The 56276-nt window shown below is 71.8% G+C and carries 54 protein-coding genes and 1 pseudogene (1 of these 55 cut by a window edge); 30 read left to right on the top strand and 25 right to left on the bottom strand.

All coding sequences use genetic code 11. The features are described 5' to 3' along the window. The first annotated feature begins 347 nt into the window (after positions 1-347). Complete coding sequence (locus tag ACQEV1_RS32985) at positions 348-518, top strand: hypothetical protein (RefSeq protein WP_433398800.1); 171 nt, start codon at positions 348-350, stop codon at positions 516-518. Between the two features lie 137 nt (positions 519-655). On the opposite strand, the gene ACQEV1_RS32980 is transcribed toward ACQEV1_RS32985, so the two are convergent. Beyond that, complete coding sequence (locus ACQEV1_RS32980) at positions 656-1534, bottom strand: helix-turn-helix domain-containing protein (RefSeq protein ID WP_433398797.1); 879 nt, start codon at positions 1532-1534, stop codon at positions 656-658. A gap of 387 nt (positions 1535-1921) precedes the next feature. Between ACQEV1_RS32980 and ACQEV1_RS32975 the strand changes: the two genes are divergently transcribed. Next, entirely contained in the window at positions 1922-3277 is a 1356-nt protein-coding gene (locus ACQEV1_RS32975; protein WP_433398794.1) for an MFS transporter, read from the top strand. 27 nt (positions 3278-3304) lie between these two features. Here ACQEV1_RS32975 and ACQEV1_RS32970 read toward each other — a convergent pair whose 3' ends face one another. From ACQEV1_RS32970 to ACQEV1_RS32955, 4 genes are all read right to left on the bottom strand, one after another. Further along, positions 3305-3883, bottom strand: a complete 579-nt coding sequence (locus tag ACQEV1_RS32970) for a DsbA family protein (protein ID WP_285623398.1) — start codon at positions 3881-3883, stop codon at positions 3305-3307. Between the two features lie 163 nt (positions 3884-4046). Continuing rightward, positions 4047-4925, bottom strand: a complete 879-nt coding sequence (locus ACQEV1_RS32965) for a polysaccharide pyruvyl transferase family protein (RefSeq protein ID WP_433398790.1) — start codon at positions 4923-4925, stop codon at positions 4047-4049. A 47-nt stretch (positions 4926-4972) separates the two neighbouring features. Then, positions 4973-5764 (bottom strand): maleylpyruvate isomerase family mycothiol-dependent enzyme, encoded by a 792-nt coding sequence (locus tag ACQEV1_RS32960; RefSeq protein ID WP_285623392.1) that lies wholly within the window; start codon positions 5762-5764, stop codon positions 4973-4975. A gap of 63 nt (positions 5765-5827) precedes the next feature. Next, positions 5828-6589: an IclR family transcriptional regulator gene (locus ACQEV1_RS32955; protein WP_433398786.1), complete on the bottom strand. Its 762-nt coding sequence runs from the start codon at positions 6587-6589 to the stop codon at positions 5828-5830. Between the two features lie 127 nt (positions 6590-6716). Between ACQEV1_RS32955 and ACQEV1_RS32950 the strand changes: the two genes are divergently transcribed. After that, positions 6717-7376 (top strand): nitroreductase family protein, encoded by a 660-nt coding sequence (locus ACQEV1_RS32950; protein WP_433398783.1) that lies wholly within the window; start codon positions 6717-6719, stop codon positions 7374-7376. 29 nt (positions 7377-7405) lie between these two features. Here ACQEV1_RS32950 and ACQEV1_RS32945 read toward each other — a convergent pair whose 3' ends face one another. Then, the gene (locus ACQEV1_RS32945; protein ID WP_433398780.1) at positions 7406-8332 is read right to left on the bottom strand and encodes an LLM class F420-dependent oxidoreductase; all 927 of its coding nucleotides are present in this window, start codon (positions 8330-8332) and stop codon (positions 7406-7408) included. 157 nt (positions 8333-8489) lie between these two features. Here ACQEV1_RS32945 and ACQEV1_RS32940 point away from each other — a divergent pair, with 157 nt between their 5' ends. Then, positions 8490-9716, top strand: coding sequence for a styrene monooxygenase/indole monooxygenase family protein (locus tag ACQEV1_RS32940; RefSeq protein WP_433398777.1), 1227 nt, complete (start codon positions 8490-8492; stop codon positions 9714-9716). Positions 9717-9760: 44 nt separating this feature from the next. On the opposite strand, the pseudogene ACQEV1_RS32935 reads toward ACQEV1_RS32940, so the two are convergent. Then, positions 9761-10546 (bottom strand): annotated as a pseudogene (locus tag ACQEV1_RS32935) (beta-1,3-glucanase family protein); the annotation flags it as partial. 132 nt (positions 10547-10678) lie between these two features. Then, positions 10679-11188 (bottom strand): hypothetical protein, encoded by a 510-nt coding sequence (locus ACQEV1_RS32930; protein ID WP_285623379.1) that lies wholly within the window; start codon positions 11186-11188, stop codon positions 10679-10681. Between the two features lie 168 nt (positions 11189-11356). Here ACQEV1_RS32930 and ACQEV1_RS32925 point away from each other — a divergent pair, with 168 nt between their 5' ends. Both ACQEV1_RS32925 and ggt read left to right on the top strand, forming a co-directional pair. Then, positions 11357-12532 carry a 4-hydroxybenzoate 3-monooxygenase gene (locus ACQEV1_RS32925; RefSeq protein WP_433398774.1) on the top strand — a complete coding sequence of 392 codons (1176 nt, stop codon included), beginning with the start codon at positions 11357-11359 and terminating at the stop codon, positions 12530-12532. A 217-nt stretch (positions 12533-12749) separates the two neighbouring features. Continuing rightward, positions 12750-14717: a gamma-glutamyltransferase gene (gene ggt, locus ACQEV1_RS32920; protein ID WP_433398771.1), complete on the top strand. Its 1968-nt coding sequence runs from the start codon at positions 12750-12752 to the stop codon at positions 14715-14717. A gap of 254 nt (positions 14718-14971) precedes the next feature. On the opposite strand, the gene ACQEV1_RS32915 is transcribed toward ggt, so the two are convergent. From ACQEV1_RS32915 to ACQEV1_RS32900, 4 genes are all read right to left on the bottom strand, one after another. Next, the gene (locus tag ACQEV1_RS32915) at positions 14972-15193 is read right to left on the bottom strand and encodes a hypothetical protein (RefSeq protein ID WP_433398768.1); all 222 of its coding nucleotides are present in this window, start codon (positions 15191-15193) and stop codon (positions 14972-14974) included. Positions 15194-15329: 136 nt separating this feature from the next. After that, complete coding sequence (locus tag ACQEV1_RS32910) at positions 15330-16592, bottom strand: MAB_1171c family putative transporter (protein ID WP_433398765.1); 1263 nt, start codon at positions 16590-16592, stop codon at positions 15330-15332. 13 nt (positions 16593-16605) lie between these two features. Then, positions 16606-17103 (bottom strand): ImmA/IrrE family metallo-endopeptidase, encoded by a 498-nt coding sequence (locus tag ACQEV1_RS32905; protein WP_433398762.1) that lies wholly within the window; start codon positions 17101-17103, stop codon positions 16606-16608. Between the two features lie 66 nt (positions 17104-17169). Beyond that, complete coding sequence (locus ACQEV1_RS32900) at positions 17170-17598, bottom strand: helix-turn-helix domain-containing protein (protein WP_285623365.1); 429 nt, start codon at positions 17596-17598, stop codon at positions 17170-17172. A 360-nt stretch (positions 17599-17958) separates the two neighbouring features. On the opposite strand from ACQEV1_RS32900, the gene ACQEV1_RS32895 reads away from it, so the two are divergent. Continuing rightward, positions 17959-18948: a hypothetical protein gene (locus tag ACQEV1_RS32895; RefSeq protein ID WP_433398759.1), complete on the top strand. Its 990-nt coding sequence runs from the start codon at positions 17959-17961 to the stop codon at positions 18946-18948. A 167-nt stretch (positions 18949-19115) separates the two neighbouring features. Here ACQEV1_RS32895 and ACQEV1_RS32890 read toward each other — a convergent pair whose 3' ends face one another. After that, positions 19116-19961 (bottom strand): SAM-dependent methyltransferase, encoded by an 846-nt coding sequence (locus ACQEV1_RS32890; RefSeq protein WP_433398756.1) that lies wholly within the window; start codon positions 19959-19961, stop codon positions 19116-19118. Between the two features lie 131 nt (positions 19962-20092). Here ACQEV1_RS32890 and ACQEV1_RS32885 point away from each other — a divergent pair, with 131 nt between their 5' ends. Next, positions 20093-21670, top strand: coding sequence for an FAD-dependent oxidoreductase (locus ACQEV1_RS32885; RefSeq protein WP_433398753.1), 1578 nt, complete (start codon positions 20093-20095; stop codon positions 21668-21670). A 12-nt stretch (positions 21671-21682) separates the two neighbouring features. Here the strand turns inward: ACQEV1_RS32885 and ACQEV1_RS32880 are convergent, their stop codons facing one another. Both ACQEV1_RS32880 and ACQEV1_RS32875 read right to left on the bottom strand, forming a co-directional pair. Next, on the bottom strand, positions 21683-23479 hold the full coding sequence (locus ACQEV1_RS32880) for a glycoside hydrolase family 15 protein (protein ID WP_433398750.1): 1797 nt from the start codon (positions 23477-23479) through the stop codon (positions 21683-21685). 80 nt (positions 23480-23559) lie between these two features. Next, complete coding sequence (locus tag ACQEV1_RS32875; protein ID WP_285623352.1) at positions 23560-23973, bottom strand: CBS domain-containing protein; 414 nt, start codon at positions 23971-23973, stop codon at positions 23560-23562. A 326-nt stretch (positions 23974-24299) separates the two neighbouring features. Between ACQEV1_RS32875 and ACQEV1_RS32870 the strand changes: the two genes are divergently transcribed. After that, a complete protein-coding gene (locus tag ACQEV1_RS32870; RefSeq protein WP_433398746.1) occupies positions 24300-25118 on the top strand; it encodes a hypothetical protein in 819 nt (272 codons plus the stop codon). A gap of 24 nt (positions 25119-25142) precedes the next feature. Here ACQEV1_RS32870 and ACQEV1_RS32865 read toward each other — a convergent pair whose 3' ends face one another. From ACQEV1_RS32865 to ACQEV1_RS32850, 4 genes are read right to left on the bottom strand one after another with little or no spacing between them, the layout of a single operon-like run. Then, entirely contained in the window at positions 25143-25337 is a 195-nt protein-coding gene (locus ACQEV1_RS32865; protein ID WP_285623347.1) for a ferredoxin, read from the bottom strand. A 26-nt stretch (positions 25338-25363) separates the two neighbouring features. Then, the gene (locus tag ACQEV1_RS32860) at positions 25364-26590 is read right to left on the bottom strand and encodes a cytochrome P450 (RefSeq protein ID WP_433398743.1); all 1227 of its coding nucleotides are present in this window, start codon (positions 26588-26590) and stop codon (positions 25364-25366) included. Then, positions 26496-27824, bottom strand: a complete 1329-nt coding sequence (locus ACQEV1_RS32855) for an NAD(P)/FAD-dependent oxidoreductase (protein WP_433398740.1) — start codon at positions 27822-27824, stop codon at positions 26496-26498. Before ACQEV1_RS32855 ends, ACQEV1_RS32860 begins: the two co-directional genes overlap by 95 nt. Beyond that, complete coding sequence (locus tag ACQEV1_RS32850; RefSeq protein ID WP_433398737.1) at positions 27818-29038, bottom strand: cytochrome P450; 1221 nt, start codon at positions 29036-29038, stop codon at positions 27818-27820. The genes ACQEV1_RS32855 and ACQEV1_RS32850 overlap by 7 nt, the downstream gene beginning before the upstream one ends. 652 nt (positions 29039-29690) lie before the next feature. On the opposite strand from ACQEV1_RS32850, the gene ACQEV1_RS32845 reads away from it, so the two are divergent. From ACQEV1_RS32845 to ACQEV1_RS32780, 14 genes are all read left to right on the top strand, one after another. Beyond that, positions 29691-30569 carry a hypothetical protein gene (locus ACQEV1_RS32845; protein ID WP_433398734.1) on the top strand — a complete coding sequence of 293 codons (879 nt, stop codon included), beginning with the start codon at positions 29691-29693 and terminating at the stop codon, positions 30567-30569. After that, a complete protein-coding gene (locus ACQEV1_RS32840; protein WP_433398731.1) occupies positions 30569-31384 on the top strand; it encodes an ABC transporter ATP-binding protein in 816 nt (271 codons plus the stop codon). The genes ACQEV1_RS32845 and ACQEV1_RS32840 overlap by 1 nt, the downstream gene beginning before the upstream one ends. Positions 31385-31387: 3 nt before the next feature. Beyond that, complete coding sequence (locus ACQEV1_RS32835) at positions 31388-32239, top strand: ABC transporter permease (protein WP_433398728.1); 852 nt, start codon at positions 31388-31390, stop codon at positions 32237-32239. A 6-nt stretch (positions 32240-32245) separates the two neighbouring features. After that, positions 32246-33103 carry an amidohydrolase family protein gene (locus tag ACQEV1_RS32830; RefSeq protein WP_433398725.1) on the top strand — a complete coding sequence of 286 codons (858 nt, stop codon included), beginning with the start codon at positions 32246-32248 and terminating at the stop codon, positions 33101-33103. A gap of 33 nt (positions 33104-33136) precedes the next feature. Continuing rightward, positions 33137-34150, top strand: coding sequence for an ABC transporter substrate-binding protein (locus ACQEV1_RS32825; protein ID WP_433398722.1), 1014 nt, complete (start codon positions 33137-33139; stop codon positions 34148-34150). Positions 34151-34300: 150 nt separating this feature from the next. After that, complete coding sequence (locus ACQEV1_RS32820) at positions 34301-35332, top strand: ABC transporter substrate-binding protein (RefSeq protein ID WP_433398719.1); 1032 nt, start codon at positions 34301-34303, stop codon at positions 35330-35332. Positions 35333-35388: 56 nt separating this feature from the next. Next, positions 35389-36033 carry an SRPBCC domain-containing protein gene (locus ACQEV1_RS32815; protein ID WP_433398716.1) on the top strand — a complete coding sequence of 215 codons (645 nt, stop codon included), beginning with the start codon at positions 35389-35391 and terminating at the stop codon, positions 36031-36033. Further along, on the top strand, positions 36011-36871 hold the full coding sequence (locus ACQEV1_RS32810) for an HpcH/HpaI aldolase family protein (protein WP_433398713.1): 861 nt from the start codon (positions 36011-36013) through the stop codon (positions 36869-36871). The genes ACQEV1_RS32815 and ACQEV1_RS32810 overlap by 23 nt, the downstream gene beginning before the upstream one ends. Positions 36872-36914: 43 nt before the next feature. Continuing rightward, entirely contained in the window at positions 36915-37967 is a 1053-nt protein-coding gene (locus tag ACQEV1_RS32805) for an amidohydrolase family protein (protein WP_433398710.1), read from the top strand. Beyond that, positions 37964-39616, top strand: coding sequence for a thiamine pyrophosphate-binding protein (locus ACQEV1_RS32800; protein WP_433398707.1), 1653 nt, complete (start codon positions 37964-37966; stop codon positions 39614-39616). The genes ACQEV1_RS32805 and ACQEV1_RS32800 overlap by 4 nt, the downstream gene beginning before the upstream one ends. Positions 39617-39698: 82 nt before the next feature. Beyond that, positions 39699-40667 (top strand): ABC transporter substrate-binding protein, encoded by a 969-nt coding sequence (locus tag ACQEV1_RS32795; RefSeq protein ID WP_433406027.1) that lies wholly within the window; start codon positions 39699-39701, stop codon positions 40665-40667. A gap of 49 nt (positions 40668-40716) precedes the next feature. Continuing rightward, entirely contained in the window at positions 40717-41577 is an 861-nt protein-coding gene (locus ACQEV1_RS32790) for an amidohydrolase family protein (RefSeq protein WP_433398704.1), read from the top strand. Between the two features lie 49 nt (positions 41578-41626). Further along, the gene (locus ACQEV1_RS32785; protein WP_433398701.1) at positions 41627-42298 is read left to right on the top strand and encodes a GntR family transcriptional regulator; all 672 of its coding nucleotides are present in this window, start codon (positions 41627-41629) and stop codon (positions 42296-42298) included. 364 nt (positions 42299-42662) lie between these two features. Continuing rightward, positions 42663-44426 (top strand): ABC transporter ATP-binding protein, encoded by a 1764-nt coding sequence (locus ACQEV1_RS32780; RefSeq protein WP_433398698.1) that lies wholly within the window; start codon positions 42663-42665, stop codon positions 44424-44426. Positions 44427-44461: 35 nt separating this feature from the next. On the opposite strand, the gene ACQEV1_RS32775 is transcribed toward ACQEV1_RS32780, so the two are convergent. The 4 genes from ACQEV1_RS32775 to ACQEV1_RS32760 all read right to left on the bottom strand — a co-directional run bounded on the left by ACQEV1_RS32775 (position 44462) and on the right by ACQEV1_RS32760 (position 48518). Next, positions 44462-46132, bottom strand: a complete 1671-nt coding sequence (locus tag ACQEV1_RS32775; RefSeq protein WP_433398695.1) for an FAD-binding dehydrogenase — start codon at positions 46130-46132, stop codon at positions 44462-44464. An 81-nt stretch (positions 46133-46213) separates the two neighbouring features. Beyond that, a complete protein-coding gene (locus ACQEV1_RS32770) occupies positions 46214-46438 on the bottom strand; it encodes a hypothetical protein (protein ID WP_285623332.1) in 225 nt (74 codons plus the stop codon). Between the two features lie 74 nt (positions 46439-46512). Continuing rightward, positions 46513-47853 carry a sensor histidine kinase gene (locus ACQEV1_RS32765; protein WP_433398692.1) on the bottom strand — a complete coding sequence of 447 codons (1341 nt, stop codon included), beginning with the start codon at positions 47851-47853 and terminating at the stop codon, positions 46513-46515. Then, the gene (locus ACQEV1_RS32760; RefSeq protein ID WP_285623328.1) at positions 47850-48518 is read right to left on the bottom strand and encodes a response regulator transcription factor; all 669 of its coding nucleotides are present in this window, start codon (positions 48516-48518) and stop codon (positions 47850-47852) included. Before ACQEV1_RS32760 ends, ACQEV1_RS32765 begins: the two co-directional genes overlap by 4 nt. 117 nt (positions 48519-48635) lie before the next feature. Between ACQEV1_RS32760 and ACQEV1_RS32755 the strand changes: the two genes are divergently transcribed. Genes ACQEV1_RS32755 through ACQEV1_RS32730 form a run of 6 tightly spaced genes read left to right on the top strand, consistent with a single transcriptional unit; the run spans position 48636 to position 52561 of the window. After that, entirely contained in the window at positions 48636-49133 is a 498-nt protein-coding gene (locus ACQEV1_RS32755) for a DUF2231 domain-containing protein (protein WP_285623325.1), read from the top strand. A 54-nt stretch (positions 49134-49187) separates the two neighbouring features. Beyond that, entirely contained in the window at positions 49188-49496 is a 309-nt protein-coding gene (locus ACQEV1_RS32750; protein WP_433398687.1) for a hypothetical protein, read from the top strand. Then, positions 49496-50419, top strand: a complete 924-nt coding sequence (locus tag ACQEV1_RS32745) for an FAD:protein FMN transferase (protein ID WP_433398684.1) — start codon at positions 49496-49498, stop codon at positions 50417-50419. Before ACQEV1_RS32750 ends, ACQEV1_RS32745 begins: the two co-directional genes overlap by 1 nt. Then, positions 50416-51087, top strand: coding sequence for a hypothetical protein (locus ACQEV1_RS32740; RefSeq protein ID WP_433398681.1), 672 nt, complete (start codon positions 50416-50418; stop codon positions 51085-51087). The genes ACQEV1_RS32745 and ACQEV1_RS32740 overlap by 4 nt, the downstream gene beginning before the upstream one ends. After that, positions 51084-52361, top strand: coding sequence for an NADH-ubiquinone oxidoreductase-F iron-sulfur binding region domain-containing protein (locus tag ACQEV1_RS32735; RefSeq protein WP_433398678.1), 1278 nt, complete (start codon positions 51084-51086; stop codon positions 52359-52361). Before ACQEV1_RS32740 ends, ACQEV1_RS32735 begins: the two co-directional genes overlap by 4 nt. After that, complete coding sequence (locus tag ACQEV1_RS32730) at positions 52358-52561, top strand: ferredoxin (protein WP_285623313.1); 204 nt, start codon at positions 52358-52360, stop codon at positions 52559-52561. The genes ACQEV1_RS32735 and ACQEV1_RS32730 overlap by 4 nt, the downstream gene beginning before the upstream one ends. A 13-nt stretch (positions 52562-52574) precedes the next feature. Here the strand turns inward: ACQEV1_RS32730 and ACQEV1_RS32725 are convergent, their stop codons facing one another. Further along, positions 52575-54023: a glycoside hydrolase family 28 protein gene (locus ACQEV1_RS32725; RefSeq protein WP_433398674.1), complete on the bottom strand. Its 1449-nt coding sequence runs from the start codon at positions 54021-54023 to the stop codon at positions 52575-52577. 57 nt (positions 54024-54080) lie between these two features. After that, positions 54081-55178, bottom strand: a complete 1098-nt coding sequence (locus ACQEV1_RS32720) for an FCD domain-containing protein (protein ID WP_285623309.1) — start codon at positions 55176-55178, stop codon at positions 54081-54083. A 189-nt stretch (positions 55179-55367) separates the two neighbouring features. On the opposite strand from ACQEV1_RS32720, the gene ACQEV1_RS32715 reads away from it, so the two are divergent. Next, positions 55368-56276, top strand: partial view of an ABC transporter substrate-binding protein gene (locus tag ACQEV1_RS32715; protein WP_433398671.1) — the 5' portion only. Its footprint extends 360 nt past the window's final position; only the first 909 of its 1269 coding nucleotides appear in the window; it begins with the start codon at positions 55368-55370; the stop codon falls past the right edge of the window.

The following is a 56276-nucleotide window of genomic DNA, read 5'->3' as shown; positions in this document are numbered from 1 at the left end:
CCGCCGATCTCGTCCGAACCACCTGCCGCGCCCGCGCATCCTGGAGAGGGCCGGCCGACGCCGCCCCGGAACTCTCGGTCTCCGGCCTGGTAGCCGAGCGCCCTCGCGGCCCGCACCGACGCGGCGGTGGCCGACCTCGCCGCGCGCCCTGGTGCATCGCGGCCCGGCGGTGTAGGCCGAGCAGCCGGAACGCTGGCTGGACTTCGGGCGACGACGCCGCCGCGACCGCGCGGTCCGCCGGCTGCACGCCTCTTGCGCGGAACCGGCCGCCGACCATGCCGAGGCACGCGCCTGCTCGCCTTCGCGGACGCCATGCTGCGCGAGCTCACCGTCGAGGGCCGGCGATCGTGGAGAACGCCGACGCGCTCGCGGTCTGGTACGCCGCGGAGGGACGCACCTCCGAGCGCGAGACCATCGCGCGGACGCTCGTGGAGTCCAGGTCCGAACCCGCCGCCTCCGCCGGCCGCCTGCGGCCGGCCGCCACGGCCCGTACGGAAGGCGACCCGGACGCCACCTGAACGTCGCGACCGGGGCTCCGGGCAGGCCGAGTAGGAGGCCGCGGGCCGGGTCGTGGGGTCCGCATCGGCGACGAGGCCGGCCGCCTGCGCCGCCACCAGCGCGGCGGCGCGCGCATCGGGTAGCCGGGTCCGGTCCGTCACCAGAAGTCGGTGCAGGCGTCGCGGGGCAGGTCGACCGACCGGCGCGGTGTGTCGCCGCAGGCGCGGAACCGCCACCCCGGGGCGATCTCGTGCGCGCGGCTGGAGAAGGTGGCGCCGGTCGTGGTGAACGGGCCGCACTGGGTCCAGGTCTTGCCGTCGTTGCGCGTCCAGTCCATCCAGACCCGGTCGCCGTACCGAGCATGGGTGATCTGGGCCCAGACCATCTCGTGGCCGTCGATGCTCCGGGTGAGCAGCTGCACCGTGATCGTGTGGTCGCGGCCGTGAACCTGGACGGGCGCGAGCGCCGCCTGGCCGTCCGGCCGGCCCGGCCACGGCCAGTCCTTGCAGGCGGCGAACTGCTGCACCACCGGGACGGGCCGGGAACCGGGCGCCAGCCACCGCCCGACGAGCACACCGGACCCGCCGAAGACCAGCGCGGTCAGCGCGACCAGGGCGGCGATGACCAGCCGGCCGCGGCGGTCGACCCGGCGTAGCGGCACCCGCTCCACGGTCGCCGTGGACGGTCCCGGGGCGGGCGGCCCGGCGGCGGGGTCCGGGGACGGCTCGGGCGGCGGCGGGCAGTCGCCCTGCCGGTGACCGTCGCCGGTGAGGTGGTCCCACAGCGGGCGCAGCCCCGCGGGATCGTCCCCGGCCAGCCGGGACAGCCGCTCGATGACCGTCCACGGCGGGACGATCCGCCCGGACAGATAGCGCGATATCGACGAGTCGCTGGCGTGGACGAGTTGTTCGAGCTCCTTGAGGCTCTTTCCGGTGCGCGCCCGCAGCGTCTGCAGTTCGGCGGCGAGCCGTGGTCCGGCGTCGCAGTCCGCTGATTTCGACGGCTTCGGACCGGGTTCTTCCGCAGGCCGTTTCATTCCAACGAATCCCATCCGTTTGCGCGGCCGAGCGTTGTGACGCCGACGTGGGCTGCCGTCCGGCGTAATTCCCATCCCACGCCATGCGGTACCAATCCCACCACATGCGACGCGCACGTGTGAGGGAACGGGACCAGGGCCGGTCACGAAGTCATGCGCACCGGCCGCGCGAGGCCACCGGCGGTTTCGTCAACCGGCGATGATGGCTCGGCATTGTGGGCATGATCTCGATTCCGTCCGCGTAAAGTCCCCGCGAGTGCACGCACCGTTCGGGGGAAAGGCGCCACCGATGAACGACCCTCTTTCGTCCGGGTCTCGTCCTTTGACCGGCATTGTTCGCGGTACGTCGCCGGTCCCTGATCCGCGACACGGCGCCTAGCCCGGGCCGTGATCGACTCGTTGCGCGGCCTCACTTTCACCGGCCGGGCGGCCGCGCACATGACCCGGATCGCCGGTCCGCTGCGGACCGACGCGCGGTTCCGTCGATGTTTCGTGGCCGACCAGGTCAACGCCGCCGGTACGACCGTGGCGACGGGGGCACTGGCCTTCACCGTCCTCGGCATCGGCGGCGGCGCGAGCGGGATCGCCATGGTGCTGCTGGCCACGATGGCGGCGGGCATCCTCGCGGGCCCGATGGGCGGGGTGGTCGCCGACCGGTTCCCCCGCGCGCTGGTCATCTCCGTCGTCCAGGTCATCATCGGCCTGATCACGGTGGTGGAGGCCACGCTGATCTTCACCGGGCGGGCCGCGGTGTGGAACCTCGCGGCCCTGGCCGGCGCCAACTCCGCCGCGGCGTCGTTCTCCGGGCCCGCGCGTACCGGCCTGGTCGGCGCGATCGTCGCCGGGTCACAGCTGAGCGAGGCGAACGCCCTCAGCCAGTTGGCCCGGCACATCATCCTCACCATCGGCCCGGCGATCGGCGGGGCCGTCGTCGCGATGGCGGGCGCCGGCTACGGGGTGGGCTGCAACGCCATCTCCTTCTTCGTCTCCGCCGCGTTGATGGCGAGGATCCACGCCCCGTGCGCCGACCGGCAGCCGTCCACGATGCGCGCCGACCTGATCGAGGGCTGGACGACGATCCGCACCCGGCGCTGGATCTGGACCTGCCTCATCGGCGCCGGGATGATGATCCCGGCCTGGCACGTGGGCTACGGCATCCTCGGCCCGCCGTACGCCGAGAGCCGCCTGGGCGGCGCGTGGGCGTGGGGACTGATCACCTCCAGCCTCGGCTGCGGCATGGCGCTGGGCGCGGCGGTGTCGCTCATCTGGCGTCCGCGCCTGGCGGGATGGACCAACTGCCTCGGCACGGCCGCACTGGCCCTGCCGGAGCCGCTGATGGCGGCCGGGGCGCCGCTGCCGGCGGTGATGGCCGCGGTCGTCGTGGCGGCGTGCGGGCTGAGCATGTCGGTGGTGGCGTGGCGAACCGCGATCCAGCAGGACGTCCCCTTGGACCAGCAGGGCCGGGTGTCGGCGTTCGCCGAGATCGCCGAGATCGCCCTGACCCCGGTCGGCTATCTTCTGGTCGCGCCCGTCACCGATGCGATCGGCATCCGCGCCACCCTGCTGATGTGCGGGATCATCGTGGCCGTCGCCAGCCTGGCGCCCCTGCTGAGCCGCGACGTACGGACCCTGACCCTCGTGACCGCCGACCCGCCCGCCGTCGAGGAACTCCCGGCCGACCCCGCCCCGGACGGCGCCGCCCCCGACCTGTCCCCACCCCCGGTCGGGCAACCGTCCCCCTGACGGACGGTGACCTGCGTCGCTGGGTGATCAGCCGGTGAGAGCGGTGACGGCGATCGTGATGGCGCGGGGGTTGGCCGGTACGGGGACGCGGTCGACCAGGACCGTGGGCGTGGCGGCGACTCCGCGGCGGCCGGCCGTGAACGTCACGTAGGCGGACCAGTCGAGGTAGGTGCGGCCGACCACACACCGGGCGAACGCCGGATCGGCCAGGCCGACCGAGTCGCCGACGTCGACCAGCTCCTCGTCGGTCAGCCCCGGCCCTCCCTCCGGCGGCTGTGCGGCGAACAGCGCACGGGCGTACGGGACGAACCGGCCGCCGTCCGCCGCGCAGCCGGAGGAGGCCGACGCGCGCGACGAGTAGTGGTCGGTCGACAGGCGATCCAGGAACGCCATCGGGTGGAAGACGACGGTGGCCAGTCCGCTCGCGACCAGACGGTCCAGCGCCGGCCCGGCGGTCTCCTCGAACTGCTTGCAGAACGGACACCGAAAGTCGAGGTAGGCGTCGACGACGACCGGCCCGCCGCCGATGGCGACGCCGTCCCCGTCGGGCGGGGCGCCTCTCGGCACCCGTTCCGGCGCCGGCGCCTGTGGCATCCATGTCGTCATGTGGCTCCCCCCGTCCCGGCAGGAGATGGCCGGCGTCGCGTCTTGAGGTACCGGCCGGCGCCGCCGCCGATGGCCGGCTCCTTGCGGCCGGCACGAGCGGTGGCCGTCCTGACCAGGCCTCACATCCCAGTGTGCCCCGCTCTCAACGGCCCCGGACACCCGGTCAGCTCGACGGCGCGCCCAGGGCCGTACGGAGGTCCCCGAGCAGTGCGTCGTCCGTGTCGCGCGACGCCCGTGCGGCGGCGTGGCGTCCCTCCGTGCCGAGACACCAGTGCCACCACAGGTCCAGTGTGTCCTCGGTCATCTCCTCGGCGGTCAGCGTCGCGGGCCAGCGCCACGTCCGTGCCTGTGCGGAGACCTTCGCTCCCCGCCGTACCGGGTCGACCGCGAGCGCCGGTACGCCGCACCGCAGGGCGGTCACCAGGCCGTGCAGCCGGGTGGTGACGACGACGTCCAGGCGGCCGACCACCGACAACAGCTGGTCCGGCGTGCCGAAGCAGCGCCAGTCGTCGTGGTCCAGCCGGGTGTCCAGGACGAGGCGGGCGCAGTCGCGCCGGGCCAGCCATGACGTCAGCCGGTCGTGCACCTCGTCGTGGCGGCGCTCCGAGCCGTACTCCGCCTGGCCGGGCGCGAGCACCACCCCGGCCACCGGTACCAGGGCGTGCGCGGGCAGCGCGGCCAGGTCCCGGCGGGGTGCCGCGTCCGGCGCGTCGCGGGGCAGCACCACGTCGAAGCCGGTCACCGCGGGATCGCGGGGATCGATGACCGAGACCCCGACCGCGATCCGCCGGCACGCGGCGTACCGCTCGTGCAGCCGCCGGAGCTGCGGTCCGTGCAGCGGGCCGCAGACGAACACCAGGTGGCTGTACGTCTGCGGAGCGGCGTCGTCGAGGGTCAGCGCGCCGGGCCGGAAGACCGGGCTCCACGCCACGTCGTACGGCAGGTCGGCCAGCGCCGACCGTACCGCCTCCAAGCTGAGGACGTCACCGGCGGTGGCCTCGCCGTCGACGAAACTGAACCAACCCGTCACAAGGATCCGCACGTGCGCTACGTACCCGTCGCGCACGGGGTTCCACGGCCGGGGCCGGGTCAGAAGCCGGGGAAGACGCGGCGCAGGTCGTCCAGCGTGACGCTGCCGGTGAGCTTCACGGCGTCCGGGGTGTGCCGGGGAGCGTGCCGGCCGGTGACAAGGCGCAGCCACCACTCCGCCGGTGCGGTCAGCGACGCGTCCGGGTCCGCGGGGACGTCCGTCACCGTCACCTTCTCGTCCACCAGCACTCCGAAGGACCGCTCCGGCGCGGTCGTGGTGACCGCGATCGTCACCGGCCGGCCGTCGAGCTCGGCGGCCCGGCCGAGGAAGCCCATGAGCTGTGCCGCCTGCTCGAACAGCAGCGGAGTGGCCTCCGGCGCGAGCGTCGCCTCCGGGTCGAAGGCCGCCTTGACGTCCCACACGTGGTGGGCGACCTCGTTGAGCCGCAGCCCGGCGGCGAAGGCGAGGTCGACGGGCGCGGGCAGGAAGCCCAGGTCGACGCGGAGACTCTCTCTGGTCGGCGCGTCGATCGCCTCGTACCGGCGCACCAGCGTCTCATCGGCGGTCAGGAAGGTCTCGGCCCGCTCCTCGCGCGACATGGCGTCCCACCGCGCCCACACCTGCTGGTTGAAGTCACCGCCGGGGTTGCCGGTGCCGTTCAGCGCGCCCTCCAGCGCGGCGAGGCCGATCTCCGCGCCGCTGCCCAGGTGGCTCAGCACCTGTGAGACGTCCCACTCGGAGGCCGCGGACGGCCGGGCGAGGTCGTCGGGGCTGAAACCGCGCACCATTCCCGCGAGGTCGTCGTGGCCGGTGCGCAGGGCGTGAATCGTCTCGTCCGCTCGGTCGCTCATTCGGTGTCTCCCCTGGGGGTCGGGCCGCGTCGGCCGCGTGGCACGCGGCTCTGATCGAGAAGGTTAGACCGTGGCGCGCCGTTCCCCGCCATTCGGAGGCGACGCTCCGCCGTCCTCGCTCCGGCGGCGCAGGACCTCGCGGAGGACGGCGGCGAGGCGGGGCGGTGAGGCGTTCGACGGGGCGGCCACCGCGATCGCGGCGTCGTCCGCGCCGGGCAGCGGCGCGGCGACGGAGACGACGCCGTGCCGGTGTTCTTCCTTCTCCACGGCGATGCCTCGCGCGCGGACTCGCCGGAGTTCGGCGTCCAGCGCGCCCGGCGTGGTGATCGTGTACGGCGTCAGCCGGGGGAGCGGGAAGTCCAGCGACCGCAGCAGGGCGGGCGTGCGGGCCAGCAGGACCTTCCCGGCCGCCGTCGCGTGCGGGGGCAGCGAGCCGTCGTCGGGAGACCCCTCCGACGACCGGACGCGTTCCAGGATCCTGACCTCGGTGCCGTCGAGGACGGCCAGGTACGCGTCCGCCCGGGTCCGCGTCGCGAGGTCGCGCAGGGTGGGCAGGACCGACGCGCGGAGCCGCCGGGGACACGGGGCGGCGTTCCCGAGCCACCACATGCGCTGCCCGATCCGGTACGAGCCGTCGCGGAAGCGTTCGAGGCCGCCCCACTCCACGAGTTCCCGTACGAGGCGCAGGGCCGTGGGCATCGGAAGTCCGGTGCGCTGGACGATGTCGGCCAGCCGCAGTGACTCCTGCGGGCCGGCGAACGCGTCCACCACCGAGAAGATCTTGCTGGCGACGGTGCGTCCCGCCTCACGCGCGTTGCCCGCCATCACACCCGTCCTCCCCACCGCGAACCGCGGCTTTCACTGGCCGAAAGGCCGCCCTTTCCGTACAGGGGCGGCGGCCCGCAGGCTCGACGTCACGAACCCCCTGGTGCCCTGTGTGGAGGAGTCCTCGATGACCGTACTGGACCTGACCCCCGACGAACTGCTGTCGACGACGCGCATGGTCCGGCTGCGTCTCGACCTGACCCGCCCGGTGTCCCACGAATTGCTGCGGCAGTGTGTCGACCTGGCGGTCCAGGCCCCGACCGGGCGTAACCGGCAGCGCTGGCACTTCATCGTCGTCACGGACGCGGAGCGCAGACGCGCGCTCGCCGACGTCTGGCGCGCCGGGATGCGCAGCCCGATCGACGCGGCCGCGGCCGCGCTGACCGAACAGGACCGGCGCCGCATGTACGCGGAGGGCGTCACCCTGGAGCGCGACCGGGCGGGCCTGGAGCGCCTCTACCGGCACCTGCACGAGGTGCCCGCGCTGGTGGTGCCGTGCATCGAGGGCCGTACGGAGGGCGCGTCGATCGTCGGGCAGGCCAACACGTGGGGCTCGATCCTGCCCGCCGTGTGGAGCTTCATGCTGGCGGCGCGCGCTCGAGGCCTGGGCACCTGCTGGACCGGCGGCAACCTGCGCCGCGAACGGGAGGCGGCCGAGGTCCTCGGCATCCCGTACACCGAGGTGATGCAGGCGGCGCTCATCCCGGTCGCGCACACCGTCGGCACCGACTTCCGGCCCGCGCGGCGCGTCCCGACCAGCGAGGTGCTGCACTGGGACCGCTGGTAGGCCCCTCACGTCCGGGTTCACGCGGCGGGTCAGCCCCCGGCGAGCTCGCCGAGGAGCTTCCAGGTGCGGAGCCGGCCGGCGTCGCCGGCCAGGTCGGTCTGGGTGAGGACGACCTCGGTGGCGCCCGCGTCGAAGTAGCGGCGGACCGCCGCGGCGATCGCGGCCTCGTCGCCGATCTCCACCAGGTCGGCGGCCTTGACGGCGCCCTCCAGCTCGATCACCCGCCGGTAGGACGGCACCCGGTCGTAGAAGGCGGTCTGGCGGGCCGCGGCCTCCCGCGCCGCGTCCACGTCGTCGGTCACCACCCCGGCCACGAACGCGACGACACGCGGAGCGGGCCGCCCGGCGCGTTCGGCGGCGGCGGTGATCTCGGGGACGATGTGCTCGCCGAGCGTCCGCGGACCGGCGAGCAAGGGCAGGGTGCCGTCGGCGAGCTCACCGGTGACCCGCAGCGCCTGCGGTGCCATCGCGGCGACCAGCACCGGCGGCGCGGGGTCGGCGCCCGGCACGGCCGCGGGCATCGAGGTGCGGGCGGTGAGCGTCTCGCCCGTGAATTCGGCACCGCCGGTCTCCAGCAGCGAGCGCAGCGCGACGAGGAACTCGCGGAGCCGGGCGATCGGCCGTTCGTACGGGACGCCGAAGACCGACTCGCTCATCGTCCTGCTACCGAGCGCGAGCCCGAGCCGGAACCGGCCGTGCGCCGCGGCCTGGCTTGTCTGTGCCTGGCTGGAGATGAGGATCGGATGCCGGGGGAAGATCGGCACGGCGGACGTGCCCACGGTCAGCCCGGGGACCTCCCGGCCGACGATGCCGGCCAGCGCGATGGCGTCATAGTCGAACCGCTGCCCGAACCAGGCCGTGCGCAGGCCGGCCTCGGCCGCCTGCCGCGCCTGTCCGACCACGATGTCGACCGTGTTGCCGGACTCCGGGGGATACAGCGCCACACCGATGGTCATGCCAGGCCGCAACCCCGCCACTTTCCCAGGTATTCCCATCGGAAGACTTGGTTTCGGCTCCCGGTCGAGGGCGGCGATCGACCGGCGCGTCCGTGCGGCCTACGCTCGATGAGACGGGAGTCGCGTCCTCGACACAGGTCCAGCAGGGGAGGACCGGATGCGCAGGATTCTCATCGTCGGAGCCGGTCAGGCCGGCCTGATGCTCGCGCTCAGCCTGCGGCAGGACGGCTACGAGGTCACCGTCGTCTCCGCGCGTACCCCCGACGATCTGCGCCGGGGCCGGGTCATGTCCACCCAGTACATGTTCGGGCCCGCGCTCGCCCTCGAACGCTCACGCGGTCTGCACCTGTGGGACGACGAGGCGCCTCGCGCCGTCGGCCAGCGCGTCACACTGGCCGACCCGCCGGGCCGGCGGGCGCTGGAGTTCCTCGGTAGCTGGGAGCAGCACGCCCAGTCGGTCGACCAGCGCCTCAAGATGGCCGCCTGGCTGGAGCTGTTCGAGGATCGCGAAGGCCGGGTCGTCTACCGGTCCGCCGCCGCCTCCGACCTGGAGGGGCCGGCGGCGTCGCATGACCTCACGCTGATCGCGGCCGGGCGGGGCGAACTGGCCGGGCTCTTCGACCGCGATCCGCGGCGTACGGTCTTCGACCGGCCGCAGCGGATGCTGTCGTGCGTCTACCTCCACGGTGTGACGCCCTGGCCGGACCACCCGGAACCGCACGTACGGATCAACGCGCTTCCCGGCATCGGCGAGCTGTTCGTCATGCCGGCCCTCACCCGCACCGGCCCGTGCACGATCCTGCTGTGGGAGGCCGTCCCCGGTGGCCCGCTGGACTGCTGGCAGGACCGGCCGTCACCGGAGGAGCACCTGGCGCGGAGCCGGGAGCTGACGCGCGAACTGCTGCCGTGGGAGTACGAACGGATCACCGAGGCCGAGCCCACGGACCCGCTCTGCACCTTGTACGGCGGGATCTCTCCCGTCGTCCGCCGCCCGATCGGCCGCCTGCCGGCCGGCTCCCGAGTACTCGGGATGGCCGACGTCGTCGTCCTGAACGACCCGATCGCCGCGCAGGGGAGCAACAACGCGGCCCACTGCGCCGCGATCTACCACCGGCGCATCCGCGAGCGCGGAGAGGGACCCTTCGACGAGCCGTGGATGCGGGCGACGTTCGAGGCGTACTGGGACCACGCGCGGCACGGCACGCGCCTGTCGAACACGCTGCTCGGGCCACTGCCCGAGCACGTACAGCGGGTTCTCCAGGCGGCCACCCGGCATCCGGAGGTCGCCGCTCGTTTCGCGGACGGGTACGCCCGGCCCTCGACGCTCGACGACTGGCTGTTCGACCCCGACCAGGCCGCCGCCTACCTGGCGCCGTTCTCCTGACGCGCACGCGCCCGGCCTGGCCGTCGCCAGGCCGGGCCTGCCGCTCAGCCGACGGTGACGGTCAGGTGGCGCGGGTTGCCGTCGCTCGCGGCGCCGGAGACGTCCGGCTGCCCGTCCGGGCAGACGTCGTCGTACGGGAAGGCGTAGCCGATCGGGGTGTGGGCGTGCACGATCCGCGCCCAGTGGTTGGTGGTCGGGTCCTGGTAGAACCCCGACTCCGGAGTGCCGTTCGGCTGGTCGGCGCTGCTCAGGATGGTGCTGCGGTTGAACGCCGCGGCGATGCGCGCGAGCAGTCCCTTCTTGAGGTCCGAGTCGCCCGGGTTGTTGGCGAACGGGCCGTCGTTGCAGGTGAAGATGTCCTTGCCCGCCGGGCGTGCGAACGTGCTCCCGTCGTCGAACGTGAGCACGCCGCCGCTGACGCGGCCGGTGAGGACGCCGCGCCCGCCCTGGAGGTCGACTCTGAGGTCGGTCGTGGCGTACTTGTCCCACACCCGGCCGACGTAGCCGTCCCAGTACGAGGAGAAGGCGCCGGAGTCGCTCGCCATGTGGTCCTGCGGCGCGATGACTCGGAGGACGCCACCGCCGTCGCGGACGACGAGCCGGTCCCAGGGCTGCCCGTCGGCGTTCTTCTGCGCGACGAGAGCGTCGGCCACCGCGTCGACCGCCCCGGCGGGCGCGGGGGCGACCGTGTGCGTCGAGTCGCCGACGAGTTCGAGCCCGATCGGCAGCGCGGTCAGCAGGTCGACGTAGGAGATGTTGGCGAACAGCTGCGACGGGTTGAACGTGAACTCGCAGAACGACCAGGTCCTGCCGTAGTTGGCGTCGGCCGGGTCTGCGGGTGACCAACGGAACCTCCTGGCGGGGTCGGTCCGGTCGCCGTTGTCTTGACAGGCCTGTCATGGCGGAAGATGACGATTGTCAAGGTTCCCGATCCAGGAATGTACTGTCAAGAGTCCTTCCAATTAGGCCGGACCCGCGGGCCCTCCGTTCGTGGTGGCCGGGACGATGCGGTAGTCGCGTTGGAAGACGAGGTTGTGCAGGTCGGCGGCGACGATGGCGCGCAGCGTCGGCACCTCGCCGGCGGCCTGGTCGGGCGTGAAGACGTTGAGGGGCCAGTCGCCGACGGTTGCGCCGCGCAGGTGCGGGTGATGGAATCCGGCCCCGAACCAGGCGCGGACGGTGATCGGGTCGACGCCCGCGGCGCGTTGCTCCGGCCAGGAGAGCGTCCAGACGGCGTCGATGCCGTCACCGTCACGGCGCACGCCGGTCGCGGTCACCTCGCCGGTGTCGAGGAGCAGGTGCGCGTTCATCTCGTGCAGCACCTGGCGGGCGTACGGATCCAGCAGCCCGACGGCGGCGGTGAAGAGCCGTTCCTTGTCCGCGCGAGGTCCGGCATCCCCGTGTGTGCCGTCGCGCAGATCGGCGAAGTGACGCAGCAGGGCGGCGAGTGACTCGGGTCGTCCATCGGTCATGGCCCCATGCTTACCCCTTGCCGACGGCCATTGGGACGTCAGGATCACGGCTGCCGGGGGTCCTCATCCGCCTCATCGCGGATGTAGGGCGCTTTCACCATGCGTGCGCCTTCCGCTCAGTGAAAGAGCGTGACGGTTTCGATATGCCGCCGGGTTTCACTGACCCCCATGCGTACAGAGGTCGCCATCATCGGTGCCGGTCCGGCCGGTCTGCTGCTCTCCCACCTGCTCTCCCTCGAAGGCATCGACTCGGTGGTCCTGGAGACCCGCACGCGTGAGTACGTGGAGGCGCGGATCCGGGCCGGCATTCTCGAGAGCTCGACCGTCGAGCTGCTCGACGCCGTGGGACTCGGCGACCGGCTGCGCGAGGAGGGGGACGAGCACCGCGGCATCTATCTGCGGTGGCCGGGGGAGCGGCACCACCTCGACTTCGTCGACCTCGCCGGACGCAGCGTCTGGGTGTACGGGCAGACGGAGGTCACCAAGGATCTGGGCCGCGCGCGCGAGGAGGCGGGCCAGGAGTTCTACTACGGCGTGAGCGACACGGCCGTGCACGACCTGACGACCGACCGTCCCTACGTCACGTTCCGGTCGGCGGACGGCGAGGACGTGCGCCTCGACGCGGACGTCATCGCCGGGTGTGACGGCTCCTTCGGCCCGAGCCGCGGCGCGGTGCCCGACGCCGTGAAAAGGACCTGGGAACGCACCTACCCGTACTCCTGGCTCGGGATCCTCGCCGACGTGGCGCCCTCGACGGACGAGCTCATCTACGCCTGGCACCCGAACGGCTTCGCGCTGCACTCGATGCGCTCGGAGACCGTCAGCCGGCTGTACCTGCAGGTCGCCCCCGGTGAGGACATCGCCGAATGGCCGGACGACCGGATCTGGGACGAGCTCGCCGTACGGCTGGGGCACGGGCAGGACGGCTGGGAGCTCACCCCCGGGCCGATCACCGACAAGAGCGTGCTGCCGATGCGCAGCTACGTCATGGAGCCGATGCGGTACGGGCGGCTGTTCCTGGCCGGCGACGCCGCGCACATCGTGCCGCCGACAGGCGCGAAGGGGCTGAACCTCGCCGTGGCGGACGTCGCCCTGCTCGCGCCGGCGCTGACGGCGATGCTCCGCAAGAACAACACGGCCCTCGCCGACGCCTACTCCGACACCGCGCTGCGGCGGGTCTGGCGCTGCACGCACTTCTCCTGGTGGATGACGACGATGCTGCACACCAGCGGTGACCCCTTCGACGCGCGGCTCCAGCTGTCCCAGCTGCGGTGGGTGGCCGGCAGCGAGGCCGGGGCGACCGGGCTCGCGGAGAACTACGCGGGTCTGCCCATCGGCATGTGAGCATCGCCGGGCGGGGCGGCACACGCCCTCGTGTCCTTATTCGCGTTAATTCGCTGGCATTGTGCGGTGGAGGTCAACGCCCGACAAGAGACTCCCAGATCCGCGTCAAGGAATCCCTGTTATCGCGCACGGTCGACCGGGGAAGAGTAGGCGCCTGAGCTACCGTCCTGACTGTGCGGCCCTGGCCAAGGCCAAGGCCGTCCAGAAAGGAAGCCTGATGTCCGAGAGATCAGCCGGTGAAACGTCACGCCGTTCGTTTCTGAAAGTAGGCGGCGCCGCAGTGGGGTTGGCGGCATTGGGGGATACGGTCGATATCGGCGTGGGGAGTGCGTCAGGCGCGACGCGGCTCACCGCCGGCGCCGGAGGTGCGAGCCCGACGCCGTTCGGCCGACCGACCGATTCGATTCCCAATCCGGGGGCCCGGATCACGGCCGTGCGCGGAGACCGCGCGAGCAATTGGTTGGACCAGACTCGATCAGAGGTCATCGCGCGGCACGGCGCCGTCGCGACCAGTCAACCCATTGCCGCGCAGGCCGGCCTGCGAATTCTGCAGGAGGGCGGGAACGCCGTCGATGCGGCGGTGGCGACCGCGGCGGTTCTCGGATTGATCGAGCCTGAGAGCGCGGGACTGGGCGGCGACATGTTCGCCATCTATTATTCGGCGAAGGACCGGAAGCTATTCGGGCTGAACGCCAGCGGCTGGTCCCCCAAAGCCTGGAACCTCGACTATTTTCACGCCCGCGGTTTCAATGAGAAGACCGGGATGCCGGAACGCGGCGTTAACAGCATCAGCGTGCCCGGTGCCGTCGACGGCTGGCATCGGTTGCTCGAGCGGTTCGGCACTCGCGGCTTCGACGTCGTCCTGGAACCCGCCGTGACGCTCGCCGAACAGGGCTTCGGAATCACCGAGCAGGTCCACAGCGACTGGGAGAACGGTGTGGACGTGTTGAAGACCGATGCCGACTCGGTTCGGGTGTTCCTCCGCGACGGTAAGGCTCCACCGCTGTACGGCATCTTCCGCAATCCGGACCTCGCACATGCTCTCCGGGTCCTGCAGAGAAAGGGCCGTGACGCCTTCTACGCCGGCGAGATCGCGGACGCTGTCGTGGCCAAGATCAAGAAGCTGAATGGAGCGATGACGTCGGCGGACCTCGCAGAGTTCCACGCCGAATGGGTCGACCCCATCAGCGTCAACTACCACGGCTACGACGTGTATGAGGTCCCGCCGAACGCCCAGGGCTTCGCCGCCTTGGAGATGCTCAACATCCTTCAGCAGTGCGGGCCCGTCCTCGGCCTGGATCTTGCCGAACTCGGGCCGCGCTCACCGGAGTTCTGGCACCTGCTGGTCGAAGCCAAGAAGCTCGCCTTCGACGACCTCTACACCTACAACGGCGACCCGAGATTCACGACGGTCCCGCTCGATCGACTCCTTTCGACGGACTATGCGATCGCTCAGTGCAAGAAAATAAACCCACGTCGGGCCACGCCGCCGCGCGTCAAGGGGCCGAACAACTCGGGAACCGTGTATATCGCGGTGGCCGACCGGTGGGGCAACATGGTCTCGTTCATCTACAGCCTCTTTGAACTGTTCGGGTCGGGGGTGACGGTTCCCGGCTACGGGTTCCCCCTGCAGAACCGTGCGGCGCTGTTCTCGCTGGACCCATCGTCACCGAATGTCGTCGCTCCCCGTAAGCGTCCCTTCCAGACGATCATCCCTGCTTTCATAATGCAGAATGGCCACCCCGTCATGGCGTTCGGGAACGTGGGCGGCAGTGAACAGGTCCAGGCGCAGGCCACCGAGATCATCAACATGGTCGATCTGGGCATGAACCCGCAAGCCGCCGCCGACGCGGCACGGTTCAACCATGATCAGAACACCGATGTCCTCCAGCTCGAATCCGAGCTGTTCGACCTGGTGGGAAAGCAGCTTTCCGCAATGGGCCACCACGTCACGGAGTCGAACGGCGACCCGATGGGCGGATACCAGGCGATCTTGTTCGACCGGGAGACCGACGGCGACCGGAGAGAACAGGCCCAGGCGCATTCCGCCGAGCGGGCGGCGACCCCGCCCCCGCCTCCCCCCGGGCCTCCGCCTCCCCCCGGGCCTCCGCCTCCGCCTCCGGTCAACGGCGTCTACCGGGTCGCGTCCGACCTCAGGAAGGACGGCAGCGCCGTCGGCTGGTGAGCGCACCTCTTCCGGGCCGAGGAACCCGCGGGTTCGCGAGCGTGCCCGCTGCCGTAGGAGGAGGGCCCAGGCGCCGGCGGCCAGATCGCGACGGCCCCACACCGTCACCGACGACAAGGGGCGGATCGCCGATTCGGCCGCGCGCCGCCTGGCGCGCGGCCGTGTCGACGTGGCGCTGAGATGGAGGGCGGACGCCGCCGGCCGGCGGTCCGGGGTGATGACCGGGTAGGCCGATCCGAACAGCACCTTCCGCTTCAGCGGCCGTTCGTCGCGCGGACGAGTTGCTGCGGGAAGTAATTCGACGACCAGCCGGACAGGTCGATGAGGACGCCGGCCTGGTGTGTGGCGATCGGGACGGCGGCGTCCTCCCAGGCGTCGTCGATCAGCATCGGGTCGGAGAGGCGCAGCCTGATCCCGCGTCCGCCGGGCAGCCGGGCGCCGATACCGGTCTGCCCGGTGTGGAGGACAACGGGCACGCCGGCCCGCGCCGCCGCCCCGTGCAGGGGATGGACGGCCGGATCGTTCGGCGCGACCGCCTGCAGGGACGCATGCGGCCGCAGGCCTCGACGTGGACGTGCGTGTCGATGGCGGTGACGGACGCCGGGCCGGTGCTCAGCGGGGCCGCTCCTCGCGGGGCCCTCCGTGCGGATGGGGCATCGGTTCGTTCCCCTCGTGGCGGGCGGCTCGCTCGGAGGCGGCGAGCGAGGCCACGGTCGCCGGGACGACCGGCGAACCGGCGAAGGCGCGGGAGACCTTCGTGAGCCAGGTGATCTCCGCGTCGAGATCGGGACCGAGGGGCGGGGCCGGCGGCGGCGACGGCGTACCGGTCGTGCCCCGGCCGCCCGCCTTCGCCGCGATGCCCGCGGCGATCGTGGCCGCCTCGACGGCGGCGCGGACCTCCTCCTCGGAGAGCCCGGCGCGACGTCCCAGGGCCCTGGCCACCTCCACGGCGGCGGGATGGACGTACGGGCGTAGCGCGAGCTGACCGTCCCTGATCTCGATGACCTGCCGGTACAGCAGGAAACCGACGTCGCGGCGCCAGAACCGGCGGCCGGTCCGGTGGTGGGGCATCAGGCTGAGGTCCGGATTGGTCTCGTGCAGGGCCAGCCAGAGCGGATGGAGCCGGCGGTAGGAGCGGCAGTCACCGGCCCATCGGACCAGCGTGCCGAGCCGGTCGCCCCACGCCGGGATCGTCACCCCCGCCAGCAGGAGGGCCTCCGTGCCCAGCTCCAGCGGCAGGTCCACGGACCTGTCCAGCCACCCGAGCGGCCTGCCGGTCTCCTCGCCGACCAGCATCACGGCCTTGACGGCGAGGAAGGCGAACCCGCACGCGCTTCCGGCCACGAGGACCCGGAGCCCCAGGCGAAGCGAGGACCGGTCGGCGAGCCGGGAGTAACGCAGCCCCATCCGGGACACCGACAGCAGGGCGATCGAGATGTACCAGATGTAGACGTAGAGGTAGACCGCGTCGACGTGCGTGCCGGAGCGTCCCGTGTCGGGCTCCGGGGGCACCGCCACGAACAGGACCGCGACCATCACCACGGCCGCCGCCAGCCCCACGTAGCTGCGCCGTGCCCGTACGCGCGCCGAGGACGCCGGGTAGTAGACGTGAGTGAGGAACACCCGGCCCGCGCCCGCCGCGCACATCGCGCCGACGTCGCTCAGCGCGTCGGCGAGATGGGGAACGCCGGTTCTCTCGTCGATGGCGCCGGTGAACCACTGGACCGCCGTGGCCATGGTCAGGCTCGCCAGGCAGAAGCACACCGCCCAGCGGACCGGGTCGTCGCGCCGCCGGCGCAACCCGTAGAGCTTCTGCGCCAGGCCGCACAGGAGCAGTCCCGTGATGATCACGTACGGCAGCACCGGCGTGCTCACGGGATCACCTCGTTCAAATGCCGGACTCCAGGCGCCGGAGATGGTCGGCCGCGTCCGGATCCGTCACGCGTGGCGACCGGCGGGTCCGGCCGGCCCGCTGCAGGATCATGGAGGCGAGCAGCTCGGCCTCCTGCTCCTCCTCGCTGGAGTACGCACCGCGGCCCAGCACACGCCGCACCGTCCCCGGCGACAGGCTGGGGAAGAGCCGGCGCGCGTGCTCGTCGCCGAGCCCGGCGCCCTCGACGTGCCCGCACAGCAGGTGGGCCACCTCGTGCAGGATGATGTGCTCCTGGTGCAGGGGCGTGGTCGCGCGTTCGTAGACGATGTAGTCGCGCTCTTCGGTGCTGACCCACAGGCCGCAGGGCGCGTCGGGCGGCAGGTCCATCACCAGCAGTGAGAGGGGCCGGTCGCGGCCGAGGTGCTCGCAGAACGCGTGCACGTCGAACGGACGCGGTAGGTCCAGTGCCGCTAACGTCGTCCGGCAGCGTTCGGTCAGCGCCGCGAAGTCCACATCTCGATTATGCCGGGTAAAGGACCGCGGATTCGGTCCTTGTCGTGACCCCTGTGTTTCCGGCCGTTATTTCTGCTCGTACGGGGGGAGTCCCTCCAGTTCCCGTACGCGGCTGATGACGTCGTTGATGGTGTCGAGACTCTTGGCCGAGAGCCCGGACGCGCGGAGGGCGACGTCGCGCACTCCCGCGTCGCGCATGGCCGCCAGCAGCCCGAGTTCGGCTTCGACCTGCGCGCTGGTCTCGTCGTCGAAGAAGTACGCGGGCGGTACGCCGAAGAACCGCGCGAGGGCGTTGAGGTGCTTGAACGTCGGGTTGTCCCGCTGCCCGGTGCGCAGGTACCAGATGTAGGACGCGGAGATCGTCACCTGCTGGTCCCGGACGATGGCCGCAGCCACGTCCTCGTTGCTGTACTCACGCCGGTCCGTCTCCCGGACCGTGCGGAAGAGGTACTCCAGCTTCTCGGCGAGCGTCCGCCGCGACTCGTCGTCGCCCAACCCCACCCCTACGACTGCCGTGAAGATAAAAGCCCGTTAATTCATACTTGTTGACAGTGATCCTGAAGGTCAAGTCTAATGAGAGCGCGTTCACTGATGTGAAGGATTCGTCCGTCGCGACCTCTACGTGAGTCGAACGCCGGTCGAGGCGCGCGGCTCCTCCGCCGGGTGGGTGCCGGTTCCGAGTGCGGGGGCCTCGGCCTCCGGCGCCGGCCGCCCGGCCGGGTTCCCTTCCGCCGGGGGCCGAAAAGGGGAAAGGCGCGGACCGCGATCCGCGTGCCGCTCCACCGCGCCGCGGTCGGCGTATCGTCGGGGAACGCCCCGTTTCCGCGCTGGCCCCGGCGTCCCTGAGGAGTTCGGTTGAGCGATGACCACCTCACCGTTCAAGTGCGGCAGGCCGGCGCGCTATCCTACCAGACCGATCTGCTGGTGCTGAAGTACGCACAGGAATCCCATGGGGTGGACCTCGATGCGGCGACCAGTCTCGGCGTGACCCCGCACCGGCTTCCGCGCGAGGGCGAGCACCTTCTCGTCGACGGCACCGGCATCGGGGCCGGTGCGGTCCTGTTCCTCGGGGTGCCGTCGCTGGACCGATTCGCCTACCGCGAGATCCGGGAGTTCGGGCGCCGGGCGCTCACGGTCGCGGCGACCGAGCGGCCCCGGGTGCGGGACGTGTGCCTCACCCTGCACGGTCCCGGATACGGGCTGGACGAGACCGAGGCGTTCGAGTCGGAGCTCGCCGGGATCGCCGATGCGGTGTCCGAGGGCGCCTTTCCCGCCGGCCTGCGGACCGTGTCGTTCGTCGAGATCAACGCCCGCCGGGCCGAGCGGCTGGACGCCCTGCTCAAGGACATGGCGCGCATCCCGCGCCCGCGGACCGGCCGGCCGGGGAGCGCGGTCACCATCGCCGGGGACGATTACCGGCGCCTGCGGTCCGCCGGGTACGACGCCGACACGAAGGAACACGCGTTCGTCGCGATGCCGTTCGCCGACTCGTTCGAGGACGTCTTCCACTACGGCATCGTGCCGCCGATCCGCGGGGCCGGCCTGATCTGCGAGCGCGTCGACGAGCTGAGCTTCACCGGCGACGTCGTCCAGCGGCTGAAGGAGCGCATCGACGCCGCCCGGATCGTCGTCGCGGACCTGACGAACGCCAATCCCAACGTCTACCTGGAGGTCGGTTACGCCTGGGGACGCGGCGTCCCCACGGTGCTGGTCTGCCACCAGAACACGCCCCTGCCGTTCGACGTCCACGGCCAGCGGTGCCTCTTCTACCGGTCCATCCGTGACCTCGAACAGCGGCTCACCCGGGAGATCGGCGAGCTGCTGTCCGGCCCCGGCCCGATCTGACCGCCGGGGCGCGGGGTACGCTCGCCCCGGTCAGGACGGCCGGGTGACGCCCGGCCGCGCAGCCGGCGAGAGGGAGACCTCGTGGAGTTCCTCGTGCACGTCGAAGTCACGTGGCCGCCCGGGACGGATCCGGAGCTCGATCGCCCCCTGAACCGCCTCGTGCCGGGCTACCGTTCGGCGGGGATCACGCCGACGCCCGCGTAGTTCCAGGCGGCCGACGGCGAGAGCGGGCTGCCCGGTTCGGGCCGCCAGCCCGGAGAGTGGACCAGGCCGGGATCGAGCAGCCGCGATCCGTGGAAGAACGCCAGGATCTGCTCTCTCGTACGGAAGGTGAACGGCGCCGAGGCCCGCCGGTAGACGTCGGTCATCTTCCGTACGGCCTCCGGCGGCCGGCCGTCCCTGGTCGCGTGCGCGATCGCGAGGTGACTGCCGGGTGCCAGGCGGGACCGGTAACGGCCCACCAGCGCCCAGGGATCCTCCTCGTCGGTGATGAAGTGCAGTACGGCGACGAGGAGCAGGCCGACCGGCCGGTCGAGGTCGATCAGCGCGCGCACGTCCGGATGGTCGAAGACCGCGTCGGGTTCACGCAGGTCGCCGGCGACGTAGGCGGTCGTGCCCTCGGTGCCGCCGGCCAGCAGCGCGCGTGCGTGCGCCGGCACCAGCGGGTCGTTGTCGACGTAGACGACCCGTGACGCGGGGTCGGCCTCCTGCGCGATCTCGTGCACGCTGCCCTGCGTCGGCAGGCCGCTGCCGATGTCGACGAACTGGCGGATCCCCGCGGCGGCCAGCGTCCGCACCGCGCGCCGCAGGAAGGCGCGGTTGTCGCGGGCGATCTCCGGCAGATCGGGGATCAGGGTGTAGATCTCCTGGGCGGCGCGCCGGTCGGACGCGAAGTTCTGCGTGCCCCCGAGGTAGTAGTCGTACATGCGCGCCGGGCTGGCCACGGACGCGTCGATGCCGGCCGGCGCCTCTGCGCGCTCCGGCTCCGGCTCCGGCTCCGGTGCGGGACTCACCCCCGCACCCTATCCGCGGCGCGGGTTTCCGCAGGACAAGCGGCCTCCGGCGTGCCGTAACCTTCGGAGCCGAGAGGTTCCGGACGTCCGGTTCCGGCAGGTGAGACGAACAGCCGTGGGAGAGGACAGGCATGGGTGAGCCAGACGTGCTCGTGTACGGCGCCACGGGGGCGGGAGTGCTCGCCGCCGTCGCCGCGGCGGAGGCCGGCGCCACGGTCCGGCTCGTCGAACCGGGCCGGCACGTGGGCGGGATGGTGTCCGGCGGGCTGAGCTGGACCGACGTCGGCACGCTCGAGGCCATCGGCGGGCTGACCCGCCGGTTCTACGAGCTGGTGGCCAAGCACTACGACATCGGGCTGTTCGAGGTCCCCGGCCCGGAGCCGCACGTCGCCGAGAACCTGCTGACGAGCATGCTCGCGGACGCCGGCGTCGATCTCGTCCTGGGCGAGCGGCTGATCGACGCGGAGATGGACGGCGACCGCATCCGGGCCGTACGGACCACGGGGGGCCGGCGTCCGGCGGGGGTCTTCGTGGACGCCGGTTACGAGGGCGACCTGCTGGCGGCGGCGGGCGTGCCGTACCGCGTCGGGCGGGAGAGCCGTGAGCTGCACGGCGAGATCTGGGCGGGCCGCCAGCCCGCGTACCGTCCGAGCCGGCACAACTTCTCCGTCATCCTGTCGCCGTTCGGCGATGGCGACTCAGGAGGGCTGCTGCCGTTCATCCGCCCGCCCGAGCTGGACCGACACGGCTGGCCCGCCGAGCGGCTCGGCGAGGGCGACGGAGGGCTGCAGGCGTACGGCTTCCGGCTCTGCATGACCGACCGGCCCGCGAACGGCCGGCCGCTGGAGGAGCCGAAGGGATACGATCCGGCCCGCTTCGAACTGCTGCGGCGCTACCTGACCGCCGACCCGGCGCACGACAGCGCGGAGGGCTGGCTGCTGGGGCTGCGCAGGGACCTGCTGCCCGGCGGCAAGTGCGACGTCAACTCGGTCGGGCCGTTCTCCCTCAACCTGCTGGACGGGTCGAACCGCGGTTACCCCGACGGTGACGAGGAGACCCGGCAGGAGATCCGCGACCGGCACCTCGCCTACAGCCATGAGCTGCTCTACTACCTGCAGAACGACGACGGTGTCCCCGCCTGGATCCGCGAGCAGCTGGGCGGGTGGTTCCTGTGCGCCGACGAGTTCGAGGACACGGACGGCTGGCCGCACCAGCTGTACGTACGGGACGCCCGGCGCATGGTGGGTGCGGCCGTGCTGACCGAGCACGACCTGCTCAACCGCGTCCGGCAGCCCGACACGATCGCCGTGGGCTCGTACAACATCGACATCCGCGAGATCGAGCGGACGTGGCGGTACCTCCCCGAGTACCTCGACCCCCTCCCGGCGAGCGCCACCGGACCGGTGAGCCGGCCGGGCGTTCCCGCGGTCTTCAACGAGGGGTACGTCTCGGTGGGCATCGAGCCGTACGCCATCCCGTACCGCGCGGTCGTCCCCTCGGCGGAGGACTGCGCCAACCTCCTGGTGCCGATCTGCCTCTCGGCGAGCCACGTCGCGTTCGCGTCCGCGCGGACCGAGCCCACCCTGATGGCTCTGGGCCAGGCCACCGGTGTGGCCGCCGCCCTCGCCGCGATCGGGGGCACGTCGGTGCAGCGGGTCGACGTGGGCCGGCTCCAGGAGCGTCTCGCCGCCGACGGGCAGCCGCTGTAATCGCCGGGCCGTTCAGCGCGGTGGCGCCGCGCCAGTGCGCCCGCACGGCGGGCCGGCGAGGCGGGCCGCGGCCTCCAGGAGCACGGCGTGGACGAACGCCTGCGGAAGGTTGCCGCGCATCTGCCGCTGCGTGACGTCGTACTCCTCCGAGAAAATGCCGGCCGGGCCGCAGGCGGCGCGGTTGCGCTCGAACCATCGCAGCGCCTGCCGGTCGTCCCCCTGCTGGTGGGTGGCGATCGCGAGGAGGAATCCGCACAGCAGGAAGGCGCCCTCGGCCTCGCCGAGCGGGCGTTCGTCATGCCGGAAGCGGTAGGCGTAGCCGTCGTCGGTGAGCTGTTCGACGTACGCCTCCAGGGTGGGGCGCACCCGTGGGTCGTCGGGAGGGACGGCGCCGCGGATGGCCGGCAGCAGGAGCGCGCCGTCGTTGCGCGGATCGTCGGCCGCGCGCTGCCAGCGTCCGGACGGGTGAACGCCGAAGGCGACGGTCTCGGCGACGATGGTGTCGGCCAGGCTGGTCCAGCGTTCCGCCATCGGATCGTCCGGGACGGCGCCGGCCAGCGCGCGCAGGCCGGCCGCGCAGATCAGCCGGCTGTGCGTCCACACGCGGTCCTCCAGTTCCCAGATGCCGGCGTCGGAGCCGTGCCGGCGCCGCTCGATGGCGGTGACCGCGGCGTGCGCGGCGCGCCGGGCGTCGTCGTCGAGCCGTCCTTGCCGGGCGGCGGCCGCGATCAGCAGGAGCGCCTCCCCGAACGTGTCGAGCTGGAACTGGTGGGTGACGCGGTTCCCGATCTCGTCGTGGCCGCCGGGGTACCCGGGCAGGTCGAGGCTGCGCTGGTCGGGGAGCGGCCCGCCGTCGACGGTGTAGGCGGGTTTGAGATCGGGCCCGTCGTCCAGGAGCCGCGCGGAGACGAAGCGGACCGCGTCGTCCAGGAGTTCGTCGACGCCGGCGGCCGCGGCGGCCTGCCCGGCGTAGCACTGGTCGCGGATCCAGACGTAGCGGTAGTCGTAGTTGCGTTCGGCGCCGCTGCGTTCGGGCAGGCTCGTCGTGGCGGCGGCGACCATGCCGCCGCCCCTGCTGGTCAGGCCGCGCATCACGGCGACGGCGTGCCGGGCGTCGCGATCGGCGATCGTCCCGGTCCGGAGGGTGGTCTCCCGCCAGGCCGTCTCGGTGGCCTCCCAGAGGCGATCGGCGTCGGGGCGCCGGCCGGTGAGCGGACGGTCGCCGAGTTCGAGGACGAGGTCGTGGTGGCCGCCGGCCGGGACCTCGAGGTTCGTCTCCAGGCGCCGGTCGCCGTGCGGGGTCGTGCGGACGGACGCGTCGCCGGCGCCCGACCAGCGCATGTGCAGGCCGCCGAGCTCGGTCCGCCAGACGCCGTCGTCCCCGCGCCGCGGAGAGCGGAGGCCGTGCGCGCCGAACTCCGGCCGGGGGTCGCAGATCACGTTGACGCGGGCGTCGCCGCGTACGGCCATGATCCGCCGCAGGAGCACGGCGCACCGGGGATCGCCGGGGAAGGCCAGCGCCTCGCGGCACTCAACGACGCCGCTGGTGGTGACCCAGCGGCTGCGCCAGATCAGCGACGCCCGCTCGTAGTAGCCGCCCCAGACGAAGGGCTCCTCCGGCGTCACCGCGTAGATACCGCCGCCGCCGATGAGGGAGGAGAAGACGGCGTCGCTGTCCCAGCGGGGGACGCACATCCAGCAGAAGTCGCCGCGTGGACCGACGATGACTCCGCGTTCGCCGTCCGCGAGCATTGCGTACTGCCGCAGCACCTGTGGCGGGTACATCAGAACGTCGTCGTGATCGGCCAATGCTCTTTCTCTCCGGTGGGTGCCGCGGTCACAGCACACACGCATACCCGCGCCCGGCGACTTCTATCAGCGACGCCGGGCTACCAGAACCGGCCGCGTGTCGCCGAGGCCGGCGAGAGAGCGTCGCCGCCGGCCGCCAGATCGGTGATGGACAGCACTCCGACCGGGCGGTCGTCCTCCACGACGGGCAGCCGGCGGATGGAGTGGTCGCGCATCGAGCGAAGGGCGGTGTCCGCGTCGTCGTCGGGGGAGACGGTGATCAGGTCGCAGCTGCAGATCTCCGCGACGGTCGTCTGTGTCACGTCCCGGCCATCGGCGACGGCCCGGATCACGATGTCGCGGTCGGTCACCATTCCCAGCAGCCGGCCGTCGTCCAGGATGAGCACCACGCCGATGTCGTGCGCGCGCATGAGGCCGGCCGCGTGCGACAACGACGTCTGCCCCGACACGCTCACCGGGGCCGGCGTCATCACGTCGCTTACCTTCTGTGCCATGTGAGATCCCCCTTCTCACACCGAAGGGCCCTGTACGGGAACCGGGCGAGGCCCGCGTGGGTCCGGCCGCTCTCCCCTGACAACGGCCGCGCGCCCCGCTGAACCCGTACCCGCCGCCGTACGACCTGTACCCGGTCGATTCGCGGTACGCGGGCCACAGCGGCCACCGCTCTCACCCGCGCCTCCGCCGTCTCCGCGCCGGCCCGCCGTGCGCGAATCGGCGACCTTCCGTGCGGGTATCGGCGAACCGGATGCCGCGGACGGTCTTACTCTGCTGCGCCGGCCCGACCGGCCGACGATGAAGCCGAACCAGAAGGAGCCCGACCGTGCCGGACAGAGCGGCGGAAGAACGCGAGAAGGACCCGACTCCGCGTACCCCGTCCGGGCGGGTGCTGGGCACGGTCGGCCCGGCCCTCTTCGGCCTGGGCGTCCTGGCCGTCGTGGTCGGCCTCGGCGGCATTCTGATCGCCGACGCCGTCTACGCCTGGGTGCTCGTCCTCGCCGCGGGTCTCGCGGCCGGGCTGCTGGGAACCGCGCTCGGCCTCGCTGCCGACTCGGCCGCCCCCACCGGAGCATGGCGGAGTCCGGGCGGCGCCGTGACGCTGGTCCTGCGCCGGGTCGCGGTCGTCATCGGCGCCGTCGTCGCGGCGGTGGGCATCCCCCTGTTCGCGCTGAAGGTCGCCGGATTCATCGGCGGCTACCATACGGAGGCCTACGGCGCGAAGCCGGTGGAGGTGGCCATCTCGGGCTCGTGCGGCACGGTACGGAACAACCCCCTCGTGTCCGTGAACGACAAAACGACCTGCTCCGAGGCCAGCTGGGTGACGCCGGACGGCCGCTCGGTCTCGGGGACGCTGCACGGGACGTACGGGGAGATCGCCGGCGGCATGGCCGCGGGCGGCGGCGCCGCGCACGTCGACTCGGTGAAGGCCTACGTGCGCGGGCGGAACGCCTACACGCCGCACGCGGCGCATCGCCGGAAACCGGGTTCGACTCACCGGCTGAGCCGGCTCACCGGCTGGGCCTGGCTCGGCATCCCCGTCTCGCTCGCCGGCCTTGGGCTCGTCAACATCGGATGGTCCCCCAAGGGAGAGAACGGGACGGGCGCCGGTTCGTCGGCGCGAGCGGAGAGCCGGGCGCACTGAGCGGACCGGCGCCGGTCCCGGTGTTCACTCCTCGACGGTGATGGCGAGGGCCGGGCAGACGGTGGCGGCGTGGCGGACGTCGTCGGCCTGGTCCGCGGGCGGGCTGTCGTTCAGGAGCACGGCGATGCCGTCCTCGTCGCGCTGGTCGAACACCTCCATGGCGGCGACCACGCACTGGCCGGAGGCGACGCACTTGTCCTGGTCGAGGTTGACCTTCATGGGTTCCTTCCGAGAGGCGAGGTGACTTACCAGGTCACGGGCAGTTCGTAGACCCCGTACACGGATCCGTCGTGCTTGAAGGGGACCCGCTCGAGTTCCGTGGCCAGGCGCAGTGTGGGTACGCGCCGGTAGAGGGTGCCGTAGACGACCTCCAGCTCCAGTCGCGCCAGCGGCTGGCCGAGGCACTGGTGCACGCCGAAGCCGAAGGCGACGTGGCGGCGGGCGTCGCGCCGCAGGTCGAGGCGGTCGGGCTCGGGGAACACCCGCGGGTCGCGGTTGCCCACGTCGTTGGCCAGGATGACGCCCTCGCCCGCGCGGATGAGCCGCCCGGCGATCGCGATGTCCTCCAGGGCCACGCGGCGCCGGCCGTTGTGGGTGATGTTCAGGTAGCGGAGCAGCTCTTCCACGGCCGAGGCGACGACGGCGCGGTCGTCGGTCTCGCGCAGGATCGCGAGCTGGTCCGGATGCTCCAGCAGGGCGAGCGTGCCCAGGGCGATCATGTTGGCAGTGGTCTCGTGGCCCGCGATCAGCAGCAGGACGCCCATCTGCGCGGCCTCGCCGCGGGTCAGCTCCCCGGCCCTGACCCGCTCGGCCAGGCCGGACAGCAGGTCGTCGCCGGGACGGTCGAGCTTGTCGCCCATGAGGGCGTCGAGGTAGGCGGACAGCGCCTGGGAGGCGGCGAACCGCTGCTCCGGCGCGGCGTCGCGTTTGATGATGGTGCTGCTCTTGCTCTGGAAGAAGCCGTGGTCGGTGTACGGCACGCCGAGGAGCTCGCAGATGACCAGGGAGGGCACGGGCAGCGCGAACGCCTCGACCAGGTCGGCCGGTTTCGGGCCGGCCAGCAGGTCGTCGATCAGGCCGTCGACGATCTTCTGTACGGCGGGGCGCAGCGCCCGTACCCGTTTGATGGCGAACGGCGCGGTGACCATGCGCCGCAGCCGGGCGTGCTCGGGGTCGTCCATCAGGATGAAGCTGATGGAAGAGCCCTCGGGGTCGCGCGGCACGGAGCTGGGGTAGCCGGGGCGGTCGGGGTCGGAGCTGACCCTCGGGTCGGCGAGAAGGGTCCGCTGTTCGGCGTAGCCCGTCACCAGCCAGGGCGTGCTGCCGTCCCACAGCCGGACCCGGCGAAGCGGGTCCTCCTGCTGCCCGGCCCGTGCCTCAGGAGGCGGGTCGAACGGGCAGCCCGCCGCCCGGGCCATGGGAAAGAACGGGAGGTCGGCCCGCTCGGTGGCCGGATCGAAGGTCTGGGGCATCGTCTCCTCCAGGGACTGCGGTGGGCGTGAGCACGGAACGGGAGGTGCGGTCGGTGTGCGTCTCGAGCAGCTCCTGGCGGCGCTGCCGGGTCTGCTTGGGCATGTTCCAGCCGAGTACGCCGGTGACGCGTCCGGCGTGGGAGTAGCGGGCGACGAACCGGCGCCCGGCGAGGTCACCGTCGACGACGGTCACGTCGGCGTCGGCATGCGTGGGCAGCGTGCCGTGGATCTGGAGCTTGGCGGCGAACTGGTCGGTCCAGAAGTAGGGGACGGGGGAGTAGGACAGGTCCGCGCCGAGGATGTTCGCGGCGACCACGCCGGCCTGTTCGGCGGCATTGGTCCGGTTCTCCAGGCGGACGAGGCCGCCGAGCCGCTCGTCGTGCCGGCGGGCCACGTCGCCGACGGCGTAGATCCCCTCCGCGGCCCGGCAGCGCGAGTCGCAGACCAGCCCGTCGTCCAGCGGCAGCCCGGATCCGCCGAGCCACCCGGTGGCCGGGTCCGCGCCGATCGCGACGACGACGATGTCGGCCGGCAGCACCTCGCCGTCCTCCAGGCGAACGCCCGTCACCGTGCCGTCCTGGCCGGCCAGGGCGGCGACGCGACCGCCCATCCGCAGGCGTACGCCGTGCTCGGCGTGCACCTCGGCGAGCAGGTTCGCGACCAGGGGGCCGAGCGTCCCCGCCATCGGGGCGGGCCGGGGACCGGTCAGGGTGACGTCGAGGCCCAGCGTCCGCGCGGTCGCGGCGACCTCGGCCCCGAGCACCCCGTCGCCGACGACCACGAGCCTCGACGACCCCGCCAGACCGGCCCGCAGGGCGAGCGCGTCATCGAGCGTGCGCAGGACGTGCACTCCGGCGAGGCCGGCCTGCCCGGGCAACGCGCGAGGGCGTGCGCCGGTGGCCACGACGACGACCTCGCCTCGCAGCGTCCGGCCGGAGGCCGTCCGCACCGTACGGGTGGCCGGGTCCAGGCCGATCGCCGGGTCGGCCAGGAGGAACTCCGCGTCCAGTCCGGCCAGCGCGTCCTCCGTGCGCAGCCGCGCCCGGTCCGGTGTCCAGGCGCCGGAGAGGACCTGCTTGGACAGGGGCGGCCGGTCATAGGGCAGGTGCGGTTCGTCGCCCAGGACCGTGAGGCGTCCTGTGTAGCCCTTGCGCCGCAGTGCCTCCGCGGTGCAGAGCCCGGCGGCGGAGGCGCCGACGACCAGCACGCTCGACGGGCCGGCCACGCTCACCATCGGACCGGGACCTCGCGCAGCCCCCCGACGGCGAGCCCCTCGATCCGGCGCAGCTCCGCGGGCGGGACGGCGAGGCGCAGGGAGGGGAGCCGGCGCAGCAGGACGTCGAGCACCGCCTGCAGCTCGGTGCGGGCCAGCGCCTGGCCCAGGCAGGAGTGCGCCCCGGAGCCGAAGGCCAGATGAGGGTTGGGGCTGCGGGCCAGGTCCATCCGGTCCGCGTCGTCGAAGGCGCTCTCGTCCCGGTTGGCCGCGGCCATGCCGCACATCACGGTCGTGCCGCCGGTGAGCACGGTGCCGGCCAGCTCGACCTCCTCCCCGATGTAGCGCGGCATGCCGATGCCGGCGTTGGCGTCGAACCGCAGCACCTCCTCCACCGCGGAGCGCACCAGGGACCGGTCCGTCACCAGCCGCTCCCAGCGCCGCCGGTCGGCCAGCAGCAGGCCCGCCATCTTGGCGATCATGTTCGCCGTGGTCTCGTGCCCGGCGACGAGCAGTGCCTGGCCCGTGGCCACCAGGACCGCGTCCGGCATCCGGCCGCCTCGGGCGTCGGTGGCCGTCGTCAGCTCGCTGAGCAGGTCCTCGCCCGGGTCGGCCCGCTTGGCCGTGACATGCGCGGTCATGTACTCGACGAACTCGGCCTGCGCCGCCGCGACCTGTTCGTCCGTGTAGCGGGTCAGGTTGAGGAAGGTGTCGGACCAGTACGCGAACCGGTCGCGGTCCGCGTCGTCGACCCCGAGCAGGTCGCAGATCACCCACACCGGCAGCGGGAAGCCCAGGCTCGCTTTGAGGTCCGCGGGCGGGCCGTGCTCGACCATCTCGTCGACGAGCCGCTCGGCCATCGTCTCGATGGCGGGCCGGAGCGCGGCCATCCGCCGGGCGGTGAACCACTTGGTGATCATCCGGCGCCAGCGCTGGTGCTCCTCACCCGTCTGGGGGAGCGTCTCGGAGATCTCGCCGTTGAACACTCCACCCGATTCGCTGTCGCCGATCCGGGCCGCGTCCTCGGCGTTCAACCGCCGGCTGAACCGGGGGTCGGACAGCACCTTCCGTACGTCGGCGTAGCGGGTGAGCAGCGTCGCCTCGTCACCGCTGGGCAGCGTCACGCGGGCGGCCGGGCACTCCCGCCGCAGGTCGGCCCACTCCACGGGTGGCTCCAACGCCGCCGGGCTCGGGATCGGATAGCTGAGCGCCTGCCGGCCGTCGCCGTGTTCCACCGCGCACCTTCCTCTGGGTCAGACCCGCCTGTAAGGCCCGGACCCGACCAGCCAACCCGAAACCACGACGTAAGTCAATCGCTTGATTTAAATCCTGACCGCGGAGGGCTCCGATGTCCCGCGGACCGGCCGGGGGTGGCGGCGGCCGGATTGTTTAACACTGAGTTGTGCCCTGAGGCGATTTTCCTGCACATCTTGCCGTCATGATTCGGCAATGTTACGCTCGCCGCACTCATTGTTCGACAATCGCTCTGACGGGTCGATGGTGACCGGCAGGCGGGGCGATCGCGGACGAAGACCACTCCCCGAACCCCTCCCAAAACCCCCCGACATCGCACGGACGTAAGCGCGATCGCCAGGTCCGTTGGTCGGCTGAGGAGACGAATGCCGATCGATCCGCGTGACCCCGGGAAAGGCACCGTCCTCTTAGTTCCTTCTCGCCGCTGAGCCGGCCGCGGTCGAACGCCGGCCCGGCCACGGCGCGTCACGAGGACGACGGCGCCACGCCCGCCCGATAGGGGCCGGCGCGCCGCCGGAGAACCAGAGCCGCTGTCTTCAGCGAGAACGCCGAATGCGTGTTCTCGCTGCCTGAGGTGTTCACCGACGAAGTTCGAACGTCACTGGAAGGTCAGAAACCTTGAACACGTACACCGTGGCAGTACGTAACTACGCGCACACGACCCCGCTGAAGGCGGGTGAGCGCGAGGTCGAGAACTGCCGGCTGGAATTCGCGGACATCGACCCGATCTACAAGGCGTTCGCGCCCATGGTCCGCGAGTTGAAGTTCGACGTGTCCGAGATGGCGATCGCGACGTATCTGCAGGCCAGGGACGAGGGCAAGGAGATCAGCCTGCTTCCGGTCGTCATGAACGGCGACTTCCATCACCATTCGCTCTCGCAGTGGCCCGGCGGGCGGGTCCAGGACCCCAAGGAACTCGTGGGCCGGCGCGTCGGCGTCCGGGCGTACACCCAGACCACCGGGCTCTGGGTCCGCGGCGCCCTCAAGGAGGACTACGGGATCGAGGCTGACCAGATCACGTGGGTCACCACGGAGGGCCCGCACGTGGCCGAGTACGTCGAACCTCCGAACGTCGAGCGCACCTCCAGCAAGATCGTTGACCTGCTGCGCGACGGCGACGTCGCCGCCGCGGTGCTCGGCCCCGTGGCCATCGACGACGACGGCGCCACGCTCGTCCCGGTGATCCAGAACTGGCAGGAGGCCGAGCAGGCGTGGGGCGAGCGCCACGCGACCGTGCCGATCAACCACATGCTCACCGTCCGTACGGACGTGCTGAAGAACGATCCGGAAGCGGTCCGCGGCATCTACGCCGCGCTGAGGGCGAGCATCGACGCCGCACGGCCGGACGGCCCGCCGACGCCGCGGCAACGCGCCGTCCGGTACGGCCTGAGCGACTCCCTCATGTCGGCGCTGCGCCTGGCCATCCGGTACGCGCGCGAGCAGGGGCTCATCCGGTCGGAGTTCACGGCCGAGGACCTGTTCGCCGACTTCACCCGATACGTGGGCGCGTGATGTCCGCCATCGACTCGAAGAGGGACGACCGCCCGACGAAACTGGCCGTCGAGTCGGTCTCGCACAGCTTCCGCTCCATCGGCAAGGGGCGCCGCCCGTCGTTCACCCAGGTGCTCAGCGACATCTCCTTCACGATGTACGAAGGCGAGATCGTCTCGGTCGTCGGGCTGAGCGGCTGCGGCAAGACCACGCTGCTGCGCATCGTCGGCGGCCTGCTGTCGCCGGACGACGGCACCCTCCGGGTGGCCGGCCGCGAGGTGAAGGGGCCGGGTCTGGACCGGGCCATCGTGTTCCAGCAGGCGTCGCTGCTGCCCTGGCGCAGCGCCCTGCGGAACGTGGAGTTCGGGCTGGAGCTCAAGCGCGTCGCCGGGAACGTGCGCGAGCAGAAGGCGCGGGACGCGCTGCGGCTGGTGGGGCTCGCCGACTACGAGAAGTACTACCCCAAGCAGCTCTCCGGCGGCATGCAACAGCGGGTCGGGCTGGCCCGGGCCCTCGCGGTGGACCCGGAGATCCTCCTGATGGACGAGCCGTTCTCGGCCCTGGACGCGCAGACCCGGGAGGAGCTCCAGGTCGAGCTGCTCGACCTGAACGCCAAGACCCGGAAGACCATCATGTTCGTGACCCACGATCTGGACGAGGCGATCTACCTCAGCGATCGGGTTCTCGTGCTGCTGCCCCGCCCGGGCCGGGTGCACACGGTGGTCGACGTCGACCTGCCCCGGCCGCGGGCCAACATCCTGGACATCAAGTCCGACCCGGCGTTCATCAAGGCCCGCGACATCGTGGCACGGGAAATTCGTGCGGGAGGTGCCTGAATCATGTCGACAGATCGCATGGTGGCGACCCGGACCTCCACCGACGGCGGGTCGGTGACGGCGGACGAGCCGTGGGTGCGGCGGCTACGGCAGGCGGAGCGGAGGCGCAACGCTTTGAAGTGGGGGCTTCGTCTGCTGGTCGCGGCCGTGATCCTCGTGGCGTGGCAGCTCATCGGCAAGAGTGACCCGCTGTTCACGTCCTATCCGACGGCGGTCGCCCAGGCCGCGTGGGATGAGATCACCTCCGGCGCGCTGCTGTCCGCCATCGCCCGGAGCTTCGAGATCCTGGCGCTGGGCCTGCTCCTCGGCATCGTGGTCGGGGTGGTGGTGGGGCTGATCATCGGGCGGTACTCGCTGGTCGCCTCGTCCATCGAGTGGATCATCAGCGCGCTCAACGCGACTCCGCTGCTGGCCATCATCCCGCTGGTCATCGTGTGGTTCGGGCTCGGCATGGAGTCCAAGGTGGTCACGGTGTTCATCCTCACCGTGTTCTCGATGCTCCTGAACACGGCCGCGGGCGTCCACGAGGTCGAGCAGAACGTGCTCGACGTGAGCCGGGCGTTCGTCGCCTCCGAGAGCCAGGTGTTCCGGAAGATCATCCTGCCGAGCGCCGTCCCCTTCATCATGACCGGCCTACGGATCTCCATCGGCCGGGCGCTCATCGGAACCGTCGCGGCGGAGTTCTTCACGGGCATCTCCGGGCTGGGCGGTCTCATCCAGAAGTACGGAGCCAGCTACCAGACCGACTACATGCTGGTCCCCGTCCTCACCCTGATGCTGCTCGGCGTCCTGCTGACCGGTCTGGCCCGCTGGCTGGAGAACGTCGTCGCGCCCTGGCGTGAGAGGACCCGGTGACCGCCGATGCCAACGGCTGACCTCCACACTCACATCATCTCGCCGGATCTGGACCGGTACCCGCATCGTCCGCTGGGCGGCAAGCAGTCCGCGTGGTCGGCGACGCGTCCCGTCGACCTGGACGGGCTGCTCCGCGGCCTCGACGCCGCCGGCATCGAGAAGGCGGCCGTGGTGCAGGCGTCCACGGTGTACGGCTTCGACAACCGGTACGCGGCCGACTCGCTGGCCGGGCACGAGGACCGCCTGATCGGCGTGTGCTCGGTGGACTTCGTCGCCGATGACGCGATCGACCAGGTCAAGTACTGGATCGACGAGCGAAGGCTCGCCGGGGTGCGGATCCGCGCGGCCGACGGCACCACCCCGGTGCCGAGCAGCACGCGGCTCGACGATCCGAGGATGGACGTGGTCTGGGCCCACCTGGAGGCGCGGCGGATCCCGGTCTGCGTCCAGATGCACTCACGCGACACCGGCACGCTGCTGTCGGTCCTGGCGAGGTTCCCGCGGCTGGTGATCGCGCTCGACCACGGTGCCCGGCCGCGCCTCGACGGCGGACCGCCGTACGCGGCGGCCGAGGAGCTCTTCGCGCTCGCGGCGTACGAGGGCGTCTTCTTGAAGATCACCCCGGTGACCGTCCTGCGGGCCGACAACGAGCCGGGCGGCGACTCCCGGAAGCTGATCAGAAGGCTGGTGGACGGTTTCGGCTCCGAGCGCGTCGCCTGGGGCTCCAACTTCCCGGCGTCAAAGGGCGGCCTGCCGGAACTGCGCGACCTCGTCGAGGCGGCGGCCGGCGACCTCACCACGGAAGAACGCGAAGACATCTTCGGTCGCACCGCGGCCCGTATCTATCCGCAGCTCGCGGCCTGAACATCCTTGATTCGGCATGACACGGAGACGGCAATGAATCACTCGCTCTCGCGGCGCTCCTTCCTGGGCGTGACGGCCGGCGTCGGCATCGGCGCGACGGGTCTGCTGACCGCCGGCTGTTCGGGCGGCGGCGGAGGCGGCGGCAACACGGTCAAGATCGCCAACACGGCCGCGACCGCCTCGCTCACCATCAACCACCTCATGGACGAGCTCGGCTACTTCACGACCTTCGGCGTGGACGCCAAGATCACGAACGTCAGCTCGGGAACCCAGGTGGTGGCGGCACTGGCGTCCGGCTCGGCCGACATCACGGTGCTGAGCGGCTTCATCGGCATGTTCCCCGCGATCGAGAAGGGCCTGCCCCTGAAGGTTCTGGGCGGGACGCAGGTGATCGCGACGGAGGCCTTCTTCACCGGGAATCCGCAGGTGAAGTCGTTCCAGGATTTGGCCGGCAAGACGCTGGGCGTGGGCGCCGTCGGCGCCCAGCTGTACGACGGCTTCATCGCGGTGCTGAACAAGTACAAGATCTCGCCGAAGGCCGTGACGTTCCGCAACGTCGGCAGCAGCGCGGACTCCTTCAAGTCGGTGATGGCCAAGCAGATCGACGTCGGTTACGGGCAGGTGGGCGACCAGGCGCTCGCGAAGCCCAAGGGCGTCCGGATGCTCAACACGGTCAACGGTGAGCTTCCGCTCTACATCAACCAGGGCTCGGTCGCCTCCGCCAAGGCCATCTCGAGCAAGCGCAAGGCGCTGGTGAAGGTCCTGGCCGCCTACGCGAAGCTCTTCCAGTACCTCACGACCGCCGAGTCGAAGAGCAAGTACATCGCCGCCTACGTCGCCGCCGGGGGAGGCAAGGAGGAGGCCGAGATCGAGTGGGAGTTCATCAACAAGTACACCGCCTACTCGCCGACCCTCGACCTGCCGGAGGCCAAGTTCAATTACGTCCAGCAGCTGAACGTCGAGGCCGGCAGCCAGAAGAAGGTGCTCGACTACAAGAAGTACACCGATTTCAGCCTCCGGAGCGAGGCGCTCGCACTGGTGAAGTAGTTCATCCCGCCGGGCCCGGCGACTCTCCGCGGACGACCGATCCGATCCCGGTCGGGCGGTCGTCCGCACCACCCCCTTCGGCTCACGCCCTGAGCATTTCCTGATCTGCCCGTGCCGCGGCAGGTCCCCCTGGCCTACACGGAGACGGCTATGAACCATTGGCAGCAGCGGGCCGGTTCGGTCTCGCGAAGAAGTTTTCTCGGCACCACGGCCGGCGCCTTCGCCGCCGGCGCGACGGGACTCCTGACCGCCGGCTGTTCGGGCGGCGGAGGCGATGAATCCGTCAAGATCATCAACACTTCGGCCACCGGCGCGATCGCCATCAACCACCTCATGGACGAGCTCGGCTACTTCACGACCTTCGGCGTGACCGCCAAGGTCACGAACGTCAGCTCCGGAAACCAGGTGCTGGCCGGGGTCGCCTCGGGCTCGGCCGACCTCACCGTCCTGAGCGGCCTCATCGGCGTCTTCCCCGCGATCGACAAGGGCATGCGGCTGAAGGTGCTGGGTGGGACGCAGGTCGTCTCGACGAGCGCGCTCTTCAGCGGGAACCCGCAGGTCAAGTCGGTTCGGGACCTGCGCGGCAAGACCCTCGGCGTGGGGGCGGTCGGCGCCGAGCTGTACGACGTGTTCGAGGCGTTGCTCGCGAAGTACGGGATGTCGGCCAAGGACGCCACCTTCCGCAACGTCGGCAGCAGCGCCGACTCCCTGAAGGCGGCGCTGGCCAAGCAGATCGACTGCGGCTACGGACAGGTCGGCAACAAGGCGCTCGCGGAGACCAAGGGCGTCCGGATGATCGCCACCGTCAACGACGAGCTTCCGCTCTGGATCAACCAGGGTGCGGTCGCCTCCGCCAAGGCGGTGTCGAGCAAGCGCAAGGCGCTGGTGAAGGTGCTGGCGGCCTACGCGAAGCTCTTCCAGTACCTCACGACCGCGGAGTCGAAGAGCAAGTATGTCGCCGCCTATGTGGCCGCCGGCGGAAGCCAGGACGAAGGCGACCTCGAATGGCAGTTCATCAACAAGACCACCGCCTATTCTCCGACTCTCGACCTGCCGACGGAGAAGCTCAATTTCATTCAGCAGCAGAACGTCAGAAGTGGCACCCAGAAAAAGGTGCTCGACCCCAAGGCCTATACGGACCTGAGCCTTCGGCCCGACGCGCTGGCGCTGTTGAAGCAATAGCGGTCGACAAGCGACGGCCCGGCTATCGAACGAGGTTCACAGCATTGATAAAGATCGTGGAAGAGATCGCCGTTCCGAGCCCGCCGGAACGCGTCTGGGCTATCGTGTCCAACCCATCGGACGTGGTGTCCTGCATTCCGGGAGCCGAACTCGGCGCCGCCCATGACGACGGTTCGTTCGACGGAGTCCTGGTCGCCAGGTTCGCGGCGATCCGGGTGAAGTTCGCCGCCCGGATCTCCCTGAAGCTGGAGGAGTCCGAGCGTGAGGGCCGCCTGTCGGCCCGCGGCCGGGACGGGCAGGGGGCCACGCGCTTCAGTGGCAACGCCACGTTCGGCGTGGCCGAGGACCGGAAGACCGGCGGTTCACGGGTGACCGTCAACGGCGAGGTGAACCTCTCGGGGAAGCTGGCCTCGCTGGTCGAGTCGGGTGCGGGCGTCGTGATCTCCAGGATGACCAAGGAGTTCTCGGCGCAGCTCGTCCAACGCTGCTCCGAGCCCGAGCCCGAGCCCGCACCCGTACCGCGGCCCGTGACGGAGCCCGCGCGCGCGGCGGTCGCGGAGGCCCCGCCGCGTACCGGCCCGCTGAGCCGGCTCCGCGCCTGGTGGGCGCGGCTGCTGCACCGGTCGCCGGAGCGGGGAGCGCAGGCCGGGACCCGACGAACGAGCGAGGAGGCCGGCAGTGGCAACGCCACGGCTCAATAAGGTGATCGCCGGGCTGGCGGCGGGGGAGCACGTCTTCGCCTCCTTCGTGCCGCCGGAACCGGCCGCGGCCATCGAGTTCAGCACCGCCGCGTACGACGCGCTGGTGTTCGAGACCGAGCACCGGCCCTGGGACGCCGCCGTGCTCCGGGACAGCATGCAGTACCTGCTGAACCGGCGGCAGATCTTCACGGCCGACGGCCTGGCGCCCGCGGTCACGCCCCTCGTACGCATCCCGGTCAACGGCGGCGAGAAGGCGCAGTGGCACGCGAAGCAGGCCCTGGACCTCGGCGCGTACGGGATCGTGTGGCCGCACGTCGACACGGTCGAGGAGGCCCGGAACGCGGTCGCGGCCTGCCGCTACCCCAGGTTGCCCAGGAGTCCCCGCTTCGAACCCGCGGGTCTGCGCGGGGACAGCCCCGCCGCGGCCGCCCGCTACTGGGGCGTGTCGAACCAGGAGTACTACGCGAAGAGCGACGTCTGGCCGCTCGACCCGGACGGGGAGATCCTCGTCGCCTTCATGATCGAGAGTCAGCGCGCCATAGAGAACCTCCCGGCGATGCTCGACCAGGTGCCGGGGATCGGGCTGATCCTCATCGGCGAGGGCGACATGAGCCAGGAACTGGGGATTCCCCGGCAGTACGAGCACCCCCGCATGCGGGAGTGCAAGCGCCGGATCCTCGACATCTGCGGGGAGCGAGGGGTCGCCGTCGGCCACCCGCACGTGACGGCCGACAACGTCGAGCAGGTGGTGGACGACGGCTACCGCTTCCTGATGTCCCTCCCGGTGCGGACCTATCCGGCCCTCGACCTGGGCCGGACGCTCACCGGACGCGCCTGAACGGCCGTACCCGGCCGCGGAACCACGTACATCGGAGACTGTCATGCTCATTGACTGCCACGGCCACTTCACCACGGCGCCTCCCGCGCTCGGGGAGTGGCGGGAACGGCAGATACGGGCGTTCGAGGAATCGGGCGCGCGCATCTCGCCCGACGAACTCCGCATCAGCGACGACGAGCTTAGAACCGCGATCGAACAGGGGCAGCTGAAGCTCCAGCGGGAGCGCGGCGTCGACATCGCCCTCTTCTCCCCGGGAGCGGGGAAGATGGCCCACCACTACGGCGACGCGGACACCAGCCTGTCCTGGGCCCACGTCAGCAACGACCTGATCAGCCGGGTCTGCGGGCTCTTCCCGGACCGGTTCGTCGGGGTCTGCCAGCTCCCGCAGTCGCCGGGGGACGCGCTGGCGCTGTCGGTGCGCCGCTCCGCCGTCGAACTCGAGCGGTGCGTCGAGGAGCTGGGCTTCGTCGGGTGCCTGCTCAACCCCGACCCCTCGGACGGGTACTACGAGGCGCCGCCGCTGACCGACCGGGTCTACTACCCGCTCTACGAGAAGATGGTCGAGCTCGACGTCCCCGCGATGATCCACGTGGCGATGTCGCGGAACCCCTCTCTGCAGGGCACGTGCGCGCACTACCTGGCCGGCGACACCGCGGTGTTCATGCAGCTCTGCCTGTCGGACCTGTTCACCGACTTCCCGACGCTCAGGTTCATCATCCCGCACGGCGGCGGCGCCGTCCCGTACCACTGGGGCCGGTACCGCGGCGTGATGCAGGACCAGGGACGGCCTCCGCTGGAGGAACTGGTGCTGCGGAACGTCTTCTTCGACACCTGCGTGTACCACAAGCGGGGGCTCGAACTGCTGACGGACGTCATTCCCGCGCGGAACATCCTGTTCGCCTCGGAGATGATCGGCGCCGTCCGCGGGGTGGATCCGGAGACCGGGCACCGGTTCGACGACACCAAGTACCTCCTGGACTCCATCGAGTCCCTGAGCGAGGACGACCGGCGGGCCGTCTACGGCGGCAACGCGCTGCGGGTGTTCGGACGGCTGGAGGGCGTGCTGAGAGAAGCTGCGAAGGAGTCGGGGAATTGAAGGTCTACGAAGCGCTCGCCGAGGCGTTCGTCAAGGAGGGGACGAGCGACGTCTTCGGCATGATGGGCGACGCGAACATGCACTGGATGAACGCGCTCGCCACGCGGGGCGTGCGCCTGTACGAGGTGCGGCACGAGGGGTCCGGCCTCGGCATGGCGGACGGCTGGGCGCGCACCGCCGGACGCCCGGGCGTCGTGACGACGACCAGCGGGCCGGGCACGGCACAGCTGGCCACCTCCATGATCGTGGCGAGCCGCGCGCGCACCCCGCTGGTCGCCTTCTGCGGGGAGACCCCGCTGGGCGACGAGGGGGCCGTGCAGTATCTCGACCAACGGCGCTTCGCCGCCGCGATCGAGTGCGAGTTCGTCCACCTCACCCGGGCCGACCTGGCCGAGGAGGCCGTGCAGCGTGCCTTCTACCGCGCGCGCACCGAGTCGCGGCCGGTGATGCTCAGCGCCCCCATCGACGTCCAGCAGCAGGAGTACGAGGACACCGACTCCTACGTCCCCTCCGTCGACCTCCTCGACCGCCCGCGGCTCCTGCCCGATCCGGACCGGATCGAGCAGGCCGGCGACATCATCCGGGCGAGCAAGCGCGTGGTGATCATCGCGGGGCGCGGAGCGCGCCGCGCGGGCGCGGGGAAGCAGATCCTCCGGCTGCAGCGGCAGACCGGCGCCCTGCTGGCCACGACGCTCCAGGCGAAGAACTGGCTGTGCGGCGACACCGACTACCACGTGGGGATCTCCGGGCTGTTCGGCAGCAGGGTGGCGATGGAACTGCTGCAGGAGGCCGACTGCGTGATCGCGGTGGGCGCCAGCCTGAACAGCTACACGATCGAGCACGGCTACCTGTTCCCGGAGGCCAGGTACGTCCAGGTCGACACCTCTCCGCACATCGTCATGGGGAACGGGGCGGCGGCGGACTGCTACATCCAGGCCGACGCGGTCACCGCCGTCACGGAGCTGAGCCGGGCGCTGGAGAATCGGTCTGTCGCGATCGAGGGCTTCCACACCGCCGAGGTACGGAGCCGGCTGACCGCTCCGCTGCTGGACCCGGCGGAGCTGACGAGCGAGCCGGGCCGCCTCGACCCGCGCGAGGCGATCCAGGTCCTGGACGCCGAGCTGCCCGGCGAGATCGGCCTGGTGCTGGGCAGCGGCCACCAGACGGACTTCGGCACCATGCTGTTCCAGCGGTCGCGTGAGGTCCTGTCGAACTACGGCATGTTCGGGGCGATCGGCCAGGCCCCGCTGCTGACCATCGGCTCCATCGTGGCCGATGACGGCAGGCCCGCGTTCGTCGTGGAGGGCGACGCCAGCTTCCTGATGCACCTGTCGGAGTTCGAGACGGCGTGCCGGTACGGGATCCCGATCCTGGTCGTGGTGATGAACGACGAGGCGCTCGGCGCGGAGTACCACAAGGCGAAGGCGAAGGGCCTGGACCCGGAGCTCGCGGTGATCCCGACGCCGGAGCTGGGGAGCGTCGCGGTGGCGCTCGGCGGCGGCGGCGCGACGGTCCGCACCACGGCGGAGCTGCGCGCCGCCCTCGCGGAGTACGTCCGCGACCCCCGGCCCACGGTGATCGACGTCCGGATCACCAGGAACGTGCTCAGCGTGCCGTACCGCCGCCTGCAGTACGGCGAGAACGTCTGAGCCGGGCCGGAGCTCGCCGTTCCCGCACGCGGTGCGGACTTCCAAGTATGCGAATGAGAGGCAGGAGATGGACTTGCTTTCGGTGGCTTTCGGGGACTACGCCCACGCGCGGGCGCTGCTCGACGGCGAGGTCGCGGTCGACGGGTACCGGGTCGAGCCGGTGGAGGTCCGGCCGATCATCGGCGCCTACCGGCGCATGATCCGTGACCTGGAGTTCGACGTCTGCGAGCTGGCGCCGGTGTCGTACCTGATGGCCCGCCAGGCCGGCGTTCCCCTCACCGCGATCCCGGTGTTCCTCAACCGGCGCTTTCACCACGGCGACGTCCAGTGCGCGGCCGCGTCGGGGATCAGGCTCCCGTCGGACCTGGAGGGACGCCGCGTCGGGGTCCGCGCGTACTCCGTGACCACCGGTGTGTGGGTGCGCGGGGTCCTCCAGGAGGAGTACGGCGTGAACATCGACAAGATCACATGGGTGGTGGACGACGACGACCACGTCGAGGGCCGGGTCCCGCCGAACGTCGAGCGGGTCACCGACGGGCGCTCCCTCGGCGAGCTGCTCCGCGCCGGCGAGATCGACGCCGCCTTCACCGGCAACGCCGGCACCGGCCGGGCCGGCGCGCCACGGGCCGGCTGGACGGCCACGGCGGAGCCCCAGGACGCCGCCGGCGACGACCCGTACCCGCTGTTCGCGGACTCCGACGTGCTGGCCACGGACTGGTACGTCCGTACCGGGATCTACCCGTGCCACTCGCTGATCGCGCTCCGCGCCGAACTCGTCGAGCGGAACCCCGACCTGCCGACCGCGCTGTACGCGGCGCTGGCCGAGAGCAAGCGGCGGCAGGTCGTCGCGGACCCGGAGTGGTCCACGTCGGCGCGCTTCGCCCGGCAGGCGCGGCAGATCGACGGAGACCCCGTCCCGTACGGCCGGCACGCCAACGAGGCCACGGTGGACGCGCTCGTGCGCTTCTCCCGCGACCAGGGCCTGCTCGACGCGGACTCTCTCACCGACCGGCGAGAGCTCTTCGCCGAGGGCGACTACCCGGACGCCTAGGCCCTAGGTCTCATCCGGAAACATCCGTACAAGCAGGGGAGTAGCCACCATGGATGTCATCGACACGCACTGCCACATCATCTCCGCGGACCAGGACCGGTATCCGCGGGCGCCGATCGGCGGAAAACAGTCGGCGTGGGCCACGGCCCGGCCGGTGGACGCGGAGGGCCTGCTCGCCCGCATGGACGAGGTGGGCATCCGGCAGGCCGTCCTGGTGCAGGCCACCACGGCGTACGGATACGACAACTCGTACGTCCTCGACAGCCGCCGTCGTTGGCCCGAACGCTTCATCGCCGTGGGCACCTTCGACCCGTTGCGGCCGGACGCCGGCGTGCGTCTCGCGGACCTGTGCGGCGACGGGGGCCTGGCGGGGGTGCGGCTGTTCACCAGCGGCAGCACCGTGCCCACGCAGGGCGAGTGGTTCGCCGCGCCCGAGACGGAGGACTTCTGGCGGCGGGCCGGCGAGCTGGGCGTCACCGTCTGCCTGCAGATGCGCCTCGGACCGGCCACGGCACAGCTGGTGTCGGTTCTGGAGCGGTACCCCACGGTCACCGTGCTCCTCGACCACATGGGATATCCGGACATCGCCGCGTCGCCCGCCCGTGCGGGAAAGGAGGTGGCGGACCTGGCGCGCAATCCCGGCCTGCACCTCAAGCTCACGCACCGGAATCTGGAGCGGCTGCACGACGCGGGGGACGAGGCGGTCGATTTCCTCCGGCCCGTGCTGGAAGCGTTCGGCCCGGAGCGCATCGCGTGGGGGTCGAACTGCCCGGCCGCCGAGCAGTCGCTGCCGGAGCTTCTCGACCTCGCCCGTAATGTCCTGAGTCCGCTTCCGGGGGAGGCCCGGGAGGCTATCTTCGCGGGCACGGCCCGGCGTTTGTATCCGGGTCTGGGTAACACGCAGAATTGAACAGTTTCGCGCGGTTTATCGATTTCTCTGAGGCAAATAGGCGATCAAGGTGGATCTGAGCAGCAACAACGGCACCCCCGACAAGGCCGGCACGTCGGCCACCCGGTACAGCCAGGCCTACGAAGGGCTGCGCTCGCTGCTGCTGTCGGGAAGCATCGAACCGAACACGCGGCTGACAGAGGCGGATCTGACCCAGAAGTTCAACGTCTCGCGGGGCACGATGCGTTCGGTTCTGGTCCGGCTGGTGCAGGAGGGCTATGTCACCAGTGAGGTGAATCGCGGGGTACGGACGCGGAGCTTCTCGGCCGAGGAGGCGGCCGACATCCTCGAGGCGCGGGAGACGCTGGAGTCCGCCCTCGCCGGGAAGGCCGCGGAACGTGCCACCGAGGAGGACATCCGCGAGATGCGCCGCACGCTCGAGGCCATGGAGGACGCCCAGGCCCGCGGCGACCAGGCGGAGTACTCCCGGGGCAACCGCAGGTTCCATCAGCAGGTCAAGGAGGCCGCGCACCAGATGACGCTGGCCCGTGCCTACGACAGCCTGCTGTACCCGCTGGTGATGCGCCAGTACCGCAACCTCTCCGCCCCGCACCCGCGGCGCGGTTCGCTGGAGGAGCACCAGGCGATCCTCCTCGCCATCGTGACGCACAACCCGGAGGCCGCCGTCGCGGCGATGCGGCATCACGTCAGCTCGGCCCGGCGGCAGCTGCTGCTCGGGTAGGCCCTTGTGCGAACCACGGTTCACGGGCCTGGCGACCCGCCGGGCCCGTAAAACCGCGTTCGGGCCCCTCAGCTTGATATCACGCTGATTTAAAGCGCATCTCATCGTGGTCTCGGTTGATTCTCAGTATCGGTTCCTAATGTCATTCCTGTCAGCGCCGAAAGGCGACGAAGGGGTACTGAAAGGACCCGATGATGAGTTTCCGCAAACTGCCCGTGCCGCGTAAGAACCGCAAGGTCGAGCCGCCGCGCAAGCCGGCGCCCAAGCGCCACAAGAAGCCGGCCAAGCGGACGTCCCGCTGACGAATCAACGGGGGAACAGGGAGCCGGCGACCGCCGGCTCCCTTCTCGTCGCGGGAGGGAACATGGAATCGCGATCGAAGGCTCCGCGGAATGGCGTCTCCGCCCGGGAGGCGTTCCGCCGATTCTGGCCGTACACGCGCGGGATCCGCCGGTGGCTCGTCGTCGGCGCGCTGCTGCTGGTCCTGGCCGCCGCCGGCGAGGCCGCCGCGATCTGGATCTTCGGCCTCATCACCGACCACGTGCTGGCCGCGAAGAACCTGGCCGCGTTCTGGACGCCCGCCCTCGTGTGGCTGCAACTGTCGGTGCTGACCGCCGTCGCCTCCTTCGGCGGCGACTACCTCACCGCCCTCGTGGGCGAGCGCTTCCTCCTGCGGCTGCGGGACTCGGTCTTCGCCCACGTCCAGCGGCTGTCGCCCGACTTCTTCGACCGTGGCCGGACCGGCGACCTGATGGTGCGGCTGACCGACGATGTCGAGGCGATCGAGCAGTTCGTCGCCTCCGGGCTGATCAAGACCGTCACCTCCGTCGTCAGCGCGGTCTTCTTCGCGGGCGCGGCGCTGTACGTCCGCTGGGACCTGGCCCTCGTCTCGTTCGCGCTCGCGCCGCTGTTCTGGCTCGCCGTGCGACGCTTCACCGCGCGGTTCCGGGAGACGGCGGTACGGGAGCGTGAGAGCAACGGCGCCATGACGAGCGTCGTCGAGGAGAGCCTGTCCAACCACGCCCTCGTGCAGGCGTACAACCGGCAGCCGGCCGAGCGGCGGCGCCTGCACTGCGAGGGGCTGACGTGGCTGGAGGCGAAGATGGCGGAGAACCGGCTGTCCGCGCTGTACGAGCCGCTCGTCCAGGTGATCGAGACGGTGTGCGTCCTGCTCGTCCTCGGCTTCGGCGCCTGGGAGCTCGCGCGTGGCCGCGTCACGCTCGGCGGCCTGCTCGCCTTCGCGGCCTACCTCGGCTACCTGTACCCGCCTCTCCAGAGCCTGGGCGACGTGGGCCTGACCGCCTCCGAGGCGGCGGCCAGCGCCGACCGGATCATCGAGATCATGGAGACACCGCCCGCGGTCGCCGACCCCCCGGTGCCCCGTACTCGCGCCGCGCGCCGCGGACGGGTGGCCTTCGACGGCGTCACCTTCCGCTACCCGGGAGGCGGCCGGCCCGCGCTGGAGGAGTTCTCCTTCCGCGCCGGGCCGGAGGAACTCGTCCTCGTCACCGGCCCCAGCGGCGCGGGCAAGTCCACGATCGCCAGGCTGCTGCTGCGGTTCTACGACCCCGAACGCGGGCGGATCCGGCTGGACGGCGTCGACATCCGCGAACTCTCCCTGACGACCCTGCGCGACACCGTCACCATGCTGCAGCAGGAGACCATGCTCTTCCCCGGATCGGTGCGCGACAACATCGCGTACGGCCGCCCGGACGCCACCGACGAGCAGATCGCCGCCGCCGCGCGCGCCGCCGAGGCCCACGACTTCGTCACCGCCCTGCCCGAGGGCTACGACACGCCGGTCGGCCGCCAGGGCCGCCTGCTGTCCGGCGGACAGCGCCAGCGGATCGCCATCGCCCGCGCGATGCTGCGGGACGCCCCGGTGCTCATCCTCGACGAACCGACCACCGGCCTGGACGCCCCGACCGCCCGCCGGGTCCTCGCCCCGCTGCGCCGCCTCATGGCGGGCCGCACGACCATCCTGATCACCCATGACCTCCATCTGGCCCCGGAGGCGGATCGGATCGTCGTCCTGGAGGGAAGACCGTCCACCGGAAGCGGGCCCGCGGCCCCGAGAGAGGTCGCCCGCCGGTACGGACGCACGCCGGAGGCCGCGTCACGAGGATGACCCCATTGCCCGTCGGGGCCGCGACGGGCCTCGGGTCAGGCGGTGGCCGCCGCGGCGGCGCGGCCCGCCTTGCGGCCGGAGAACAGGCAGCCGCCGAGGAAGGTGCCCTCCAGGGCGTTGTAGCCGTGCACGCCTCCGCCGCCGAAGCCGGCGACCTCCCCGGCCGCGTACAGGCCGTCCACGGGCTGCCCGTCCGGGCCGAGGGCGCGGGAGTCGAGGTCGGTCTGGATGCCGCCGAGCGTCTTGCGGGTGAGGATGTGGAGTTTCACGCCGATCAGCGGCCCGGCCTGCGGGTCGAGGATGCGGTGCGGGGCCGCGGCGCGGCCGAGCCGGTCGCCGATGTAGCGGCGCGCGTTGCGGATCCCCTGGATCTGGGAGTCCTTGCTGTACGGGTTGGCGATCTGCAGGTCGCGGGCCTCGATCTGGCGACGCAGCACGGCCGGGTCCAGCAGCGGCTCGTCGGTCAGCTTGTTCATCTTCGTCACCAGGTCGTCCAGCGTCGCGGCGACCACGAAGTCGGCGCCGCGGCGCTTGAACGCCTCCACCGGGCCGGGCACTCCACGGGAGAGACGTTCGCGGAGGACCGCCTTGCGGTCGCCGCTGGTGAGGTCGGGGTTCTGCTCCGACCCCGACAGCGCGAACTCCTTCTGGATGATCTTCTGGGTGACGACGAACCACGAGTGGTCGTACCCGGCGATGTCCGGGGTGGTGCGCAGGTACTTCAGCGTGCCGAGGGTGTCGTAGCCGGGCAGGCAGGGGTCGGGCAGGCGGCGGCCCAGCGCGTCGAACCACATCGGGGAGGGTCCCGGCAGGATGCGGATGCCGTGACCGGGCCAGACGGGATCCCAGTTGCGCACTCCCTCGGTGTAGTGCCACATCCGGTCGCGGTTGACGAGCCGCACGCCCGCGTCGGCGGTGATGTCCAGCATCCGCCCGTCCACGTAGGCCGGCACCCCGGTGACCATGTTCTTCGGCGCGGTGCCCAGGCGTTCGGGCCAGTAGCGCCGCACGATGTCGTGGTCGGCGCCGATCCCTCCGCTGGCGACGATGACCGCCTGCGCGCTCAGCTCGAACGTGCCCGCCGCGTCGCGGTTGCTGGCGACCCCGCGCGCCGAGTCGTCCCCGGCGAGCACGGTGCCGCGGACCCCGGTGACGGCGCCGTCGTGGACGATGAGCTCGTCGACCCGGTGACGGTGGTGGAACGTCAGCAGACCGGCGTCGGCCGCTTCGAGGGCACTGCGCACGAACGGCCGCACGACGCCGGTTCCGGTGCCCCAGGCGATGTGGAAGCGCGGCACGGAGTTGCCGTGGCCGTCCGCGCGCAGGTCGCCGCGCTCGGCCCAGCCGACCGCCGGCGTGAGCTCGATGCCGTGGCCGGCGAGCCAGGAGCGCTTCTCCCCGGCGGCGAACTCGACGTACGCGCGGGCCCAGCGCACCGCCCAGGAGTCCTCGTCGTCCAGCCGGTCGAACCCCGCGCTGCCCTGCCAGTCGTTCCACGCGAGATCGAAGGAGTCCTTGATCCGCAGGCGCCGCTGCTCTGGCGAGTCGACGAGGAACAGCCCGCCGAAGGACCAGTAGGCCTGACCGCCGAGGTTGGCGGCGTTCTCCTGATCCACCAGCGCCACCTTCCGGCCCCGGCCGGTGAGCTCGTGCGCCGCGACCAGTCCTGCCAGCCCGGCTCCGACCACGATGACGTCCGCGTCCACGGCGGCGCTCCCTTCCGGTCCGAAGATGGTGATGCGCCATCGTAGATCCCGCGCCGGCGAACCGGCAGCGGTCCCCGGGCGTCAGCCGGCGTACGCGATGACGAACGCGAGGGCGACCAGGGCCAGGACCAGCGCGACACCGGCCACGGGCGACACCCCGCGCGTCCGCCCGCCGCTCACCACGGGCGGGATGAACCCGCCGTCGCCGGCGTGATGGTGATGGTGGTGGCCGGCACCGCCGCCGTGGTGGTGCCCTCCGCTGAAGCCGCCGTGGTGGCCTACGGATCCTCCGCCGTCATGTGACATGAGTGGCTCCTTCCCTTTCCCGGTCCGATGCCGGATTCCGGACTCAGGTTCCCGTTGCCGGGCCCCGGAAACCGTTATCGGGCCGCGGCCGGGAGGTCGAGCGTCACGGTGAGTCCACCGCCCGGAGTGTCGGACAGCCGCACCGTTCCGCCGTCGGCGGTGATGAGCCGGTGGACGATAGCCAGGCCGAGTCCGGTACCGGCCGGACTGCCGCTGCGGAAGCGCCGGAACGCCTCGGCCATGGCCTTGGCGCTCATCCCGGGGCCGTCGTCGGCCACGGTGACATGCGTCCGGCGGCCGGAGCGGCGGACGTCGAGCCGTACGTGCCCGCCCGGCGGCGTGGCGGTCAGCGCGTTGTCGACGAGGTTGTCGATCACCTGCTCGAGGTGGGCGGGGACGGCGTGGGCCGCGACCGGGCGGCGGGTCTCGACGGACAGGCGCACGCCGCGCTCGGCGGCGACCGGCCGCCATGCCTCGGCCCGTTCGTCCAGCATGCGGGTCATCGCGACGTGCTCGGGCGTCTCGGTGACGTTCTCGGCTCGTGCGACGGCGAGCAGGCCGTCGACCATCCGCGACAGGCGGGCGAGCTCGTCGAGGGCGCCGTCGAAGTCGGTGGCGTCGGTGGTCTCGGCGGCGAGGAGTTCCATGCGCAGCCGCAACGCGGCCAGCGGCGTCCGGAGCTGGTGGGAGACGTCGGCGATCATGGTGCGGTGGTCGTCGACGAGGCCCTCCAGGCGGGCGGCCATGACGTTGAAGCGCTCGGCGAGCCGCCGTACCTCGGCGGGCTGCCGCGGCGGGTCGGCGCGCGCGGTCAGGTCGCCGGTGCCGAGGGACTCGGCGGCGACCTCCAGGGCGCGCAGCGGGCGGCCGGCCCAGCGGGCGAGCGTCATGGCGAGGACGACCGCCGCGATCACCGCGAGCACGGCGACCATCGCGAGGCGGCCCCACAGCCACATCACGCGCTCGTGCAGCGGGTCGAGCGGCCGGGACAGCAGGACCGCGCCGGCCACCGCCTCGGCATGCCCGTTCACCGGAACCGCGGCGATGAGCCGGTCGCCGTCCCGGGTCAGGCGGGTCCGGCCGGCCAGCGCCGGCGCCGCCCGCGCCGGGGTGTACAGCCCGGTGTCCCCACCGGCCACGACGTGCCCGTCGTCGTCCGTCACGGCGACGGTCAGCCGCGCGCCGTCCTCGTTCTCGGCGCGCAGCGCACGCAGCGTCCGGGGCAGCATGGTGGACTTCTCATGGTCGGCGATCTGCTCTTCGGACGCCGCCGCGAGCGTGTGCGCGATGGTGAGGGTGCCGGTCCGGTAGTCGTGCTCGTGCTGGTTCGCCATCGCGAAGCCGAGCGGCAGCAGCGCGCCGAGCAGCAGACCGCCGGTGAGGACCAGCAGCGCCGCGAGGATCCGGCTGGTCACTGCGGGTCCCCGAGGCGGAAACCGCGCGCGTAGACGGTCACGATCGCCGATGGATCACCGAGCTTGCGGCGCAGCGCCGCGATGTGCACGTCGAGCACCCGCGTCGGCCCGTACCAGCGGGTGTTCCAGACCCGTTCGATGATCTCCTGCCGCGTCACGACCCGGCCCGGGTCGGTCGCGAGGCACTCCAGGATGTCGAACTCGGTCGGCGTGAGAGGGACCTCCGTTCCGTCGCATGTGACCTGGTGCGTACGCGTGTCGATCCGCAGCCGGCCGTGGGCCAGCACCTGTGTGCCGGTGATCCGGCTGCGGCGCAGGACGGCGCGGATCCGGGCGGTCAGCTCCGCGAACCCGAACGGCTTGACGAGGTAGTCGTCGGCGCCCGCGTCGAGCGCGGCGACCCGGTCGGGTTCCTCGCCGCGCGCGGTGATCACCAGGATCGCCGCGTCGGACCGCGCCCGCAGTTCGAGGCAGAGCTCGACACCGTCGCCGTCGGGCAGGCCGAGGTCGAGCAGGACGACGTCGTAGTCCTCGGCCGACCGTGCCTCCTCGGCGGTGGCGACGGTCCGGGTCGTGTAGCCCACGCGCGTCAACCCCCGGTCGAGCGAGCCGGCGATCCCGGAATCGTCCTCCACGATCAGTATCCGTGCAGAAGCGCTGGTCACGGTCTTACCGTACGGGCATTCCAGGTATCTGAACGACTTCCGAACATTTCCCTTACCCGCTCCTGGCACCTCCCCCGAGAGGGTGGAGGACCTCGGACCCCCTCGAGAAGGACACCGATGTTCTCCACCATCTTCGGCCTGCCCGCGCACCCGCTCGTCGTGCACGCGGTGGTCGTCCTCGTGCCGCTGGCCGCCCTGTCGGCGCTCGTCGTCGCCGTGTGGCCGGCGGCGCGGGACAGGTACGCGCCGGCGGCGCTGGTGATCGCGACACTCGCCCTGATCTCGGTCCCGCTGGCCACGCACACCGGTGAACAGCTGGAGCGCCACGTACGGCCCTCGGCCTTCGTGGAACAGCACACGTCGATGGCGGACGGCCTGCTGCCGTTCGCCGGCCTGCTCTGGCTGGGGCTGGCCGTGCTGGTCGCGGCGCGCCGGCTGGGCGCCACCCGCGAGGTGAGCTGGCCGCGGTACCTCGCCGGCGGGGCGGCGGTGGTCGCGGTGGTCGGCGCGGTCGCCAGCGGCGTTCAGGTCGCACGGATCGGCGACAGCGGCGCCCGCGCGGCGTGGCACGGCGTCGCCACTTCATCCGGGCAGGTCTCCGGGCCGCATCACTGACCCGGCGCACACGGGCCCCCGGCCACCGGCCGGAGGCCGGCAAGGGGAGGGATCATGGACCGCTGGGAACGCTCGCGACGCCGCGCGCGTGACGCCGGGCTCGCCGCGGTGACCAGGTGGACGCGGAGGGCGGTCGCCGCCGGTGTCGTGCTGTCCGGCGTGCTGGGGATGGGCCTGGCCCACCTGCTGCCGGGACAGGCGGCCCCGTCCGACGGGCCCTCCCCGGCCGGGACCGGCGACGCCTCCGGGGGCCGGGCGTCGGCCTCGCCCCCGGCCGAGGCGGGCCGGCTCCGGCTCACCCCGCCGCACCGTGCTCCCCGCCCCTCGCACCGGCGTCCCCACGCCACCTCCGGCGGGTCGTGATGGAACGCCGGCGGGACTTCCCGATCTGGGGGATGACCGGGTGCCTGGTGGTGACGGACGCGCGGCGCATGAACGCCGCCTGGTGCGCCCTCCAGGACGAGGCCACGGCGATGGGGAAGGCGTGCGACCGGTTTCGGTCGGACTCCGAGCTGTCGCGGGTCAACGGCGCGTGCGGCCGTCCGGTCGAGGTCTCGCCGCTGTTCGCCGAGACCCTCGGCCGCGCGCTGGCGGTCGCCAGGGCGACCGGCGGCCTGGTCGATCCGACGGTGGGCGGTGCGCTGATCTCCGCCGGTTACGACCGCGACCTCGCCGAGGTCCGCGGTGGCGCCTCACGGCCGTACGTCGTGCCGCGACCGGCGGCGGGCTGGCCCGTGGTCGAGCTGCACGACCGGGTCGTGCGGCTTCCGCGCGGGGTCAGCCTCGACCTGGGGGCGACGGCCAAGGCGCTCGCCGTGGACCGGGCGGTCGCGCGGGCCGCGTCCGCCGCCGGATGCGGCGTGCTGGTCGGCCTCGGCGGTGACATCGCGGTGAGCGGCCCGGCGCCGTCCGGAGGCTGGCGGATACGCGTGACGGACGACCACGGAGCCGGGCCGGACGAGCCGGGCCAGACCGTCGTGATCACCGATGGCGGCCTCGCGACGTCGTCGCTCACCGTACGTCACTGGCGGCACGGCGACCGGCGGTGGAACCACATCATCGACCCGTCGACCGGCGCGCCGGCCGGCACGTGGTGGCGCACGGTCAGCGTCGCCGCCGGGAGCTGCCTCGACGCCAACGCCGCGTCCACGGCCGCGCTGGTCGAAGGGCGCGGCGCCGACCGCCGGCTCGCCGAGCAGGCACTGCCCGCCCGCCTGGTCCGGCTGGACGGGACGGTGCTCACCGTGGCCGGCTGGCCGTCCGCCGAGGTCACGGTGCCGCGGTGAACGGAGTCCTGTGGTACTCCACCCGCGCGACCGGCGAGGTCGCCCTGCTGTTCCTCACCGGCGTGGTCGTCCTCGGGGTGCTGTCGGCGGTGCGGTTCGGGGGACGGCGTGTTCCCCGCTTCGTGATCGCCGGGATGCACCGCAACCTCACCCTCGCCGGCCTGGGCTTCCTGGCCGTGCACGCCGGCACCGCGATCCTCGACTCGTACGCGCCGATCGACCTCGCCGACGCGGTGGTGCCGTTCGCCTCCGCCTACCGTCCGATCTGGCTCGGCCTGGGCACAGTCGCCTTCGACACGCTCCTGATCCTCACCGTGACCAGCCTGCTCCGTACGAGGATCGGCGTGCGCCGGTGGCGGGTCCTGCACTGGTCGGCGTACGCGTGCTGGGTGACCGCGTTCGTCCACGCCCTGGGTACGGGCAGCGACGTCCGCGTCCCGGTCTTCCTCCTGCTCGCCGGGGTGTGCGGTGCCGCCGTGCTCGCGGTGGTGGCGTGGCGGATCGCCGCGCCGGGGCCGCGCCGCCGCGGTCTCCGCGCCGGCGCGGCCCTGACCGCGCTGATCGTGCTGGTGTTCGTCATCGGCTGGAGCGCCGACGGCCCGCTCCGGCCCGGCTGGGCGAAGCGGGCGGGAACCCCCGCGCGAACGCCGGACTCCGCGGGGCGATGACGGTCCCCGCGACGGCTCCGTCCGAGCGGCGTCTGCTGGCCGGGTACCACGCGCTCGGCCGGCCCGCCGGGCTGCGCGACCATCGGGCGCGGTACGGCGCCCTGCCGTCCCTGGGCCCGGAGCCGGGGGAGCGAGCCGGGACACGGCTGATCGGTCTTCTCGACGAGGCCGGGCTGACCGGGCGTGGGGGAGGCGCGTTCCCCACCGGGCGCAAGCTGCGCTCGGTGGCCGAGTCGGGACGCTCCCCGGTCGTGGTGGTCAACGCGGCCGAGGGAGAGCCTTTGAGCGGCAAGGACCGGCTGCTGCTCGCGGTGGCGCCGCACCTCGTGCTGGACGGAGCCGTCCTCGCCGCGTCGGCACTGCGGGCCCGGCGGATCGCGGTGTGCGTGCACTCGGCCGAGTCGGCCGCGCAGGTGGAGAGCGCCCTGGCCGAGCGCGGGCCCGTACGATCCGTGGCCGTGCGGGTGGTGCGAGTGCCGGGGCGGTACGTCGCGAGCGAGGAGACGGCGCTGGTGAACCACCTGAGCGGCCGCGAGGCCAAGCCGGCGTTCACCCCGCCCCGCCCGTTCGAGCGAGGGGTCGGCGGACGCCCCACGCTGGTCGCCAACGCGGAGACCTACGCCCACATCGCCCTCATCGCCCGTTACGGGCCCCGCTGGTTCCGGGCCTGTGGCACGCCGGACGCGCCCGGCACCGCGCTGTTCACCGTGTCGGGCGCCGTGCTGCGCCCCGGCGTGATCGAGGCGCCGCTGGGCACGAGCGTGGCCGGCCTGCTGCGCATGGCCGGCGGCCCCGCCGAGCAGCTGCAGGCGATCCTGACCGGAGGGTACGGGGGAGCGTGGCTGCCGATCCGGCGGGCGCGCACGCCCGCGACCCCCGCGGCGTTCGCGGCGGCCGGAGCGGCGCTCGGACCCGGCATCATCGTCGCCCTGCCCGCCCGCGTGTGCGGGGTGGCGGAGTCCGCGCGGATCATGCGATGGCTCGCCGATGAGACGGCCGGCCAGTGCGGGCCCTGCACCTTCGGGCTCCCGGCCATCGCCGAGGACCTCGCGGCCCTCGCCGACGGACGGGCCGGCGAGACGGTGTGGCGACGGCTCCACGGGCGCCTGTCGGCCGTGGCGGGACGAGGCGCGTGCCGCCACCCGGACGGCGCGGTGCGGTTCGCGACCAGCGCTCTGCGGGTCTTCGGACCGCACCTCGCCGCGCATCGGCATCCCGGAAACTGCCCGGCCGCCCAGGGGCCCGGTGTCCTGCCGACAAGAGGGGGACGATGACCGTGCCGTGGCGGCTGCGTCTCAACCCGATCCTGTGCACCGGGCACGCCCTGTGCGCCGAACTGCTGCCCGAGGTGATCGTCCTGGACGAGTGGGGCTACCCGATCCTGAGCCCCGTGCCGGACGAACTGCTGTCCCTGGCCCGCCGTGCCGTCGCCGACTGCCCGACGCTGGCACTGGCGATCGAGCCCGCGCCCTGACCGGACGTCGCGCTCACGGTGTCGTGGCCGTGGCCGTGCCCATGGCCGTCGGAGTGCCGTTGACCACGACGCGGCGGGCCGTGACGCCGGTGGTGTTCTGCACGAGCGGCTGGTTCGCGGCCTGGTCGAACCTCAGGTTCGTCAGGCGTACGTCGTGCACGGGCGCGGTCTCGACGCCGCGGATCCGGATGGGGTGGTCGCACTGCCCGGTGACCGACCAGTTCTTCGCCGACAGGCGCGACACGTCCGGGTACAGGTCTCCGCCCGCTCCGCCCTGGTAGGTGAAGGTGACCTCGAACGGCACGTACGTCCAGGCCGGGCACGAGACGTCCGAGACGCTGATGTCCCGGATGTACCCGCCGCGTGTCGAGGTCGACTTGACCGACAGGATCCACTGGACGCTCGCCTCGTCCAGGGACGGGTCGAGGGGAATCCGGAGCCGGCGGGCCACCACGTCGGACACGCCGGCGCTCATCTCGCTGCCGATCGCCACCGCGCCACCGCCGCTGCGGAACACGCAGTCCTCGATGAGGATGTTCTTCGACGGCACGCCGACCCGGCGGCCGTCCTGGTCGCGGCCGGACTTGATCGCGATGCAGTCGTCGTGGGTGGCGAAGGTCGTCCCGCGGATGACCACGTCCTGGCAGGAGTCGGGGTCGCAGCCGTCGCCGTTCGGCCCGGGGCTGTCGATCGAGACGTCGCGGATCGTGACGTTCTTGCACAGCACCGGATGGATGTTCCACATCGGGGACCGGCGCAGGGTGACGCCCTCGATGAGGACGTTCTGGCACGAGTGCGGCTGGATGAAGCTCGGGCGCAGGTAGTGGCCGTCGCCGAACACCCGCTGGTCGAGCGGCGTGCCGTCCTCGCCCATCTTCTCCAGCGCGGCCCAGTCCGCCCGCTGGTTGGGCATCCCGGACTTCCAGCCGTACTGCCCGGAGCCGATCCAGAACCACCAGTGCGCGTTGTCGCCCTGCGCGTCGAGGACGCCCCGGCCGGTCACCGCGATGTCCCGCTGCCGGTAGGCGTAGATCAGCGGGGAGTAGTTGTAGACCTCGACGCCCTGCCAGCGCGTGAGCACGACCGGGAGGTAGTCGGCGGGGTCGGTGCTGAAGAGCAGCGTCGCCCCCTCCTCCACGTGGAGGTCGACCCGGCTCAGCAGATGGATGGGGCCGGTGGCCCAGCGGCCGGGCGGGACGAGCACGTGGCCGCCGCCGGCGGCGTGGCAGGCGCGGACGGCCGCGTCGATCGCGCGCGTGCAGTCGGTGGTGCCGTCGCCGACCGCGCCGTAGGAGCCGATCCGGAACCAGGCGTCGGGAAAGCGCGGAGGGCGTACCCGCGCCACGATCGCCGCGGCGTCGTCGGCCTGCGCGGCGGCGCTCGGCAGGGTGCCCAGCAGCGGCAGCCCGCCTGCCATCAGCGCGCCCATCCGGAGTACGTCTCGTCTTACGGGTCGGGCCATGGAGGGCTCCTCGCGGGAGAGGGCAGGAGGGGGTTCCTGCGGTGAGTCGGGGTGGTGTCAGGTACGGGTGGACTCGCCTCGCACGTGTTTCGCGAACAGGCGCCCGGCCTCATCCGGGTCGCCGCCGGCCAGGGCGGCCACGAGAGTCGCGTGATTTTCGGCCATGGCCACCCAGTCACCCGCGTACAGCGGGTTCCCGAGCACGTGCAGGCCCCAGAGGCTGGGTTCGATCATGCGCCAGACGCGGAGCAGGAAGGAGTTGCCGCTGGCCGCGCAGACGTCACGGTGGAACGCCATGTCGGCGTCGCGGAAGCCGCCGATGTCGCCGTGGCCCGCGGCCCGGCGCATCCGCTCGACGTCATCGGTGAGCCGCTGCAGAGCCTGCGGTTCGATGCACATCGTCGCGCTGCGGGCGGCGTGTTCTTCCAGCAGGAGACGGACGTCGCGGACCTCGCGGGCCTGCTCCTCGGAGACCTGCGTGACGTAGTTGCCCCGGTGGGGCAGGTAGCGGACCAGGCCCTCATGCACCAGCCGTTTGATCGCCTCGCGAGCGGGCGCCTGGCTGGTGCCGAGCCGGCGGGCGATCTCCGACTCGCTGAGGCGCTGGCCCGCCGTGAGCCGCCCCTCGACGATCCAGCGGCGGAGCATCTCGTACACGCGGTCGGACAGCAGCTCGCGCGGGAGCAGGTCGTCGGTGCCGGGAACGGCCTGCGGCTGGGGTGATCCGACCGGCACCGCCGGCGGCCCGGCCTCCTGCACGTCGCGGTAGATGCGGGAGACCGTCGACTGGGACAGGCCGAGGCTGCGGGCGAGCGTATGGGTGGAGGGCACGGTGCCGCCGCGTTCGGCCTCGCTGAGCGCGGCGGCGATGAGGCGCTCGGCCTCCTCGCGCTCGACGCTGCGCGGGCGGCCCGGCCGCGGTGCGTCGGCCAGTCCGTCGAGGCCGTGCTCGGTGTACCGGCTCCGCCACTTGCCGACGGTCGCGGGGCTGACGCCCAGCCGGGTGGCGACGTCCTTGTTGGACAGGCCCTCGGCCAGCGTGAGGACGATCCGGCTACGCAGGCTCAGGGCTCCGTCATCCTGCGCGGCCCACGCCAGCAGCGTCGAGCGGTCCGCGTCACTCAGGGCGAAGGAGGGGTTGGACGTGGTCGTCATCGGATCAGAGTACTCCGCGGATGCATGGACTTATGACTCATTTCGAGTACGAAATGCACTGTACCTCGGTTTGTTACACCAAGGTAACCCTTGACACCGCGCCTCGCCCCCATTTATTAATGCATCGTTACTCGATGATTGACCCATTAGAACGTTGAAGGCCGGGGGGCTCAACGGGGAGGAGGCGTGATGCGCGCACAACACCTGAGCCGGGCTGCCGTCGGAACCGTGCTGGCCCTCGCACTGGCCGCCTGTGGCGGCGGGGGAGGCTTCTCTGGCAAGAGCTCGTCGGACGGTGGTGACAAGGGCACGGTTCGCATGCTCGTCAACATCACCCCGAACCTCACCCAGAGTTACTGGGAGGGGCTCGTCAAGCCGTTCGAGCAGGCGAATCCGGGTGTGGACGTGAAGATCGAGGCGCCGACCGGCAAGACGGTGGCGGACACACTGCCACAGCAGCTGGCGGCGGGCAATGCTCCGGACGTGGTCGAGACCCTGATGGCGGACCGCACGCTCGCGCCGCAGATGCTCGACCTGACCGACCAGTCGTGGACGAAGGGCACGCCGCTGGTCCAGGAGGCCGCTCTCGGTGGCAAGATCTACACGGTCGGCGTCGGTGAGCAGGCCCAGTCGCTGATCTTCTACAACAAGACCGCCTTCACCAAGGCCGGGATCGCGCAGCCGCCCACGACGCTGGACGAGCTGACCCAGGACATGGGCAAGCTCAAGAGCGCCGGCTACCTTCCACTGCAGACCGCGGGCGACTTCGTCACCGGCCTGCAGATGCTCCAGCTCGCGGACCCCTCGCTCGCCCAGAGCCACCCGCAGTGGTATCAGGACATCCGGGCCAAGCGCCTCAAGGTCGGCGACTCGATGCTGCCCTACCTCAAGCTCTACAAGAGCTGGCTGGACAAGGGCTACCTCGACAAGAACGCGATGGGCCTGAAGTACCCGGACTCCCAGACCAGGTTCTTCTCCGGCAAGTCCGCGATGTACGTCATGGGCAGCTGGTTCACCGCGTCGGAGGCGACGGCCAAGAAGGACTTCGAGGTCGGCGTCTTCCCGGCACCGGTCCAGGCGGGGCAGAAGAGTCCCGGC

The sequence above is a fragment of the Actinoallomurus sp. CA-142502 genome, from assembly GCF_050936355.1.
Taxonomy (GTDB): domain Bacteria; phylum Actinomycetota; class Actinomycetes; order Streptosporangiales; family Streptosporangiaceae; genus Actinoallomurus; species Actinoallomurus iriomotensis.
Note: the sequence above shows the minus strand (reverse complement) of the source record. Positions and strands in the feature narration are given on the sequence as shown.

Excerpts from the sequence above, each read along its gene's own strand:
- ACQEV1_RS32855 (WP_433398740.1), bottom strand. The coding sequence starts at position 27,824 with ATGGTGAGCGTGGCCGGCCCGTCGAGCGTGCTGGTCGTCGGCGCCTCC.
- ACQEV1_RS32735 (WP_433398678.1), top strand. The coding sequence starts at position 51,084 with ATGACGGTCCCCGCGACGGCTCCGTCCGAGCGGCGTCTGCTGGCCGGG.
- ACQEV1_RS32805 (WP_433398710.1), top strand. The coding sequence starts at position 36,915 with ATGCTCATTGACTGCCACGGCCACTTCACCACGGCGCCTCCCGCGCTC.
- ACQEV1_RS32725 (WP_433398674.1), bottom strand. The coding sequence starts at position 54,023 with ATGGCCCGACCCGTAAGACGAGACGTACTCCGGATGGGCGCGCTGATG.
- ACQEV1_RS32950 (WP_433398783.1), top strand. The coding sequence starts at position 6,717 with ATGACCGTACTGGACCTGACCCCCGACGAACTGCTGTCGACGACGCGC.
- ACQEV1_RS32755 (WP_285623325.1), top strand. The coding sequence starts at position 48,636 with ATGTTCTCCACCATCTTCGGCCTGCCCGCGCACCCGCTCGTCGTGCAC.
- ACQEV1_RS32885 (WP_433398753.1), top strand. The coding sequence starts at position 20,093 with ATGGGTGAGCCAGACGTGCTCGTGTACGGCGCCACGGGGGCGGGAGTG.
- ACQEV1_RS32840 (WP_433398731.1), top strand. The coding sequence starts at position 30,569 with ATGTCCGCCATCGACTCGAAGAGGGACGACCGCCCGACGAAACTGGCC.
- ACQEV1_RS32980 (WP_433398797.1), bottom strand. The coding sequence starts at position 1,534 with ATGAAACGGCCTGCGGAAGAACCCGGTCCGAAGCCGTCGAAATCAGCG.
- ACQEV1_RS32790 (WP_433398704.1), top strand. The coding sequence starts at position 40,717 with ATGGATGTCATCGACACGCACTGCCACATCATCTCCGCGGACCAGGAC.
- ACQEV1_RS32860 (WP_433398743.1), bottom strand. The coding sequence starts at position 26,590 with ATGCCCCAGACCTTCGATCCGGCCACCGAGCGGGCCGACCTCCCGTTC.
- ACQEV1_RS32970 (WP_285623398.1), bottom strand. The coding sequence starts at position 3,883 with ATGACGACATGGATGCCACAGGCGCCGGCGCCGGAACGGGTGCCGAGA.
- ACQEV1_RS32865 (WP_285623347.1), bottom strand. The coding sequence starts at position 25,337 with ATGAAGGTCAACCTCGACCAGGACAAGTGCGTCGCCTCCGGCCAGTGC.
- ACQEV1_RS32945 (WP_433398780.1), bottom strand. The coding sequence starts at position 8,332 with ATGACCATCGGTGTGGCGCTGTATCCCCCGGAGTCCGGCAACACGGTC.
- ACQEV1_RS32720 (WP_285623309.1), bottom strand. The coding sequence starts at position 55,178 with ATGACGACCACGTCCAACCCCTCCTTCGCCCTGAGTGACGCGGACCGC.
- ACQEV1_RS32835 (WP_433398728.1), top strand. The coding sequence starts at position 31,388 with ATGTCGACAGATCGCATGGTGGCGACCCGGACCTCCACCGACGGCGGG.
- ACQEV1_RS32875 (WP_285623352.1), bottom strand. The coding sequence starts at position 23,973 with ATGGCACAGAAGGTAAGCGACGTGATGACGCCGGCCCCGGTGAGCGTG.
- ACQEV1_RS32730 (WP_285623313.1), top strand. The coding sequence starts at position 52,358 with ATGACCGTGCCGTGGCGGCTGCGTCTCAACCCGATCCTGTGCACCGGG.
- ACQEV1_RS32960 (WP_285623392.1), bottom strand. The coding sequence starts at position 5,764 with ATGAGCGACCGAGCGGACGAGACGATTCACGCCCTGCGCACCGGCCAC.
- ACQEV1_RS32930 (WP_285623379.1), bottom strand. The coding sequence starts at position 11,188 with ATGACCGATGGACGACCCGAGTCACTCGCCGCCCTGCTGCGTCACTTC.
- ACQEV1_RS32770 (WP_285623332.1), bottom strand. The coding sequence starts at position 46,438 with ATGTCACATGACGGCGGAGGATCCGTAGGCCACCACGGCGGCTTCAGC.
- ACQEV1_RS32820 (WP_433398719.1), top strand. The coding sequence starts at position 34,301 with ATGAACCATTGGCAGCAGCGGGCCGGTTCGGTCTCGCGAAGAAGTTTT.
- ACQEV1_RS32780 (WP_433398698.1), top strand. The coding sequence starts at position 42,663 with ATGGAATCGCGATCGAAGGCTCCGCGGAATGGCGTCTCCGCCCGGGAG.
- ACQEV1_RS32940 (WP_433398777.1), top strand. The coding sequence starts at position 8,490 with ATGCGCAGGATTCTCATCGTCGGAGCCGGTCAGGCCGGCCTGATGCTC.
- ACQEV1_RS32825 (WP_433398722.1), top strand. The coding sequence starts at position 33,137 with ATGAATCACTCGCTCTCGCGGCGCTCCTTCCTGGGCGTGACGGCCGGC.
- ACQEV1_RS32830 (WP_433398725.1), top strand. The coding sequence starts at position 32,246 with ATGCCAACGGCTGACCTCCACACTCACATCATCTCGCCGGATCTGGAC.
- ACQEV1_RS32955 (WP_433398786.1), bottom strand. The coding sequence starts at position 6,589 with ATGGCGGGCAACGCGCGTGAGGCGGGACGCACCGTCGCCAGCAAGATC.
- ggt (WP_433398771.1), top strand. The coding sequence starts at position 12,750 with ATGTCCGAGAGATCAGCCGGTGAAACGTCACGCCGTTCGTTTCTGAAA.
- ACQEV1_RS32925 (WP_433398774.1), top strand. The coding sequence starts at position 11,357 with ATGCGTACAGAGGTCGCCATCATCGGTGCCGGTCCGGCCGGTCTGCTG.
- ACQEV1_RS32750 (WP_433398687.1), top strand. The coding sequence starts at position 49,188 with ATGGACCGCTGGGAACGCTCGCGACGCCGCGCGCGTGACGCCGGGCTC.
- ACQEV1_RS32745 (WP_433398684.1), top strand. The coding sequence starts at position 49,496 with ATGGAACGCCGGCGGGACTTCCCGATCTGGGGGATGACCGGGTGCCTG.